This is a genomic window from Paenibacillus sp. MZ04-78.2 (assembly GCF_024213375.1).
Taxonomy (GTDB): domain Bacteria; phylum Bacillota; class Bacilli; order Paenibacillales; family NBRC-103111; genus Paenibacillus_G.
Window position 1 is genome coordinate 19,754 of record NZ_JANAVJ010000012.1, and the last position, 57,671, is coordinate 77,424.

Sequence of the window (57,671 nt, forward strand, 5' to 3'; positions counted from 1 at the left end):
TCTTACAAAGTTAAAATGGAGTTCTATGACGCGAATAATACGCTGATCGGTTCCCATACGCCAACAACTAATGATGGTGTGGAGTCATTGCCGAATACGCTTCAAAATGTTTCGAGCGTTGTGTTGAAACCCATCACTGCCGGGTCTGGTATTTGGGCCTACGAATGGAACGTATTTACAACTCCATCTTTCCCGCCGACGACTCCTACGATTAATTGGTTTCGTGGTGGAGATCGTGTCGTAGATCTGTATTGGACTACGACCGGAGCAAAATCGTATACGGTTAAACGTTCGACCTCGGCCGGAGGACCTTATGCCGTCCTCGCTTCCAACATTAAGGGAAATTCCTTTACAGATACCTCAGTTGTCAACGGAACTACGTATTACTATGTGGTAACTGCCGTGAATGAAGCGGGGGAAAGCACGGTTTCCAACGAAATCAACATTAAGCCAAGCGCCACCAAATATACGGGCGGTTTATTGGATGGGGTAGCGTTAAAAGTAGGTGCAACTTTTAATAATCAGACGTCCACGGTTATGGAGTTTACAGACAACAACGGGAATACAGTAAAATATATCGGAAACAACATCGCATGGTATACATTTTCCGCTCCTAAGGACATTAATGCCGTAATCGCCAAATGGTATGACTCTTACAAAGTTAAAATGGAGTTCTATGACGCGAATAATACGCTGATCGGTTCCCATACGCCAACAACTAATGATGGCGTGGAGTCATTGCCGAATACACTTCAAAATGTTTCGAGCGTTGTGTTGAAACCGATCACTGCCGGGTCTGGTATTTGGGCCTACGAATGGAACGTATTCGGCAAAAACCATGATGTTCTACCCGGCGCACCGCTTAATTTAACGGCGGTAGGAGGCGATAAAACCGTATCATTGACATGGAGCAGCATGAATACAGCTACAAGCTACAAAGTGAAGCGAAGCACTACGGCAGGAGGCCCTTACACAGAAATTGCCACCGTAAATAGCGCTACGTATGCCTCCTACTCAGATACGAACGTGGTTAATGGAACAACGTATTATTATGTCGTTACTGCCGTAAATGCAGCAGGAGAAAGCCCAAATTCGAACGAAGCTTCGGCTACACCTAACGGATCGATTGTAACCCAGCCAACTCAGGATACGGATAGAGCCCTGCTGCGCATCATGCTGAACAACGGGGAAGAGAAAGAATACGACCTGTCCATGAAAGAAGTGAACGCATTCCTAGCTTGGTATGAAGGTCGCGCTTCCGGCACGGGTGCGGTGATGTTTGCAATCGACAAGCACAATAACAACAAAGGCCCTTTTAAAAACCGGAAGGATTACATGATTTACGATAAAATTATCACATTTGAAGTGAATGCTTATACAGCATCTTCCACTAATCCCAATACTGATTCGAAGCCGTGATGAAACACTGCTTCAACAGGTCGCCGCTAAGCGGTGGCCTGTTTTTAATTATTTGCTCAATCAACAAAAAAGCAGACCGCCATTTCAGCAGTCTGCTTTTTTGTTAATTATGAAAATTCGTTGGCGTACAAGAATTTGCACGCCTTCGTGTTTTATACAATCACTACACCGTACACCAGATCAAATTTCATCCTACTGCTTCAGTACGCCGACAAGCCGCTTCGCTTCGCCTGTCGGGGTCGCTATCACTTCGTATATATTAATGTCCAGCGGATACTCGTGCTCTTCGGTGCGCAGGGCGTCGAACTGAACAAACTGTACGCCGCTGATCAACCGGTTCACGCCGCTGAACGGCAGCGACTTGGTCGACAAACTTTTGCCCGTCTTATCTACCAGCTCCAACTGCATTTTGGACGAGTTCGGATCGACGACGACATGCTCGTTGCGAGTAATGTCCATATCAAGCTTCATACGATACGTATAGCCGATTGGCGTGTTCGGAGAGAGCGCCGAAGGTACGATATACCGCGCGTTCAGCGTCCAGTCATTGAGCTTGACGTTGAACGGATAGAACGACATATTTTTCAGGTCCAGCTTCGTTTCCTGCATGGCCACACGGTACGCTCCGATCGCCGTCGAGGCCGGCGCTGCCGTCTTCGCATCCGTGAACTTCAGAACGTATTGCTCGTCCTCGTTCTCGGTCGGCATGTTGAACGCATAGCTGACGGCATAGCTCGTTTGCGGCATAATCTCCGCTATCGTCCCCGCTTGACGATTGCCGGAATACGTCATGCCCTGCGCCGTAATCAGCTTCGTTTGGAATGTCGGCACCGGAACCGGCAGGTCGCTGTTGTTTCTGAGCAGCAGCTTCGCAATCACGGTCTGATAGCCTTCGCCGTCGTTCTCATGACGATGGAACTCGACCATCGACACCGACAGGCGCGGATCGATCGTATCGGACAAGCTGTCAAATGCGAAAGGCTGGCCCAGTTCGTAAGGCTTGGCCGCATTGTACTCCGTCGTGCTGCTCGTGACCGGCAGCGCCACCTGATAACGTCCCACGCTGTAGGAAACTGGGCTGGGCTGGCCTTTGGGATCGAGCTGGCGGAACGTTTCCGGAGTCAGCACGTTGAAACTCGTGAGCACGGTATCCTTATCGGTCGGGATGGCGAAATGGATGTACCGCTGCTCCTTCGGTTCGAGCACAAGCGGCGACGCCTCGACCCGTTTTCCCGGGAAGACGGTTTTATCGGTGCTGCCGTTCCCGTTCGACTTGCCGTCCAGCGTAATATCCGGGACGGCCTCCTTGGTCGCGGACGGATTGTCCACGCGCATCTTCACGGTCGTTACCGGGCCTTGCGGCGTGTTATCCCGGCTCACGGAAACCGGCGTATAGACGAGCGGCGATTCCAGCGTCGGACTTAGCGTAAAGGAGCGCTCCCACGACAGCACCGAGGAAGAAGCTTTCGCGAAACCGGACAGCGGCCCGGTCCATTCTTGTCCTTTCACGGGCACCGCGAGCCGCACGGTTTCCTTCTTCGGATACGAGTACCAGTCAATTGCATACCAGACAAGCTCGGCAAGCTCCGAAGGACTCCGGCGGTCCACCTTGACGAAGAAGTTCAATTCCTCGGTCGTACCCGGACGAACGGCATGGGCGTTAAACACGCTCGCTTGCATCGGATATTCGTACCCGTCGGCGGTTTTGACCCGCAGCTCCAGATCTGGAATTTTCGCCACCTTGGCGTCCAAGCTCCGAACCCGCACGACCGCAGCGATGCGTGTGCCTTCGCTGGTCGTCTCGTTCAGCAAGCTCTTGATTTCGACCTGCAGCTTATCCGCGAGCGTATAGCTTTGCAGCTTCGGCGTTCCAGCGATCGTGCCGGAAGCCGACTTCGACGCGTCGGCCACTGCCGCAGCTTCCGAAGCCGCCATGGCAGGCGAAATGGACGCCGTACCGAGCAGGGAAGCCGTCAGAACGACGGAAAGCGCCGTTTTTTTCCATTGTTGGTTCGAATTCATCATGCTGCAACCTCTCCCACCGTTGATTTTACTTTAACCCGGCGCGACTCCCACATCGTCAGCAAACCGACGGCAAGCGACATCACGCCGATCATCACGACAAATATACCGAGTTCCCTTACGAAATAGTCGAGCGAGCCGCCACGATAGCCGATGCCCCGAATGAATTTGAACAGCCAGGTCAGCGGCAGCATGTTGCTGACCGCTTGAATCGGCCCGGGAAATATAATTGTGGCCACCTGTACGCCGGACAGCATGAAGGACGGGTACACAATCGCATAGGTGCGAAGCGCCACCTTCGACGGGTCCGCCGCCGTCCAGCCGACGACCATACCCATCAGCGTGACCGTCAAGGTGTAGAGCAGCAGCGGAACCGCAAATTCCAGCGGGTTCCCGACAAATCTCAGCCCGCCAAGCTGCTTCAGAAGTCCGAAGGCCAGCATCAGGCTGATGCAGGAGATCACCGCATACGGCAGCACGCGCGACCAGAGCCCGATCGGCGAACGAAGCGCCTCCTCCAGCCGGCCCTCCACCCGCAGACGAGGGACGATAGATGCGGCGGCGATGGCGGTAATCCCCAGCGCCACCACATTGACGAAGCCGACGACCATGAAGCCTATAAAATCGGAGGTCGGGTTAAACAACAGCCGCTGCTGCAGCGAGATCGGGGAGGCAATTCCCATCGCCGCATCGTCGCCAAGTCCCATCACCTTCAGCTTGCCTACGGACAGCGTCGTGTTCTCGATTGTAACCAGCTCCTGCATACCGGAGCGTATGTTCCCTACCGACGACGGCATCGAGTTGTCGATGAGCAGGCCTATATTAATTTGCTTCCCTTGGAAACGATACTGTTCCATCCCCCGTGGCAAATACATGATGACCATATATTTTTCATTGGTCATCAGCTTTTCCGGCGGGATCGCCTCGTGGAACACGTCCACGACGTTCAAGTATTGGGAGGCGTTCACCTTGTCGATAAACTGCCGGCTGTACAAGCTGTTGTCTTCATCGACGACCGCCATCGGCGCTTCATTGATTTGACCGTTCTTGAACATGTAGCCGAACAACGCCGCCACGATCAGCGGAGCGATCAGAATCGCTATCACGAATTTGCCGGATAGCGCGTATTTCCATTCATCGAGCAGGGATTTCATCGACACGCACCTCCGCTGTCATGCCTGGCAGCAGCTTGTCGGTCCGCTCTACGTAGACACGCACTTGGAACGAGTTCAAATCTGCGGTGCCTTTCTCCCGGCTCATGCGAAGCGCGGCGAATTGCGGCGCGGCCGTGACGAACTGCACCTTGCCCTCCACTTTGTCCGGCAGTGCTGCAAAATGCGTAGGTACAGCGGAACCGGCTTGGAACTTGCCGACTTGTCGCTCGTCTACATATAAGTCGTAATAAAGCTTGCCCGTTTCCAATACGACGACCGGCATCCCGGAGCCGACATTCTCGCCCGCCTTCGGTATAATTCTGACCACCTTGCCGTCAGCCGGAGCGCGCAGCGTGAAGCGGTCCTTCTGCACCTTCAGCGATTCCATCAAAATGTTCAATTGCTCCAACTGCTTGTTCAGCGCCTCAATGCCGATTTGCTGATTCGAGATATCGCCTTCGGCGAGCTGCTGCTGCTCGACGACCGCCTTGGCGCGGTCCGCTTGCAGCGCCGCCAGCTTGCGTTCTTTATCCGTAGCGCCGGTCAGCATTTTATCCAAAACGGTCTGCTGCTGGTTTCTCGCATTCTCCAGCGTCGCTACCTGGCTGCGCGCCTTCTCGACCGCGTCGCGGTGATCCTTGTACGAATACGGATTATTATCGTACGCCTCCTCCGTGTTCAGCAGCTGGTTGTACAGCTTGAGCGCATGCGTGTACGATTCCTCCGAGGCCGCGACGGCAAGCCTCTGCCGTTCGATATCTTCGCTTCTCGCTCCGTCTGCCACCTGCGCCACCTGCGTCTCCGCCTGTGACAAGCCGACCTGCGCCAGCCTCACCGCATTGTCCAGCTTGCTTTTGGCGACTTGGATGCCGTCTTCCGCCTGCTTGATCTTTAAGGTCGTAACCTCCACATCGGCCTGCGCCTTGCGGAGCTGAAGGTCGATATCCGTCGGATCAAGCGACATCAATACGTCCCCCTTGCGAACCGTCTGTTCCTCTTTGATCGAAAGCTCGATGATTTTGCCGGCGACGCCTTGAAAGGATACATTCACCTGCTCTGCCGTCAGAATACTTCCTTTGTTGGAAGAGGCCAGCGTTACCGCATCCTTGCCCTGTGCCGCCAACATCCAGCCTCCCCCGCTCAGCGCTAATGCCAATACGACGATAGCCGCCACTTGTTTCTTCATTTCCTCCGTTCCCCTCTCCTGATGCTTCTTTTCTCTATATGGTCTATAGCTGGCTCTTAATTCCGTTAAGAATGAACTTGGTCGTCAGTTCCGCAACCGATGCTTCGGTCTCGGCCGCCTTAGGCTGGGCGGATTCGTTCTCGTCCCGGAATACGGGGTCCAGAAACGGGCTGCTGCGCGAAAACACAAGCGTACCTACGATAAAATGCACCGTATGGCGAGTCGAATCGAACTCGAACTGCCCCTTGGCTTTGCCCGCCTCAAGAATGAGCCGGAGCTGCCGCCAAAGCACGTGGATAATCGACTGCAGCTTCTCCAGCCGGGGACTCTCCATCATGACCTCCTGCTGAAGTATATTAATGAGCTCGGGTTCCGCCAAGCGGAAGAGCGTAAACTCCCGGATAAACGATTGCAGATCGTGTACGGGATCGTTCAGCTCGTACTCTGCCACCAGAAACGCCGGGGCGAACGTTTCAAACAGCGAATAAAACACGTTCTCCTTGCCCCCGAAATGATAAGACACCAGAGCGAGCGCCACCCCCGCTTCATCGCAAATTTGCCGCACCGTCGTGCCTTCGAAGCCTTTTTTCGCGAACAGCTTTTTGGCGGCGTTCAATATTTTCAGTTTAACGTCTTTTCCCTGCGCTTCCGGTTTCATGAAAACCTCCCTTTCAATTCGAACACATGTTTTGAACGAACGTTTTGAACAATTGTTCAATTCATCTCTGAATGGTATTTTATACTGGATAATCTAACCTGTCAATAGAAAAAAGAAGCCCGGGCCGAATGTGGCCGGAGCTTCGAAGCTTGACGCAGCGAAGGCGGGCAGAAGGGGCGATTACCCCTTTACGCTGCCCGCCGTGACGCCCTCAATGATTTGCCTTTGCAAAAAGATGAAGATGATAATGATCGGGATGACGCTGATACTGATCGAAGCGCACAGGGCGCCATAGTTCATGTTGAATTTGTCCGCAAACCCGACGACCGCCACAGGCAGTGTCCGGAGCGTCTGTGTTGACAGGAATAGGTTCGCCATGACATATTCGTTCCAATGGTTGAGGAAGTTAATGATAAACACCGTAACGAGCGTCGGCAGCGACAGAGGGAATACAACCCGGAACAGCAAGCCGTAAGCGGACAGCCCGTCCATAACGCCGGCTTCTTCAAGCTCGGTAGGAATCGCCTTCATGAAAGCGGCCACGACAAAGACGGTTAACGGAATCCCGAACGCCGTATATGGTATAATGAGCGCCAACGGAGTGTTGTACAGCCCCATGTCCTTCACCATAATATACAGCGGAATCAGCAGCGAAGCGGGAGGAATGAGCAACGAGACCAGCAGCAGCCCGTACACCAGCTTACTGAGCGACGGGAAGCGCATTCTTGTGACCGCAAAAGCGATCCCCATGGCGAGCAGCAAGGACCCGACTGTAGCGATGGTAGCGATATAAAGGCTGTTAATAAAATACGTGCCAAGGTGCGAATTTGTCAGCGCGCTCTCATAGTGCGAAAAGGAAAACTCCGAAGGCAGTCCCCATGGATTCGTGATGATCTCGTTATTTTTCTTTAAAGACGAGATCACAATGAAATAGATGGGATAGACGATGATCAGCACGTACGGAATAAGGACGAGATGAGGAATACTTTTGACCAACGCTTTCTTCATTAGTATTTAACCTCCTCTACCCTGCGTGAGAACAGATGGAAAATGAGCGTGACGATAGACGTAAACACAAAAATGATAATCGCAATAGCATTGGCGTAACCGTATTCGCCGGCCGAATACGCCTGCTTGTACATATACGAGGCCATGACTTCCGAACTGCCGAAAGGGCCGCCGCTGGTCATAATCAAGACGATATCCAGCGCCTTCATCGCGCCCGTAATCGACAGCAGCATGACGACGACGATAACCGATCGAATGAGCGGAACGGTGATGTGCCACGCCTTCCTGAAACCGACGGCGCCGTCGATTTCCGCCGCCTCCAGCACTTCCGAAGGAATCGCGAAGATCGCTGCGAGCACCAGAACGATATAAAATCCGGTCCACTGCCAAGCGTTCGCTATGAGCACCGCAGTCATAGCCGTATCCGGGGTTCCAAGCCACGGCTTGGCCACTTCGGCGAAACCGGAAACGCGGAGAAGCTGATTGAGCAGCCCGGCATCCGGCTGGTAGATGAATTGCCATATAATCGACACGGCGGCCGTCGACAGGATACTCGGCAAAAACACTGATACTTTATAAAGTCCCAGCATCTTTTTCGCCCTGCTGACGATAATGCCGACCGCGATAATGATCGGAACCTGAATAAAAAGTGAAAAACCGACAAAATAGATGTTATTTTTAAATCCGATCCAAAACTTTTCGTCCTGGAGCGCTTTAAGGAAGTTTTCGATTCCGTTGAACACCGGTTCGTTAATCCCGTTCCAGCTTGTGACGGAATATCTTAGGGACGAGAACAGCGGGACGATATAGAACGTCACATATAAAACCAGGGCCGGGACGATAAAAATTAGGTAGGCCACCGGATTTCTCAGCACCTTATTCATGGATCACCCTCCGATAGCAAAATGCGGGCGCCGCGCGATGGCGGCACCCTTGTTTAGCTTTTTATTTTTTTTGGCCGTCGGCTTGATTCGCTTCATCCTGCGTTTTTTGCATCCGTTCGGCAACTTTCTCCGGTGCAACTTGTCCGCCAAGCAGTTCTTGCATCGAAGATTCGAGCGTCACTTTCACTTTCGGCTGAACCAAGGCGTCGAACGCCGGGAATGCGCCTTTGGACGATCCTTGAGCATCGCCGATTTCTTTGACCAGCGGATGCGCGTCGTTCGCGCCTTTGACGTTTTTCATAGCAGGAATCCGGTTTGCTTTGTTAAGCTGATCGGCTTGATTCTCGATCGTGTAGAAGTTCTTGATGAATGTTTTAACGGCTTTCAATTCGTTGTCGTTCAAGTGAGCGGAGAAGCCGTAGCCGTTACTCCAGCCGCCGTTGATGTGGCCATCGCCTTTGCCGCCCACATCCGGGAGACGGAAGAAGCCGACATTGTCTTTCACGGTCGATTTTTCTTTGTCAAGCACCGCGGAAGTCGTCCACGTACCGTCAAACAGCATGGCAGCCTGGCCTGTGTAGAACTTCGCCTGACCTTCGGCATATTTCAGTCCTAATACGTTAGGATCGATATAGCCTTTATCCTTCAATTCCTTCATCCGCTTGAACGCTTCTACAACCGGAGCGTCAGTCCACTTGGTTTTGCCCGATTTGAAGCCTTCCTGCTGCTCGGTACCGCCTAAGCCGACAAACAAGCTGTTGCCGAGCATGTTGATCGCCCAAGCGCTTTCCGGTCCGCCGCCCAGCGCGATCGGCGTAATTTTTTTCGCTTTCAAAGCTTCGCAGACTTTGAGGAACTCTTCCCAGTTTTTCGGAATCTGGACGCCGGCGTCCTGGAACATTTTCTTGTTGTAATAGAACCCTTCCACGTAACCGGATTCCGGCAGACCGTAGATTTTGCCGTCTACCGTAAATTCGCCCAGATTGTAGAATTGGTCCGACAAGCCAAGCTCTTTCAGAATATCGTTCAACGGGAGCAAATGGCCTGCCTTGGCATAGTTCTGGGTATCCGCACCGCCGAATAAGTTGAAAATATGCGGCGGCTTGCCGGAGGACATTTCCGCTTTCAGCTTCACATCGCGGTTGACGGTATCTTCGACGCCGTCGAGGTTCAGCTTAAGTCCCGGAACATCCTGCTCCGTTTTCGCCGTCACTTTCTGCAGCAGCTCCAGCGTCGATTTCGCCGTTTCCCGGACGTTGATGTGACGCACCGTCATTTGGAACGATCCGGCCTTCGCCTCCGTTCCGGCAGCCGACTTGCCGGCCTCCGCTCCTTTGTCTTTTTCGTTATTCGCAGCCGGCGCGGAACTGCCGCAGCCAGCCAGTACGGTGGTCAGCAAGAGCGCTGCGCTTGCGGAACAAAGTACACTTTTCTTCATCTGGGAATCCCCCTATGTAAATATTTGTATCGGTGACCTTCACCTTGCTTTTATTATAAAATCGCGTCATGACGCGTCACAGGTATACATTACAACTTTGGTGGGATAAAATTATCCACTTTCCTGACATAAAAAGAGGCAACCCGCAGGTTGCCTGATCGTTGGAAAGGATATGGTATAATAAGAGGACTAGTCGTAGAAGCGCAAAAGAATGGGAGGTAAGACCTATGGAGTGCCGGATCGGATGCGCCGCCTGCTGCATCGTCATATCGATTTCATCCCCGATCCCGGGCATGCCGGAAGGCAAGCCTGCCGGTGTTCGCTGCATCCAGCTCACTGCGGATAACCGCTGCGGATTGTTCGGGAGCCCGGAACGTCCGGCCGTATGCGGCAGCCTGCGAGCCTCGGGGGAGATGTGCGGCCGTTCGAATGAAGAGGCCTATGCGTATTTGGAAGCTTTGGAGCGGGCGACGAGCTGAGAGTATTTAGACAAGAGCCTTTGGCTTGCCGGGCGGGTTCGCAATTTCAAATAAAAAGAAAACCCGAAGCATAACTGCTTACAAGCAGCTTTCGCCTCGGGTTTTTCGTATATGGATTTATTTTTTTACAAGCTGGTGAATCGGATGGCCGAGTGCGCCTTCGGCGGCGTCCATCGTAATTTCGCCAAGCGTCGGATGGGCGTGAATCGTCATCGCAATGTCTTCAAGCGTAGCGCCCATCTCAATGCCGAGCGTCATCTCCGCGATCAGGTTGGAAGCTTCCGCGCCGACCACCTGTGCCCCGATCAAAAGGCCGGTGTCTTTATCGCCGACAAGCTTCACAAAGCCGTCCGTGACGTTCATCGATTGTGCGCGGCCGTTCGCCCCGTAAGGGAACTTACCGGTGAACACATTGATGCCTTTGGCTTTCGCCTCGGTCTCGCTGAGACCTACGCCAGCGATTTCCGGATCGGAGAAGACGACGGCCGGAATGACTTTGTAGTCCACAACGCTCGGCATTCCGGCAATGGATTCTGCCGCCACTTTTGCCTCATACGAAGCTTTGTGAGCCAGCGCCATGCCCGGTACAATGTCGCCGATCGCATAAATGTGCGGAACGTTCGTCTGGCATTTTTCGTTGACTTGGATCAAACCGCGTTCGCCGACCTGTACGCCTGCGAGCTCCAGCGACAAGTCGCCATCGGTATTCGGACGGCGGCCGACGGTAACCAGCACGTAGTCCGCGGTTATTTTATGCTCTTCGCCTTTGACGGTGTAGGTTACCGTCACGTCCTTGTCTGTTTGCTCGCAGCCTTGAGCCATCGCTTCGGTGACGACTTCGACGTCGAGCTTTTTCAAGTTGCGCGCCACTGGCTGCGACAGTTCTTTTTCGAAGCCCGGCAGGATGGAGTCGGAGCCTTCCAGCACCGTCACTTTCGCGCCGAACTTGGCGTACGTTTGACCCAGTTCGATACCGATGTAGCCGCCGCCGATGACGACGAGGCTCTTCGGAAGCTCATTCAGCGACAGCGCTTCGGTCGAGGACAGAATGCGTCCGCCGTACGGGAATGCTTTCAGCTCGATCGGACGGGAGCCTGTCGCAATAATGCAGTGGTTGAAACGGTAACGCGCCGTTTCGTTATCGTTGAAGACGCGCGCTTCATGCTCGTTGATGAACAGCGCCTCGCCGTTAAAGATTTGCAGCTTGTTCCCTTTCAGCAGCATCCCTACGCCGCCGCTTTGCTTCTTGACGATGCCGTCTTTCCACTCCTGTACCTTCGCCCAATCGATGTTCACATTCTCCGCCGAAATCCCGATCGACGTAGCATGCTTGATCACTTCGTAATGATGCGCCGCGGAAATCAGTGCCTTGGACGGAATGCAGCCGCGGTTCAGACACACGCCGCCAAGCTCGGATTTGTCCACGATCAGCACGCTTTTGCCAAGCTGAGCTGCGCGGATACCGGCTACATAACCGCCGGGGCCGGCCCCGATGACCAGAACGTCAATTTCAACCGATGCGTCTCCTACTACCATCTTGGATTACACCTCCATGACAAGCAGTTCCGGATCGGCCAGCAGCTGCTTGATATAGTTCATAAAGTTTTGTGCCGTAGCGCCGTCGATGATACGGTGGTCGAAGCTGAGCGACAGCGCCATGACCGGAGCGATGACGATTTCGCCGTTTTTGACGACCGGCTTCTCGCTGATGCGGCCCGTTCCGAGGATCGCCACTTCAGGGAAGTTGATGATCGGCGTAAAGAACATGCCGCCGGCAGAGCCAATATTCGTAATCGTAAGCGTGGAGCCTTTCAGCTCGCTCGGACCGAGCTTGCCTTCGCGGCCGCGTACCGCAAGGTCCTTGATCGCGGCGGCAATGGTCCAAATATTTTTGCGGTCCGCGTCCTGAATGACCGGTACGATCAAACCGTTGTCCGTATCCGTCGCGATGCCGATATGGTAGTACTTTTTGTAGACGATTTCCTGCTTCTCTTCGTCGATCATGGCGTTCATCGCCGGGAATTGACGTGCTGCCGCCACCAATGCCTTCACGATGAAAGGCAGGTAAGTCAGCTTGACGCCCTTCTTCTCGGCAACCGGCTTCGCTTTTTCGCGCAGCGTGACAAGACGGGTCACGTCGACTTCGTCCATCAGAGTCACGTGCGGAGCGGTATAAGCGCTCTTGACCATCGCATTCGCGATCGCCTTGCGGATACCCTTCAGCGGTACGCGCTCTTCCTCGCGGTCGCCGCTGACCGGCGCTGCTGCCGAAGGCGTCGCCGCGCTTGCTGCCGGAGCCGCTGCCGCCGAAGCTTCAGCCGCTTTCGGCGCAGCGCCCGGCGTGAAGCCATGCACGTCCTCGCGTGTCACGCGTCCGTTCTTGCCTGTCGCGGTAACCTCCGCGATGTTCACGCCCTTCTCGCGCGCCAGCTTGCGCACGCTCGGCGTCGCGAGCACTTCGCGCGCGTCGCCTGCCGCTGGGGCTCCGCCTGCCATCGGCGTATCCAGCTTCGAGGCGTTCACGTTCGCCGCTACGGCGCCGCCAACCGCGCATTCTGCACCGCCTTGCGCAGCCGGAGCTTCCGCTGTCGCCGGAGCAGCGCTCGGTGCTTCGCCGTGGCCATGGGCCTGCTGCGGCACCTCGCCGGTTACTTCGATGACAGCGATCACGTCGCCGATCGTACATACCGTACCTTCGGAGACCTTGAGCTCAATGATTTTCCCTTCTACCGGAGAAGGTACTTCCACCGTCGATTTATCGTTCTGAACGTCCATCAAGATCGTTTCGTCATTTACCGTATCGCCGGGTTTTACGTGCCATTTCACGATCTCGCCTTCGTGGATGCCTTCGCCCAGCTCGGGAAAGCGGTATTCAAAGTTTGCCATCGGTCGCTCACCGTCCTTGCGTCTTAGTAAAATATTAGAAATCCAATACTTGATTCAGGCCTTTGACGATACGGGCAGGATTCGGAAGCCATTGATCTTCGACCTGCGCAAAAGGATACACCGTATCCGGAGGCGCTACGCGCAGCACCGGCGCTTCGAGATGCAGAATCGCCTTCTCGTTGATTTGCGCGATTACTTCTGCCGCAATGCCTGCCGTTTTTTGCGCTTCCTGCACGACGATCGCACGGTTCGTTTTCTTGATCGACTCGACGATCGTGTCGATGTCCAGCGGTATCAGCGTGCGCAGGTCGATGACTTCGACTTTCGCGCCGCGCGTTTTCTCGATCTCCTCGGCCGCTTTGAGCGAAGTGTGCACCATAGCGCCGTACGTAATGATCGTGACGTCTGAGCCTTCGCGAACGACGTTCGCCTTGCCGATCGGCACCGTATATTCGCCTTCCGGCACTTCCGCGCGGAACGAGCGGTACAAGTTCAGATGCTCCATGAAGAACACGGGATCGTTGTCGCGGATTGCCGAAATGAGCAGTCCTTTCGCATCGTACGGGTTGGAAGGCACGACAACTTTAATCCCCGGCGTTTGCACCATCAGCCCTTCCAGCGAGTCGGTGTGCAGCTCCGCCGCTTTAACGCCGCCGCCAAAAGGCGTACGGATCGTAATCGGCGCGTTGTAACGGCCGCCTGAACGATAGCGCATGCGCGCCGCCTGTACGGCGATTTGGTCGAACGCTTCAAAAATAAAGCCGACAAACTGGATTTCCATGATCGGACGGAAGCCTTGAATGGCCATCCCGACCGCCATCCCGCCAATCGCGGATTCCGCAAGCGGCGTATCGAATACGCGGTTCTCCCCGAATTCGGCTTGCAGACCTTCCGTTGCGCGGAATACGCCGCCGACCTTACCTACGTCTTCCCCGAATATGACCACGTTCGGATCGCGCTGGAGCTCGACTCGCATCGCGTCCTTGATCGCTTGAATCATTGTCATTTGAGCCATGGCTGAAAGTTCCTCCCCTTTTACGCTAAATAATCCGCTTTTTGCTCTTCCAAATGCTGCGGCGTCGTTTCGAACATGCTGTCGATCAAGCCCGGCACCGTCATTTTTTCCGTTTCTTCGGCCTTCTTGATCTGTTCGGCAACGGTGTTTTTCGCATCCTCAACGACTTTCGCCTCTTCCTCTTCGGACCATAATCCTTTGGAAACGAGGTACGTACGGAAGCGGTTCAGCGGGTCCTTAAGCTCCCATTCAGCCGTTTCTTCTTTCGTGCGGTATTTGGACGGGTCGTCCCCGGACATGGAGTGCGGCAGGAACCGGTAAGTTATCGCCTCGATCAACGTCGCGCCTTCGCCCTTGCGGCCGCGCTCCGCTGCGTCTTGAACGGCTTTCACCACCGCGAGCACATCCATCCCATCTACTTGTACGCCTTCGATTCCGGCAGCAACCGCCTTGTGCGCAACGGAAAGCGCAGCCGTTTGCTTGGAGAACGGCGTCGTAATCGCATAGCCGTTATTTTGCACCATGAAAATCGACGGTAGCTTGAACGCCCCCGCGAAGTTCAGCGCTTCATAGAAATCGCCCTCGGACGAACCGCCGTCACCAGTGTACGTAATGGAAACGCGCTGCTCTCCGCGCTGCTTGAACGCCATCGCCACGCCCATCGCATGCAAATATTGCGCGCCGATGATGATTTGTGGCATGAGGACGTGCACGTCTTGCGGAATTTGTCCGCCGTGCTGATGTCCGCGCGAATAAAGGAACGCTTGGTACATCGGCAGACCGTGCCATACGATTTGCGGCATGTCGCGGTAGCCCGGGCAGATGAAATCGTCTTTGTTCAGCACGAATTCGCTGCCGACCATCGTTGCTTCCTGACCGGAAACCGGCGCATAAAATCCGAGGCGTCCTTGACGCGTTAAATTGACAGCGCGCTGGTCCCACGTACGCGTGAATACCATGCGGCGCATTATTTCTTTCAATTGGTCATCCGTCAGATTCGGCATAGCTTCGGGATTCGTAACGGTACCGTCGGTGCCCAGAACGGACAACGGCTGTACTTCTTGTACGCCCACAACATAAGGCTTGCTCATTTCCATATTCACCTCAGCGATAGATTTTTGAAGGGATGTCGAAATTGGGGTGTTTCTGTTATAGTATTATTATAAACCTGTTTTAGTGAATTGCACAAGAACATACTTGTAAAATATGATTTCTTTTCGATTAGACGTATATAACAGTTCACAAAAAATAATAATACAGATTAATAAAATCCATAAAACTATTATAATACAATGGGAGGTTTTCCCCCTTGGACGACAGCTTGTACTACAAGCGTACCATCGTAAAAGAAACCGTATTTTCACACGCTCTCGGGCAGGAAAGATCGCTGCGCGTTTACCTTCCCCCAGGCTACAATGAGCTGTTGTCGTATCCTGTCATCTACTGTCAGGACGGCGAAGATTTTTTTAATTTCGGCCGCATCGCCACGACGATGAACCGGCTTATCTTCGATGACAATGTGGAGCCCGCCATCATCGTCGGGGTGGACGTGGACAAAACGGTCCGCACTTCCGAGTACGCGCCCGAAGGAGAGCGTTTCCACGCTTACTGCGCGTTTTTTGCCGAGGAGCTGATCCCGTTTATACAAGATCATTACCCGGTCCGCGCGGATTTGAACGAACGGACCTTGGCCGGCGATTCGCTCGGGGGCACCGTATCGTTACATCTTGCCTTAGATTATCGTAGCCTTTTTTGCCAAGTTATATCCTTGTCCGGCGCTTTTTTACAATCGACGCAAGAGCGGATCGAAGCCGAGGACGACTTGTCGTGGCTAAAGCTGTCCATGGTCATCGGGCTCGACGAGACGGAAGTGACGACGGAGCGCGGGACATTCAATTTCGTCGAAGCGAACCGCAAAACAAAACAGCTCCTCGTCACGAGAAGCTGTTCGCTGCATTATGAAGAAAAGCCGGGAAAACACATTTGGGGCTTCTGGCAAAATGAATTGCCTGGCATGCTGAAACCATTTTTGACTTGAATCGGAACAGAGCCTCTTATTCGCCAGACTCCTTCTCGCGAATGCCGTAACGCTCGCAGAGCAGGGCTGCCATTTCCCGTACCCGGACGGATTCCGGGACCCACAGTCCCGCAGACGCCCGCTCCATCCCTTCGGGAGTTTGCCTCTCGCGCACGACCCGCTTCACTGCTTCAATGAACTTAATCGCAGCGCCGCCGCCCAGATCGGTCAGCTCTTCCAGGCTGGCCATGCTGTTGGCCGTCACCCGCGGAAAATCGATATCCTGCGCGCCGGCGGAAGCCCGTTCGTAAAACTCACGCGCTTGCCGCGCCTTCTCCGCCCCGGCCCCCTCGGCAATCACGAACGCCTGCACGACGTACGCATGGGCTTGCCGCCGCTGGGCGATGCCGCAAAATTTGCGGCCCCCGATACTCAGATCGTAATCTCCGGGACAATAGGCCCCTTCAATCTCCCCTTTGCGAACTTCACATCCGGTCGCTTGAAGCGCCAGCCGGATCAGCTCGAACATCCGCTCGAAGTCGTCGCGGAAGTCGATTTCCCCGGCCCGGCGCTTCGGCATGATGAGCGACACGTTGACGACGCCCAGATCAAGCGGCACCGCCGCGCCGCCCGAATTGCGGACGGCGACATTGTAGCCTTGCGCCTCCAGATACCGGGCCGCTTCCGCCGTGCCGGGCAGCCGGCTATCACGCAGCCCCATAACGAACGCCCGCGGGTGGCGCCACAGATGGCATAGCGGCGCCCCGCCTTCGCCCACGTGCTTGCACAGCAGCTCCTCCAGCGCAAACGGATACAGCACATCCTGCTCCGTTACGTCTTGCGAACGGTCCAGCAGCAGCAGATCCGAAAGCCCGTTCTTCTGCGGCTGCGTCATCTCTTGCTTATCCATAGCGGCTAACCCGCTCCTTTCCTGATTCCGCTTCTCAGGCTCGTCTAAACTACCCCCATTCTAAAAGGGTCCGGCGGCCGTTGCAAGTCCCCGGCTTCACCGCTCCCTGTACCGCACAAAGGCAAAGGCCCGGATTCTCTTCCGTTGAAAGCGATCCGTGCTACAATGGAAAGGACCTTGTCACAAACCTGCCCGCTGTCTCGTCCTATTTTTTTATGAGCGAACCGCGCGGAAGCCGACAGTTCGATTTTTAACGCAAAGGAGAATCCGCCAATGACGCAGCTTCCGTTGGAAGACTGGTATACCGAATATAAACCGCTGTTGTTTTCGATTGCCTACCGGATGCTGGGGTCGGTGTCCGAAGCGGAGGATATCATCCACGATCTGTTTCTGGCCGTATCCCGCACGGGCCCGGGCGCGATTCAGAACCCGAAGGCGTATTTATGCAAATCCGTTACCCGTCGCTGCATCGATCAGCTCAAATCCGCCCGCGCCCGCAGGGAAGTGTATGTCGGACCGTGGCTTCCCGAGCCGCTGCAAGCTTCGGATCAGGAAGACCCGCTGCTGCAGGCGGCCCGGAATGACGACATTTCCTTTGCCTTCCTGCTGCTGCTGGAGCAGTTGAACCCGGTTGAACGGGCGATTTTCGTCCTGCGCGAAGCGTTCGATTACGACTATAAGGAAATCGCCGACATGCTGGACAAAAGCGAAGCCGCCTGCCGGAAAACATACAGCCGTTTGAAGCAAAAACTGAACGTTGCGGAAGCTCGATCCCCGCAGCCTGGCCTCCCGGAATCAGAATCGCTCGTTCGCAGCTTTTTGAAGGCGGTCAGCACGGGAGACGTGCTTCAATTCATCCACCTGCTGACGGAGGATGCTGTCCTGTATTCCGATGGCGGAGGCAAGGCGCGCGCGGCGCTCCGGCCGATTCTCGGCGCAAACCGGATCGCTGCTTTCCTGCTCGGCATAGCGTCCAAAGGCACCGTCCTGACGCGGAGCGTCCCCGTTTCATTCAATCGCGGAGCTGGATTGCTGGTTGACGGTTCCCATTCCCGCATCGCCATCTTGTTCGAATTCGAAGGCACGCAGATCCGGACGATGTATTTCGTTAACAATCCGGATAAGCTACGCCATCTGCCGGAGCACCCGAAGCTTTAACCGCTTGCTGCCGCTGCCGCAAATAAACAAAAAACTCGATTTCCCCTGAACTGTGGGAAGCCGAGTTTTTTCATATTTTATCATCATCGCGGCGTTACGAACGCTCTTCGAGCCCTTCGATTTTCGCTTGGCCCCACGGGGCGACTTTCATGTGCACGATTAACCGGCTGGCCTTATCCTCAAGCGATTCGCCGGTCCCTTCGGGCACGTAGTATTTTTCGACTCCGTATTTGACGAAAATCTCTTCCCCCCAACGATTGTCGATCCGCCCTTTCAATACGACCTCGCCTTCCTGCGCCGCAGGCTTCGAGCCATATGCGGCCACCGGCTGGGCAATGCCGTCCACATCCGGCTTCAAAACCACGTAGACCGGCTGGCCGCTCTCCGGCTTCCGCGCCGCGTCTTTCCACAGCGACGGGTCGAGACGGCTGATGTCATAGCTGAGGGTCACGTAATCGCCGTAAAGCAAATCGCGCGGGTCCACCGGCACCGTCCGGACGCGGATGTCTTTTCCGAACCAGCCAACCGCATAGAAGGAAAGGGCGATTCCGATCAGCACAAGCGCCTGGAGCAAGATGACGCCAGCCGTAAGCAGCGAACGCCGGCTGCCGCCGGTCACAGCGTTGTCAGACATGTCCGTTCCCCTCCTTCGTATCGTCGAAAAACCGTTTTTTCCGCCGGTTCAGAAACCAGCTCAAGCCGATCAAGATGCAGCCTCCGAGAATGAAAAACAGTGATTTGTCCATAAAGTCCCAGGTCAATTTGCCGTATGCCACCATCGTGCTGCAGATGAACAGAACCGTTCCGAAGTTGGTCTTGAACCGCCATTCCTCAGCATAACCTCGCCACAGCACGTACAGCGAAAAGAAAAACAGCGCGAGCAGGTACAAGACGTCGACGCCGGAAGGCAAGTAAACGAACGGAGCGAGCAAAATCCATTCGAAGGCGCTGGACGCCCGGCCGTTTCGCAGCTTTCCCGCCAGCGAGACGACAAAGAGAAGGACGAGTGCTCCGAAGTAATAGAGCGGTACGGCAAGCAGCCAGTCGTCATCGACGGCCCCTCTTTCATATCCGATCATCACCATCACGACCGCGAAAATAAATGCTGCGGCAAGCGGAACCGTCTGCAGCGCGTAGCCTCCATGGCGTTCGTCCTTCAGCCAATCGCCGAGGACGTAAAGCGCCATGGCCGGAACAAGCATCCAGAGGAACGGCATGTCCACGGCGATCACCCACATCAGCGCCTGCACCGTAACACTGAAGCTAAAGCACCAGATCAGCAGCGGATGACGCTTTTTCCAGCCGTAAAACCCAAGACCGGCAACCAAAAGCGCAAACGCGGTATAGCTGAAGCTATCGAATTCCGCTACGCTGTACCATTGGGCGATGTTAAAAAGGAGCAGACTTATTAAATACAAGTATCGGCTGCGGTATAGAAAGGTCGCAACCATTCCCGCGCACGCCCACAAAATAAACGTTCCTGCGTTGTAAGCGACCAAGTGAAACATTTGGCCGATCAGCACGATACCTCCACCGAAGCTGACGACTCCAAGGCTGACAAGCGCAACGCCCAGCTTATCGTGGCCGCGCCGCAGCGCCATCTCGCCTCCGGCGTAAAAGCCGATCATGAGCAGCACGATCATGGCAAGGCGGACAAGCTGCGGGATATCCTGCCAGTTGGCTGCTATAAAACTGAGAATGCCCAGTCCGACCAATATGCTTCCGAGAATCGGCAGCAGACCGACGGCATAATGTTTCGTTTCGTACATGCTTAGAAGCTGATCTGCCTGCTCGTGGGTAACGATACCACGCTCCACCCACATTGGAGTTTCTTTCTCCAGCCATTTTCGGCTCATCGGAATGCACCCCTTGTTTGCGTAAACTCTTGTGCGAGTTGTTGATACCTCAAGTATATCCCGCCTGAGAGGAAAAAGAAGTACTAACTTCCGCTAGTACTTCGAACGCTCATCCCCTCTAAAGAGAAGAATCCGGGCCGCGCACATGCAGGAAGATAGTTCGGATTAGCAAAAAACTAGGGATTTTCCCGATGCTAATTCCATTCCTTTCACATATTTTATTTTTACAAATGGTCCGATATAATGGTAGAATAACTATTTTGAACCACACTCTCGTTCTTTATGAAGATCGTCTCCAACGATAAAAACACGCTGACAAAAGGTGATGACATTGAACTTGCTCCACCAATTGCTGTTAAACATGCTTATCGTGATTACGCCGGTCATGCTGTATCATCTGTTTTGGATTGATCGTCTTCTGCATGCGAACGTGCGTACGAACCAGATCATCGTTACCGTCATCTGCACGGTCGCCTCTTTGGTCAGCATGATGCATCCGTTCGAGCTCTCTCCCGGATATTTGTTCGATTTCCGCTTGATTCCGCTCGCTCTGTGCTTTTTTTATGCCGGACCTTTGCCGGCTCTCGGCGTAGCCGCCATTATTTTGAGCTACCACTGGAAGTCGGAAGGGTTTGGCATGTATTCGCTGGCGATTTCCCTCGGCTTCAATCTCATTCTGTTGTGGTATTGCAAACGCCGGATCGCCGATGTGGCCCGGCTTCTCAGTACCGCGACCGCGGCCGGACTCGGATTCGTTTTGTCGTTGATTACGGCATTTGTCGCCTTGTTCTCCATGTGGCAGGAGCACATACCAGTTACCGAATACTTCTTCCTGTTTTTTGCTTTGTTCAGCCTTATCCATTCGTTTACCGCCATACTTGTCGTCTATATCATCAGGCAGATCAAGCAAAATATCGAATTGCGCAAGCAACTGCAGCATAACGATAAAATGAATATGCTGAGCGAGTTGGCAGCTTCCTTCGCCCACGAAATCCGCAATCCGATGACCGTCGCCCGCGGGTTCGTGCAAATGATGCGTCAAAACGACTTGGCGGAAGACAAACGGCTAATTTATAGCCAGATGGTCTTGGAAGAAGTCGATAAAGCGCAGGCGATCATTAACAATTACTTATCCTTCGCCAAGCCCCAGTTGGAAGAGATCGAACTGCTGGACGCCAAGCCGCTTATTTTACAGACGGTCCAAACATTGCAGTCGTACGCCGATCTTCGGGGCGTATCGGTAGAAATGAATCTGCAAGACAAGCTGATGATCAGCGCCAATCCGGATAAGTTCGCGCAATGCATCATGCATTTGTGCAAAAACGGTATTGAAGCGATGCCCGGCGGAGGGAAGCTGCAAATCGTCGGCATCCTGCAAAATCAGACGGTATGCATCGACATTATCGACCAGGGGATCGGCATGACGCAGGATGAAGTCGGGCGGCTCGGCACGCCGTTTTATTCCATCCGCGGCAAAGGGACCGGCCTTGGCATGATGGTCACCTACCGTGCCATTCAAAACATTCATGGCCAGATTGATGTGACGAGCGAAGTGGGCAAAGGCACCTGCTTCTCGATTTTGATCCCATCGCTGCACTCCTCTACCTATCATTAACCTCAATCAAAAAAGGCTGAGTCTTCGACGTACATCTCGCGAAAACGCAGCCTCTCGCAATATCCTCCAATAAATCCCCTCATGATCAGTTCTCCCTTTTAGAGCTGTCAGCCAAAATATTCATCACTTCCTTAAAAAGCGGGATCGCCCTATGGCTGCCCCCTTCCGGAACGTTCTGGACGAGCACCGCAGCGGCATAGTGAGGCTGTTCTACAGGGCCGTAGCCGATAAACCAATGATTCTCGCCGGGCCTTCCGTTTTTCAACCTAACCTGTGCCGTCCCCGATTTCCCGGCCAAGCTCCATTTCGCCGACCGCAGCGCCTTCCCGGTGCCGTGCTCCACCGTCTCGGCCATCCATTCCAGCAGCCGCTTCGCCGTCACCGGCTTGATAGGTTTAGCAGCCTGCTTCAGCTCATGCGAAGGGAACGACAGGTACAACCGCTCGTTCCGGAACCGGATTTCCCGCACGATTCGCGGCGATGCTATCTCCCCTTGATTATACAGCGTCACGATCAAGTTAGCGGCTTGCAGCGGCGTCATTAACACGTCACGCTGGCCGATGGCCGTCTGTACCAGCGCCCCTTCGTCCGACTTGTCCGATGCAGCGGCATAGACTTGCCCCTGCTCCTCGGCATCCCATTGCCGAAAGCCTTTTCGGTGCGGCACGTCTCCGCTCCAGCCGACGGGCATTTCCAGCCCGAGCCTGTGCGCGTAAGCCTCCAGCTTGTCTCCCCCAAGCCGCTGCGCCACCTTCGCATACACGATGTTGCACGACTGGGCGAAGCCTTCTTCCAACGTAAGCCTACCGTGCCCTTCCTTCTTCCAGCAGGTGAAGCCGTATTTTCCAAGCGCACCCGTGCAATCGAACGTTTCGTCCGCTTTCACCGCCTTTTCTTCCAAAGCAGCGGCGGCAGTCACGGTTTTAAAAATCGATCCGGGGGCGGCCGCTTTTAATGCCTTGTTGCTCCAGTTTCCTTGGACCAGATCGATATGCTCCGGGTGGAACGCGGGCATGCTGGCCATCGCGATCGTATCCCCATTTCGAATATCCAGTACGACGACAGCGCCTTCCGTCACGTGCAAGCGCTCCAAGGTCCGTTCGATTTGCTGCTGTATCCCGGAGTCGAGTGTCGTGACGACTTTAAGCGGATAATACGGGTTGCTCGGAGTGATTTGGCGCGTATCGAGTCCGGGCAGCGGACGCTTCAAGCCGTCGGTAAAAAGCGAAACGGAGGACGGCCCGATGCCCTGCAGCCAAGGCTCAAACGTTTTTTCCAGCCCGGAGTTGCCGATTTTGCTCGTGAGCTGCAGTTCCCCCTTATGGATTTGATCGGTGAACTGCCTCGTTATCCGCTCAGGATTTTGCCCGATGAAGCCAAGCGCCTGACTTGCTGGCTGCCGCTCGGCGTAGCGCTGCTTGAAGGTCATCGCCCGGACGGATTTCAGGCCTAAAGCCTCGATCTTGGACGCCTGAGCGTCGGTCAAAGGTGCCGGACGGCCGGACACGGACCACATGGCAGGACCTTTCAACTGGCGGACAAAGGGCTGCCAAGCGGAAAGCGGAGCGTTTACGATGCTTGCCACCCGGTCCATCGCAGCAGCCGTATCGTTCCCCGCGGACTCTTCTTCGCGGATAGGGAAAACGACTAAAACCTTCTGCGCCGTTCCTGTCAAAGGGACGCCGTTTCGGTCCGTAAAATCGCCCCGCCCGCTGTCGAGCACAAGACCTTGAGCCCGTTGAATGACCGAATTTTCCACCAAATCGATCTTTCGTTCCGTCAAGCTGCGGGAGACCGCCACTTGAATCCAGAACAACCGTAAATTCCAAGCGGCCAAAACTCCGATGAGCAGCAGCAATACGATAAAAATCCGGTTCTTTTGCAGCTTTGTTCCGTTGTCCATCCCGAGCACCTGCCAGCACCTTGTAAGATGATACAAGTATAGTCAGGAACCGCCCTCTGCAAACAATCCAAACAAAAAGCGCCTTCCCCAATGGAGAAGACGCCGTGCAGACCTGCCTTAAATTTGGAATTTCGACAGCTGTTCCTTCAACGAGTTCGACAGCTCTTCGAGACTCTCGGACAGCTTCACAAGACCGGAGCTGACGCTCATTTGCTCCGAGCTTAAGGATGCCACCTCTTGCGAAGTCGCGGACGATTCTTCGGCCACCGCGCTGACGTTGGACATCGCATCGCTCAACACCATCTGCGACGTTTCAAGCTCGCTGATCGATTCCGTTACTTCGGACAATCGTTCAATGAATTCGCCCATCTGCGAATCGACTTGCTTAAAGATCGAATCGGCTTCTTTCACGGATTCGATTTGTTCCTGGAAAATCGGGTAAGCCTGCGAAAGCACGTTCACCGTCTCGTCAATTTCCTTCTGAATTGTTTCGGTAATTTGGCCGACGATCGCGATCGATTGTCTGGATTGGTCGGCCAGCTTGCGGATTTCGTCCGCGACGACCATGAAGCCTTTCCCCGCCGCACCGGCCCGGGCCGCTTCAATCGTAGCATTCAACGACAAAATGTTCGTTTGCTTCGTCATGTTGTTGAGCACGTCCAAAATTTTGCGGATGGAGCGGGTGCTTTCCTTCAGATTATCGACCTTCTCCACCATCGAACGGGTCATCGCTTCCGTTGCGTTCGTTTTGCCGATCAGCTCAGACATATATTCGATCCCTTGCTTACTCGACGCTTGAACTTCCGAAGCTGAGGAACCCATGACGATGTTGGCGTCGACCACGCTTTTCATCTGCATGCCGATATTGTGAGTCAGCTCGTTGCCGCGTTCGGATTCCATGGCCAAGCTGGATGCGCCGCTGGCGATCTCTTCCGTAGCGACGGCGATTTCCTTAGCCGCCGTAGCCGTTTTCTTCGAAGCGTCCGACAAGCTCCCCGCTGTTTGCAGCACCTCTTGAGCGGAATGATTCGTCTGCTGCACCAGTGTCGTAATTTTTTCCATCATCTCGTTAAAGCTTTGACCAAGCTGCCCAATCTCGTCCTGGCTCATGACGGTCATTCGCACCTTCAGATTGCCTTGCTCTCCTTCTTTCATCAAGTTGCGGAGCTGAACGACAGGACGGCCGATCATTCGTACGATGAAATATCCGATGACAACGGCGATAATCATTGCCACAAAGGCCATCAGCCAAGTCATGCCGAAGATGATGCCCGCATCCTTCACAAGCTCCGCCACCGGCATCGCGCCGACCAAGAGCCAGTTCGTTTTGGCCGATTTGAAATAAACGAGCTGCATGTCCCGGCTGCTGTTTTGCAGCTTTCCTTTGTCTTCGGCAAAAGCTTCCTTCGTTACCCCAAAATCGCTCGGCTTGCCGATCACCGCAGCGTCCTGGTTATAAATGTAGTTCATGTCCGGTGTGACGATGACCGTTTTACCGCCTTCGCCCATCGAAATTTGGCTGAGTTCCTTACCAACCGCTTCCAGGTTGATTTCCAACAGAAGCACGGACTGTACGGCATTGGTCGTCGTGTTCTTCAGCACGCGGCCCAGACTGAACGAAGCTGTGCCCGAATTGCCGAGCGAATCCGAATACCCCTTCGCTCTGGACTCCAGCCAAGTCGCTTTACCGTTCCCTTCAACGATCTTCTTGAACCAATCTTCCTGCGCCAGACTTTCCTTATTCATCGCTGCTCCGGCCGAAGCTATCGGCTCTCCGCTTGCTTTAAACAAATAGATCGACTTCAGCGTTTTGTTCGAGTACGAATAAACGTTCAGCTTGTCGCCAAGCTTCTGCCGGAACTGGAGAAAATCGTAGCTGTTTTTATTAACGTTATCCATATCCGCAATCAGCTTTTTCAAATCTTCGTCCAGCAAAATTTGCATCGACAAGTCTTCGTAGGTGGCGTAAAGCAGATCGAGCTTTTGCCCGGCTTGCGTAATCGTGCCTTCCGATGCATCGGCCACCTTTTTCTGAATAACTCCTTTGGAGATGTTATAAGAAGTCAGACCTACGGTCAACACGAAAAACAAGATGCTGATAAAAAAGATAAGGAACAGTTTGCCCCCTACCGACCTCAACAAGTTCATAAGTCCTACTTTCTTCAGCGAATCCATGACTTTAGCAGCACTCGAACCTTCGGGACGATTCGGGTCAGACGAATTGGGAAGCCCCTTCTTCAACGATTTGCCGGCTTTTTGCAGGCTGGCTTTAAGTGAAGACCATTGATCCTTCACAGGAAACACCACCTAAATGTGTAATAGTTTGATAAGTAAGTAAGCGTTTAACCGCTTAATCTTGGTATTCAACATGAACTGCCAAGTTCCCTTTAGTGCATCGGGTTGCGATCGAAAAATATTCGTTCCACCGCCTCAATTTTTCATTAATAAAATAAGAGTATCTTTATCTATATCGGGACCAAGTAGGTAAAATGTTATAGATATTTTAACAAAAAACGCGACTACATGACCGAAGGCGCATACTTAAGCCATTTGACCTACTCTTCGCGCCGGAGTCATTCTGCGAACGCCAAAAAGCCCCGTCCCTAAGGGACGGAGCGTCATCAAGCGGTGGTTATACCGCGGCCATTTACGAATTTCTCATTTTTTTGCGCATCATATCAAACGGACGGACCGGCTGCTCCACCTTCATCCGGATGAGCTGCAGCGGATGCCGCGCAGCGTCAAGCGCTTTGCCCTCTTCATCCTGCAGTTCGCCCAGCACCTGCTTGAAGAACGTGCCCTTCGGACCGAAGAACTCCACTTCCTGCCCCGGCTTAAAATGGTTCCGCTGCTGGATGAGTGCGGTCTGCGCCGCTTCGTCGTACTCCATCACAACGCCGACAAAATCGTACGGAGCCGCTTTGTCCTCGGGCTCGAAGATGTGCTCCTCGTGCCCCGGACGATCGTAGAAAAACCCGGTATTGATCGGACGGTTAGCCGCCTTCTGAATTTCGTACAGCCACTCCGGCTTCATCTCGTAATGCTCCGGATCGGCAAAATACGCATCGATCGCTTGACGGTACGCATTGACGACCGTGGCCACGTAGTGAACGCTCTTCATACGGCCTTCGATTTTGAAGCTGTCGACGCCGGCGCGAATCAGCTCGGGAACGTACTCGATCATGCACAGATCCTTCGAGCTCATTGAGAACGGATTATCGCCCGCTTGGAACAACGGAATTTCCTTGATGCCGATCTGCGGTCCGTTCAGCTCTTCCTCGGTCGTAAACAGATCATATTTCCAGCGACAGGACTGCGAACAGCCGCCGCGGTTCGAGTCGCGGTCCGTAAAATGGTTCGACAGTACGCACCGTCCCGAATAGGAGCTGCACATCGCCCCATGGACGAAAACCTCGATCTCCATATCGACGTGCGTCTTGATCTCGACGATTTCTTCCATGGTTGCCTCGCGGGCAAGCACGACCCGGTCGATGCCTTCTTCTTTCCAGAACTGTACCGCCTGCCGGTTCATCGTGGACTGCTGGGTGCTCAGATGAATTTCCAGCTTCGGAGCCGCGCGCTTGCATGTCTCGATAATAATCGGGTCCGCTACGATGATCGCATGCACGCCAGCATCCTGAATGCCGCGAAGATAATCTTCCAAGCCCGACAAATCTTCATTATGGGCATAAATATTCGTCGCGACGAATACTTTGGCCCCGTATTTCTCCGCAAATTCGACCCCTTCCCGCATTTCCTCGAAGGTGAAGTTGTCCGCATTCGACCTGAGCCCGTATTGCTGCCCGCCGATATAAACCGCATCCGCCCCGTAATGAACGGCGAACTTCAGCTTTTCCAAGCTGCCGGCCGGCGCGAGCAGCTCGGGCTTCTCGAACCGTACTCGCTTGCCGAGCAGCTCTTGCTTCAACAATGTCATGATATTCCACCTCGCTTGTATTTCGAATTAGGTTAATAAACCTGCTCTTTAAAAAAGAATCCGTACGTCAGCTCGCGCCGTTCGTCCTGCAGCGCGCGGATGGCATCCAGCCATTCCTCTTGAAACTCGTAGCCGTCCGGATTCGCCGTATATGCGTCTATCGCTTGCCGATAACCGCGAACAACCGCTTCATTGTACTCCGGCGACTTCAGCAGCGCCTCCAGCTTGAAGCTGTCGATGCCGCCTTCCATTAGCTCGTGCAGGCTATCCAGCATACAGATGTCATCCGAGCTCATAATATGCGTGCCGTTCGCATCCTCGTAGATCGGATATCGCTCGTTCGGTCGTTCCTGCTCGATCAAGAACAAGCCTTCCTCTTTATCGAGCTCCAGCCTTTCAAGCTCTTGAGGACGCCCTTGATGCTCCTTGTAATTGGTCAGCAGGCTCCGTTTCGAATGATATATATTCGTGATGCCGTGCACCTGTACTTCGACTTCCATCGAGCCGTCAAGCTGCCGCGCAATTTCCAGCGTCTCCTCCAGATTCAGCTCGCGGGCCAGCACCATGCGGGCCGCGCCTTTGCTTGCCCAATATTTCGCCGTCGCGTAGTTGGTAGAGGTCATCTCCGCGTTCCAGTGCAACCGCATGCCGGGTGCGAAGCTGCGAACCGCCAGCAGCACGGCCGGGTCTCCGAAGACGATACCGTCGATGCCCGATTGCTGCAATTGGCCCACATACTTCTCCAGTTCGGGCAGCAAGTCATTGTCCATAATATTGTTGACGGCTGCATACACTTTCGCTCCGTGATCATGCGCCCATGCGGCAAGCGATGCCAGCTCTTCACCGGTCACTTCCCCCGGAAGCCGCAAGCCGAACCGGTGCTCGCCTACGAGGACCGCGTCCGCCCCTGCTGCAATATACCTCTTCGCTTCTTCGGATGATCCGGCCGAAATCAACAGTTCCGGTTTTTTCATCTGCCTGCTCACCTTCTCCTCACATTGTAAAGCTACGGCTTGGCGCTCTTGGCGCTCTCCGCGATATTTTTCTTATGCTGTTCGAACGTCTCCGCAAACAAATGCGCCTTGGTTCCGTCCTTCTTCGTTACATAAAACAAATATTTGGTATCTGTCGGATAAATCGCCGCTTTGATCGAAGCGAGGCTCGGACTTGCAATCGGTCCGGGCGGCATCCCTTTATTCAAATACGTATTATAAGGACTTTGAATCTGCAAATCCTTCTCGAACAGCCGTTCCTTCGGCTTGTCGAACAAATACTGTACGGTCGCATCAATTTGCAGCGGCATGCCTTGCTTTAAGCGGTTATGAATAACGCCGCTGACGAGCGCGCGCTCGTCTTCGACAACAACCTCGCGCTCGATGAGCGAGGCCAGCGTCAGCATTTGATGCACGGTCAAGCCGCGCTGGGCCAATGTCTGCTTCCAATCCTGCGGCAGCTGCTCAAGTTTCTTGTCGAGCTCTTGCGTCATCGTCTCGATCATCTCTTGCAGACTCGTACCCTTTTTCCATTCGTACGTTTCCGGAAATAAATACCCTTCGAGACGGGAACGCAAGGACGCATTGGCCGGAATTTGCGCCGCTGCGGAGCCTTCAGCCCCCTTGTAGCCTTGTACAAGATTCATGAACTGCTGCAAGTCGACGCCTTCCTGCTGCTGCATCTTTTCCGCAATCAGACGCACGGTAAAGCCCTCGGGCACCGTCAGGCGAATACCGGCTTCCTTAACCGTATCGCCCCGGTTCAGGCGATCGATAATCTCGTCCGGCGACAGCCCGGGCGTCAAGGCGTACTCGCCTGCTTGGAAGCGGCCGCCTTCCCGCTTGTATTTCAAGTACCACGTAAAGACGCGGGCGCTGCGAATAATGCCCTTGCTCTCCAGTTCGGAGGCCAGTTGCCCTGTTCCGGCCCCCGGCGGCAGCGCGATGCGCTTCTCCGTCTCCGAAGCCGGCATCGGCTGAAGCGAGCGGGTCACATACCACCCAAACCCTGTACCGGCTCCGGCCACCATTGCAATAATTCCTATTGTTCCCCAAATCCATACTCGTTTCACAGCGCCGCTCCTTCTATATCTCCGCAAACAAACGAAAAAGAGCGGATCATCTCCGCTCAGGCTTCCTTAAGAAAAAAGTTGTACATTACAACTGTTCGTCAGCCGGAAAAGTCAACTCGTCGAAAAGCTCGGAGACGTTTTCCCATTCATCGTCGTCTTCGATCGTTTCAAGCTCAAGCTCCCCGTCATCTTTCCGCGTCACACGGTAAATTTCCGGTTCGTCTTCCTTGCCCGGCTTTGCTTTTTCCAGCATCGCGTACCCTTGATCGCCCAGGATCATTTCGGAAACGATATGATAGATGACGGATTCCTGCTCTTCGTCATACAAAATAATATCATCTCCGAACGTTTCCCGCAACTGACGGGTCGGCGTTGCTTCCATATTCGGGTTCAACGTTCCAGCCTCCTTATGCAAACGGCACGCCTCCCGGACGGGAGGCCAGGCGCCGCCTTACTTGGACGGTTCTTCTTCCTCGTCGTCGAATTCGTCCATCAGCGTGTTGAACGTTTCCTCCACGATATTCCATTCTTCTTCGTCCTCAATCGTATACAACTGCAGATCGTCGCCGTCTTCTTCATAGCGGAACGCGTACACTTCGTCGGATTCCTCGTCGGCATCGACAGGAACAACCATCATATACTTTTTATCCGAGCCGTCCACTTCGAATTTCATGATGACTTCGAATTCTTCTTCGTTGCCTTCTTCATCGGGAATGTAAATAATTTCGGGCTCTTCCTGCAGCTGATCCTGATTGACATTTTGATCTTTATCTGTCACCGTTCTTCACCTCTTCGAGTTGGATTGGGCATCCATATATCCTTGCAAAATGAGCGCAGCCGCCATCTTGTCGATGACCTGCTTCCGTTTCTTGCGGCTGACGTCCGCCTCCAGCAGCGTGCGCTGGGCGGAGGCGGTTGTCAGCCTTTCATCCCACAAATGCACCGGCAATTGTAGGGTTTCATGCAGTTGCTCTGAAAATGCGATACAAATTTCTCCACGCGGACCGATCGTGTTGTTCATGTTTTTCGGCAGGCCTACGACGATTTCCGTGACACTGTATTGCGCGATAAGCTCCCGAAGGCGGGCCAAATCGCGCTCCTCGGTCGTTCTCCGGATCACTTCAAGCCCCTGCGCTGTCCAACCGAGTTCGTCGCTGACGGCGACGCCGATCGTTTTGTCCCCGTAATCCAGTCCCATCAAGCGCATTAGGTTCTCCATTCTGGTGGCTAAGTCCGTTGAATGCTGCGTGAGCGGATCATTCTTCCGATCGCTGTTGTCTCCGGATTCTTGGATCAGATAACCTTGAAAGGTTAGAATCCGGAGACAAAGGCGACCGCTAACGCTTCTCCAGAACGATTCCGCCCCCTCCGCTGTATTCACCTGACTTTTAGGATTTATTGTGCTGCAAGTAGGAACGGACCAGTTCCTCGATCAATTCGTCCCGCTCCCGCTTGCGGATGATGCTGCGCGCATTGTTGTGACGCGGAATGTAAGCCGGGTCGCCCGAAAGCAAATAGCCTACGATTTGGTTGATCGGATTGTACCCCTTCTCCTGCAGCGCGTCATACACCGCTAAAATGACTTCTTTGGGCGAGGTTTCGATCTCTTCCGCTTTTACGTTGAACTTCATCGTTTTATCCATCGAACTCATTTAGAGGCACCCCCCTGCATTGATCAATACTGACTTATTCGCCACGATCCTGAAAATTCCTGTTGACGGCGAAATTATTATTTTGCCGCGACGAGCTGCTCCACGCTTTGCAGCGCTTCCTGCAGCTTGGAAGCGTCCTTGCCGCCGGCCTGCGCCATGTCCGGACGGCCGCCGCCGCTGCCGCCGCAGCGAGCAGCGACTTCCTTAATCAGCTTGCCGGCGTGGTAGCCCTTCGACACCAGATCCGGCGTAACGGCCGCAACCAGATTGACCTTGTCCTCTGCAGCGGATCCTAGTACGATCACGGCCGAGCCAAGCTTCGTTTTCATCTGATCGACGATATTGCGGAGCGACTCCATATCGCCTGCGCTCACCTGAGCGGCAAGCACCGTTACGCCGTCCACCGTTTTCGCCTGATCGGTGAGCGAGCCTGCTTCAATGCCGCCGAGCTTCGCTTTGAGCGATTCGTTCTCGCGCGATACTTCCTTAAGCTGTGCAAACAAGCCGTCGATCCGTTTCGGCACGTCGCCGATATTCGATTTCAGCAGGCTTGCGGCGTCGCGCAGCAGCTGCAACTGCCCATCCAAATATTGATAGCCGTTCCGTCCCGTCGTCGCTTCGATCCGGCGCACGCCGGAGCCGATCCCCGACTCGCTGACGATTTTGAACAAGCCGATCTGGCTCGTATTCCGCACATGACAGCCGCCGCACAGCTCCAGGCTGTAGCCGCCGACCTGCACGACGCGGACGATATCGCCGTATTTTTCGCCGAAGAGCGCCATAGCCCCCATGGTCTTGGCTTCGGCAATCGGTTTAAGCGAAATCTCGACTTCGATGCTCTTCCAAATTTGGGCGTTCACCCGCTGCTCGATCTCCTGCAGCTCTTCCGCGGAAATGCTGCCGAAGTGCGAGAAGTCGAAGCGCAGGCGCTCGGGCGCAACCAGCGATCCGGCTTGGTTCACGTGCTCACCGAGCACTTCCTTGAGCGCTTTGTGCAGCAGGTGGGTAGCCGTATGATTTTTAATGATATCTTCGCGCATATCCTGCGTTACCGTTGCCTGAACAGTGTCGCCCTTGCGCAGCACGCCCGCTTCCACGATAACAGTATGCACGTGCTGGCCGTGCGGCGCCTTGCCCACGTCCTCAACCTTGAGCACCGTATCGCCTGCGGTAATATATCCGTGATCGCTGACCTGACCGCCGCTTTCGGCGTAGAACGGAGTTTGGTCCAAAATCACCTGGCACGTCTCGCCCGTTCCGACCAAATCAACGAACTGGTTCTCATGCACGACCGCGATCACTTTAGCAGCAGTTACCAAATCAGTATATCCAACAAACTCGCTTTTAACCGTGAAATCCGCCAGCGGGCCGCCCTGCACCTTCATGCTGTCGGTCTCTTTGCGGGCCTCGCGGGCACGATCGCGCTGCTCCTGCATCGCTTGATCGAAGCCTGCGCGGTCGACCGTCATCCCTTTCTCGGCAGCAAAATCCTCGGTCAGATCGAACGGGAAGCCATACGTATCGTACAGCTTGAACGCATCCGGGCCGCTGATGACCCTGCTGCCTTCGTTGCGGGCTTTGTCGACCATTTCGGCCAAAATTGCAAGGCCGTCGGACAGCGTCTCATGGAAACGTTCCTCCTCGATGCGGATGACCTTCTCGATGAATTCGCGTTTTTCGACCACTTCCGGGTAATAGATACCCATCACGTCGCCGACAATCGGGGTCAGCGTATACAGGAACGGCTTATCCATGCCGAGCACCTTGCCGTACCGCACCGCGCGGCGGAGCAAACGGCGGATGACGTAGCCGCGGCCCTCATTGGACGGAAGCACGCCGTCGCCAACGGAGAAAGCAACGGTACGGATGTGGTCGGCGATTACTTTCAGCGCCACGTCGTGCTCTTCGTTTTGCTTGTAAGTCACGCCGGCAAGCTGGGCCGTCTTTTGAATGATCGGCTGGAACAGATCGGTGTCGAAGTTCGAATCGACATCCTGCAGAATAGAAGCGAAGCGCTCCAAGCCAGCGCCGGTATCGATGTTTTTGTTCGGGAGCGGCGTATAGCTGCCGTCCTTGTTATGGTTAAACTGGGAGAAAACAAGGTTCCATACTTCAAGGAACCGCTCGTTCTCCCCGCCCGGCCAGCACTCGGGATCACTAAGATCGCCGTACTTGTCGCCGCGGTCGTAGAAAATTTCCGTACACGGGCCACAAGGACCTTCGCCGATGTCCCAGAAATTTTCCTCCAGCTTGTAGATGCGCTCTTCCGGCAGGCCGATCTTTTTATTCCACATTTCGAACGCTTCGGTATCCTCGGGATATACGGTGACGGACAACCGGTTCGGATCGAAGCCGATCCACTCAGGGCTTGTCAGAAATTCCCAGGCCCACGTAATCGCTTCTTCTTTGAAATATTCGCCAATGGAGAAATTGCCGAGCATTTCAAAGAACGTATGGTGACGGCGCGTTTTGCCGACGTTCTCAATATCGTTCGTACGGATGCACTTCTGCGAGTTCGCGATCCGCGGATTTTCCGGGACGACGCGGCCGTCGAAATACGGCTTCAGCGGCGCCATGCCTGCGTTGATCCACAGCAGCGACGGATCGTTGTGTGGCACAAGCGGCGCGCTGGGTTCGATCGTGTGCCCCTTGCTCTCAAAAAATTTCAACCATTTTGCGCGAATTTCACTTGCTTTCATTGGGTTCATTTTCCTCCCGACACTTCATTTTAATACAAAAAAACGCCCCTGAAACAGGGACGATTTGCTCGCGGTACCACCCTGGTTATTGTGCGGCTGCATAGATACGCCTTCACAATCTCCTCTGTCCGGACGATAACGGGCCCGCCCGGCGAACTTTTTGAATCCGCGCTCCGAAATGAGCGTTCGGTCATCCTTCATTAGAAAGGTTTTCCCAGCTGGAGCTGCGAGACTGCAAGCAAGCTTGCCACGTGACGCCTCCAAAACCTTCTCTCTGGCTAATGGACTATGACGTACTTAAATTTCATCAACGCTTTAATGTACCTGTAAATAAGCACTATTTATCAAAATTATAGCTTTCGTGCAGCAGACTTGTCAACAAACGTCTACTGCTCCCAAGCCATGCGCTGGACAAGCCGATGCCTGAACAAGCTGATGACGAAATCCTCGTAGAAATCGTGGCGGACAATCCATTGATACTCGCCGTCTTCATGGGCGTAAAATAAGACGTCCGTGATCACGTCATTATCGTCGAAATAATCGCGAATCCGCTTCACTGCCTTCTCGACACCGGCATCGGGGCGATGGAGCTTCATCCGGAACTCAACATCTTGTCCGTTCGATTGCTCTTCAATGGTCAGAAGCTCACGGTCGTACTCGTAGTATAGCATGGTGAAGCCTCCTTCGATTAACCAACTGCTGTTACATCAAATATCTCACATACACATATATATTTGCAACAGCTATCGAGAGCAGCATAAGCGGAAAGGCGATCACGAAAAATTTCATGAACGAAATCGGATGCCCTTCCCTTGCCGCCATACCGGCTACGATTAGATTCGCGCTCGCGCCGATCAGCGTGCCGTTACCTCCGAGACAAGCCCCGAGCGCAAGACTCCACCAAAGCGGCTCCAGGTTGCTGACCCCCATCGTACCCATTTCCTGAATCATCGGAATCATCGTCGCCACAAACGGGATATTATCCAAAAACGCCGAAGCGATTCCGCTGAGCCAGAGGATCAGAATCGCCGATTTCGTCACATCGCCACCCGTTACCCCGACCGCGTAGTTCGCCAACGCGGCGATCACGCCGGTTTCAATCAAGCCCGAGACAAGCACGAACAATCCGACGAAGAAGAAGATCGTCGTCCACTCGACCCGCTGAAACGCCTCTTCCAGAAAGTGCTCGCCGGTCAACAGCAGCAGCAGGAATGCGCCTGCAAGGGCCACGGTTGCCGACTCCAAATGGACGGACTGGTGAACGAAGAAGCCGATCAGGGTTAATCCAAGCACCACAAGACATTTTTTCAATAGCACCGGATCGCGGATTTCCGCTTTTTCGTTCATTTTCATCAGTCCCAGCCGCAGTTCTTCCGTCGTTCGAATCTGTTTGCGGTAAAACAGCACGAAGAAAGGTACGGTGATCGCGAGGATAATCGCCGCAATCGGCGCCAAATTGCTGATGAAGGCCATGAAAGTCAGTTCTTTCACCGCGCTGCCGATCATGATGTTCGGCGGATCGCCGATCAGCGTCGCCGTGCCGCCGATATTGCAGGCGAGAATTTGCGACATCAGAAAAGGAACCGGATTCACTTGCAGCTGCCGTGTAATACTAAAGGTTACCGGCACCATCAGCAGCACGGTCGTCACGTTATCCAGAAACGCCGAGCCGATCGCCGTTACCAGCGAAAGCACGACCATGATCCGGACCGGGTGACCGCCCGCCTTTTTGGCCGACCAGACTGCAATATATTTGAATAGTCCCGTTTCCGCGGTAATACCAACGATAATCATCATACCCACCAGCAGGCCAAGCGTGTTGAAGTCGATATGATGGATTGCCGTTTCCTGACTGACGATACCCAGAACGACCATCAAAATGCCGCCGATCATGGCAACGATCGTCCGGTGAATTTTTTCCGAAACGATAAAACCGTAGGCTACCGCAAACAATCCGATAGCGATAAGTGCTTGTTGATCCATAATGAATTCCTTTCTCCGATGCAATTTTTTTGGTGCCGCCGGCTCACATCGCTCTTCCGTATAACCCTAAAAAAAGCAAAAAGAAGCCCTTGGTGACAGGCTCCTCCGAAAATCAACGCGATTATGTACTTGTCTTGTGCAACCAGCAGGCATCCGGTCAACGGCGGGATATCGAAGACACGTTCCCCTACCGCTGCCAACTTATATATACGCACAAGGTAGTCGCTTGGTTTCGCCCAATAAAAATTTTTTTCTAAAATATAATCATGTCGTCTTCCGGTGAATGTAATACATAAACACATGCTGCAGAATTACTTTCATGACCGCAAAAAACGGAACCGCCAGTATGAGTCCCGTGATCCCGGCAATCTCCCCGCCCACAAGCAGCGCGAAAATGATCACAAGCGGATGCATATTAAGCGAACGGCCGACTACTTGAGGCGAGATTACGTTCCCTTCCAGTATTTGACACGCCGTATTGATGAGTCCGACAAACAGCACCATCTTCCAGGAAATCGTGGACGCCACGATCAGCGCCGGCGCCGCCCCGAGAAACGGACCGAGGTAAGGGATAATGTTGAACACCGCAACGACGCTGGCCAGCAGCAGCGCATACGGCATGCCGATCAACCAATATCCGATGTAGGCGAGCAGCCCGACGATCATACATACGGTAAACTGGCCGCGGATATAGTTGCCGAGCGCCATATCGATATCCATCAGCATGGACACGATTTCTTTTCGGTGCGTTTTCGGCACGATGGCCAGCGTCGATTTTTCAATCAGTTGAAAATCTTTCAGGATATAGAAGGCGACAAACGGAATGATGAAGAGAAGGAAGACCGTATTGATGGTGCTGCCGATCCCGTTAATGTATTCCGCAATCGCAAGCGAGATTCCGTTCTCCAGCTTCGAAAGCGACTGCTGTATGCCCATCCGTACGCTGTCCGGGAGAAAGTTGAGTCCGTTTAAGCCGTTTACAACGCTTTGCGCCTTAAAAGCGACATCCGGCATCTTATCGTTCAATTCTGCGAGCTGCCGCACGAACATCGGAATGAGGTTCATCAACACGACGGTGGCCGAAGTAACGAAAACCGCATAAATGAGCAGCACGGCCATCGTTCGCGGCACTTTGCGGGCGCCGAGCAGTGTCACCACCGGATTCAGCACGTAAGAAACGATCAGCGCGATCACGAACGGCGTCAAAATTTTTTTCAAAAAATCAAACAAACCCGCAATCATCGGACGGAGCTGCAGCAGCATGTACAAAATGATCAAACCGAGCAGCGTATAAATCATGCCGACGAGCAGCCGTTGTTTCGGGAACCGGTCCATAGCGCCCCCCTTTTACCTCGATCTGACTTCTGACGAAGAGCTTGCCTTTTACAGTATATGTACAAGTCCGGGCTCTTAACCCAGCGAACAAAAAAACCGCTTGCCCCGAGACGCCTGTTCAAGGCGTCCGGAAAAGCGGTTTGACTATACAATCGTGCTCGAACCGGAACTCCCCTGTCGAATCTCTGGAGCATCCCGTCAGTTGGCATGAAGCTCGGGCATTTCCTCTTCAAAAAACAAATCGTCGAGCGAGCTAAGCGTGCCGTCTTCCTCCACTTGGAATACGGACATTTTTTCCCCGTTCACAGTCAGTTCGATAAAACAGCCCCAACAGTAAAACTGATGGGAGCCGATCTTTCCAATATCCTTGGAATTGCAATTTGGACAACGTAACATCGGTATCACCCTATTCTTCTTTTGGTCCGAAGATTTCTTGAAGCGCTTCGCTGGCGTGAACGGGAACAATTAAGGCGTCGTCGCCGACCTTGACCACATCCGGCATCGGAAGCCATCTGCGCCCTTCCGTTAGATCCGAGATGAAACCTTCGGTCAATTCATAACCTATTACCTTTATGCCCTCATCCGCATCCAAATAAACATCCTCGATCACCCCGAGCTGCTGCCCGTTGACGGTAATGACCGGGAGTCCCTTCAGCTTGCGTTCGCCAAACAGCAGCGCCCTGCAAGCGGAGCTTGGATTCAGCGGGCGGACGGCTTGTTCTGCGGCAATCGTAACAGCGTCGTCGCCCATCGCTATCACGTCTTTTTGCTCAATACACGTGGCTTCTGAAAACCAATGCCCCGCTTCGAGCAGCACCGACTCGACCTCCCAGCCTTCGTTCAGCAGCAGGTCTTTGGCGCTGCCCACTTGTTTCCCTGTCTCTACGCAAATGACCGGCAATCCGATAACATCGCGCGCTTTTTTCAACGAGCTTCTCTCCCAGCCGGCAAATCGAAATTTGCCTATCCTTTAGTACGTAAGCGGCTGATAATGGTTTCAACGGCCGTGGCGGCAGCAGCCATTTGCCCGGAGTCGTTGCCCGGTCCGAAGCTGAATCGGATGGCCGATTGCGTCACCTCATCCGGCAACCTCATCGCCTTAAGCACATGAGAGATTTCCAAGGAGCCGGATGTACAAGCCGAGCCGCTTGAAGCCATCACTCCCGCAAGATCCAAATTCATCAGCATCGTCTCGGTGGAAATGCCGGGGAAGCTGACATTTAAAATGTGCGGAAGCTTCTCTGTGGGATGACCGTTGACGACAAATTGACCGGGGGCCAGACGCCGTTCCAATTCGGTGACCATTTCTTGACGTAGTTTTTCCATCTTTTGTTGCACTTCATACCTATTTCGGTCAAAAATTTCTACGGCTTTTGCAAAGCCTGCGATGCCGGCCGTATTTTCCGTCGCCGGACGGCGTTTCCGTTCTTGAGCGCCGCCGTAGAGCAGCGGTATGACGCGAGTGTTTTTGGCTATATATAACGCGCCGACCCCCTTGGGACCGTTCAGTTTATGCGCGGAAAAACTCATCAAATCTACCGACAGCTCACGAAGATTGATAGGCACGTGAGCCAACGCTTGAACGGCGTCGACATGAAAACAAATGCCGCGCTCCCTGGCAAATCGTCCGATCGCTTCGACCGGCTGGAGCGTACCGACTTCGTTGTTGCCGTACATGACGCTGATCAGGATCGTATCCGGCCGAATGGCCGCTTCCACATCGTTCGGCGAAACTTGACCGAATCGGTCCACAGGCACATAAGTCACTTCGTATCCAAGCTGTTCCAATCGTTCACAAGCATGAAGAACGGCATGATGTTCGATCTGTGTCGTTATGATATGCCGGCCGCGTTCCCGGTACGCCTCAGCCGCACCGAATAGCGCCATGTTGTCGCTTTCCGTTCCGCTCCCTGTGAAAACGAGTTCGGACGGCGCGCAGCCGACAAAAGCGGAGATCCGGTCCCGGGCGGCGCTAAGCGCCATTCTGGCTTCCCGACCGGCTTGATGCGTACTTGAGGGGTTCCCGTACGCCCCGGTCCAATAAGGAAGCATCGTTTCCACGACTTCGGGAAGTACGGGCGTTGTGGCGGCGTGATCTAAATAAATGAGCTCCAAAGCTTTCACCACATCTGTTAGGAGGATTATTTCAAAAGCGGTCTAAATGTAAAACATGTAGCTGTCATTCTGACTTCCTTCGTCTTTATAAGAAATCAAATCGTGCAGCGTCGTCGAATCAAGCACCTGCGCAATTCCGTCACGGATCCGAATCCAGAGCTGGCGTTTAGCCGGATCGTCTTCTTCCGTGAAGTCCACCGGGCTGATCGGACCTTCCAGCACCCGAATCACATCACCGGAGGTAATGTCTTCGGGCGATTTGGACAAAATATATCCGCCGTATGCGCCGCGGATGCTTTTAACGAGACCTGCATTACGCAGCGGAGCAACCAATTGCTCCAAATAATGCTCGGAAAGCTGATGTTTTTCTGCGATGCTTTTCAGTGAGGTGGGGCCTTCTCCGAACTTCGTCGCGAGCTCCATCATGATCGTGAGTCCGTAGCGGCCTTTGGTGGAAATCTTCAACTTGTAGCACCTCGTTTACATTTCATACATTTTTATATCGTTTCTATGGTAACATAAAACCTTGTATTTTGGGAGAAAAACCGTGGCATATTCATGAAAAATTTTATTCTTTCTTCATTTGAATGTATAATACTTTTAATGTACGAACGATGTACAGGTATAGAAGCGAGGTAATGATCATGACAACAAAACCGCGAGTCGTTCTCGGGATGTCGGGCGGCGTCGATTCTTCCGTATCCGCGCTTGTTCTGAAGGAACAAGGTTACGAGGTCATCGGCGTGTTCATGAAGAACTGGGACGATACCGACGAATTCGGGCGCTGTACGGCGGAAGAGGACGCCGAAGACGTGCGCCGCGTCTGCGACCAAATCGGCATTCCCTATTATACGGTAAATTTTGAGAAACCATACATGGATAAGGTGTTCGCCTACTTCCTTGACGAGTATCGCAAAGGGCGGACGCCGAATCCCGACGTGATGTGCAACCGGGAGATCAAGTTCGGGGAGTTTTTGAACAAAGCGCTCGAACTCGGCGCCGACTACATCGCCACCGGCCACTACGCCCGCGTCGAGGAGCGGGACGGCAAATACCGTCTGCTGCGCGGGGTCGATAGCAACAAGGACCAGACATATTTTCTGCACGCGCTGAACCAATACCAGCTGTCCAAAGCGATGTTCCCGATCGGCCATCTTCCGAAGCCGGAAGTCCGGGCTATTGCTGAAAAAGCGGGACTGGCGACCGCGAAGAAAAAAGACAGCACCGGCGTCTGCTTTATCGGCGAGCGGAACTTCAAGGAGTTCTTAAGCGGCTATCTGCCCGCGAAGCCGGGAGAGATGCGGACACTGGAGGGCGAAGTAAAAGGACGGCACGACGGCCTTATGTACTATACGCTCGGTCAGCGCCAAGGCCTCGGCATTGGCGGCTCCGGCAGCGGAGAGCCTTGGTTCGTCGCCGGCAAAGATTTGGAAAACAATATATTGTATGTCGTTCAGGGCGAGAAGCATCCGGCGCTCTACTCGACCGGACTGCTGGCGACCGATTTGAACTGGATGGCCGGCGAACCGCCGAAAGAGCCGCTGCACTGCACGGCGAAGTTCCGTTACCGTCAACCCGACCAAGGCGTGACGGTCCATTTCGGCGAAGGCGGCCGCTGCGAAATCGTGTACGACCAGCCGCAAAAGGCGGTGACGCCCGGACAATCCGTCGTCTTCTACGACGGGGAGGTCTGTCTCGGCGGCGCGGTCATCGACAAAGTGTTGCAGTAAGTCTGCATATATGTGTAACAAAGGGGAGCTTTCCGGTGTAAACCGGGGCTCCCTTTTAAAAATCAGTAACTTCAATTTAATCGGACTTCCAAAATTGGATAGCCACGACTATTCCAGGCCTAAACGGACTTATTTCCCCGGAAATGTTCCATCCTGACCTATACCATATAACCCTGCGGCTTCACTCCGTCGCAGGCTTGTTATATTTCGCGAAAATTTTTGCTTCCACTCCGCTATTTTGCGGCTGATAAAATCGCTTGCCTTTCACTTCCGGAGGAAGGTATTCGTTCCGGGCGTTCGGATGATCGATAGGGTTCGAATAAGTTCTTGTACCGTCGCGGACATCTGCGGGGACCTCGTAAGCTTTCGTCTGCTTGACGTAGTCGAGCGCTCCGTTGATTGCTTTATAGACCGCATTGCTTTTCGGACTCTCGCAAATGAACACGACGGCTTCGGCGATAGCCATTCGTGCTTCCGGCATACCGACAAACTCGACGGCATCTTTGGCCGCCAATGCGATTTGCAGCGCGGTCGGATTGGCCATGCCCACATCTTCCGTCGCATGAACGACGATTCTGCGGCAGATGTATAGCGGGTCCACACCCGAATACAGCATGCGCGCCAGCCAATAAATGGCCGCATCCGTCTGGCCGCCGCGGAGCGACTTGCAAAAGGCGGATGTCATGTCGTAAAAATCGGTATGGGTTATCGCATTGATCCGGGACTCGAACGATTCCTGAATCGTCTGCAGCTCGATCGTTTGTGAATCATGCAGCGAATAGGCGGCCGTTTCCAAGGCGATCAAGGCATTTCTTACATCACCATTGCAGACATCGCATAAATAATCCATTGCTTCCTGTGTAATCCGATACTCCCCGCTCAGCCCTCTCTCGGAGTCTGCCAATGCCTGACGCAAAATTTGCTCCAGATCGTCCTTTTGCAGCGCTTCAAGCCGGTACACACGGCAGCGGCTGACAAGAGGAGGTATAATATCGTGTGCGATGCTTTCCGTCGTCGCGCCGATCAAGATAATGGTTCCGTCTTCGACGATTGGCAGCAGCGACTCCTGCACATTGCTTTTGAGCGCGTGGATTTCATCCAAGAACAGAATCGTCCGCTGATTGTACAGCTTCAGATTGTCTTTCGCTTTTCGGGCGACTTCCCGCAGATCCGAGACTGAAAGCGAGACGCCGTTCAATTTCTCAAAATGCGAGCTCGTCATTCCGCTGATAATCGTGGCAAGCGTCGTTTTGCCGCTGGAAGGCGGGCCTTGCAAAATCATGGAGCCGATCTTGTCCGTTTCGATGAGCCGGCGCAGCACCTTGCCTTCGCCGAGCAAATGCTTCTGTCCGAAAAATTGCTCCAGATTTTGCGGGCGCATTCTTTCCGCCAGCGGCTTATATTCGTTCGTCCGGTTAAAATCGAATAAGTCCATGGTTTTCTCCAACCGCCAATCCCTGTGTATTCGCAAAAAAAAGCATAGGCCCTTGACGCCGCATATGTGCTGCGAACGTGTGACCCATGCTTTTTATTATAAAAGCACTTTGGACAATTTACAAAGCCGGACATCCGATGCTTGATCGGGGCTGCGCTTCACAAGGATGCTTTTTATGCCGAATCGCTGATTCTGCTACTTCAGTCCGGCCTTAGCCAATAGGTCGCGGACAGCGACGCTGACCATGATCAGCCCGGCGACCGGCGGAACGAACGCATTGCTAGCGGGCGGCTGCTGCGCTTTACGAATCTCGGGCGCATTCTCCGGCACGATCTGCTGCGTGACGTCTACCCGCGGCTTGAGCGGCTCCTCCGTTGAAAAAACGACTTTGACGCCCTTCTTAATGCCTTCCTTCCGCAGCTTGTGACGAATTACCCGCGCCATCGGATCGACGCTCGTCTTGGAAATATCCGCCACCTGAAACCGGGTCGGGTCCATCTTATTCGCGGCGCCCATACTGGAAATGAGCGAAATCTTGCGCTGCAGGCATTGCTTGATCAGATGAATTTTGTAGCTGATCGTATCCGAAGCGTCCAATACATAGTCCAACGGATATTGGAACAACTGCTCATACGTTTCTTCGGTATAAAACATGCGTAAGGCGACGGCATCGCATTCCGGGTTGATTTGCAGGATACGATCTCGCATCAGCTCCGCCTTCGGCTGGCCGACCGTCGTCACCAAAGCATGAATTTGCCGATTTACATTCGTAATATCGACGACATCCTTGTCGATCATGATGATCCGACCGACGCCGGTGCGGGCCAACGCTTCGGCGGCGATCGAACCGACGCCGCCGATGCCAAGAACCGCCACCGTACTATTTTTCATTACCTCAAGCCCTTCCGGGCCGATCGCCAGCTCCGTACGGGAAAATTGATGCAGCATGGCTTACTGTCCACACTCCTCTTATTCGGGTGTTAAGCTTTGGCGGAAGGCTGCTTGAGCGCCAAACGAATGGACAGATCCTCAAGCTGCTTGGCATCCACAGGACCCGGAGCTCCGGTCAACAGGTCCGTTGCGCTGGCCGTTTTCGGGAAGGCAATCGTTTCGCGCAGGTTGGTACGGCCGGTAATCAGCATCACGAGCCGGTCGAAACCGAAAGCAATGCCCCCGTGAGGCGGCGTACCGTATTCGAAAGCCTCCAGCAGGTAGCCGAACTTCTCCTGCGCTTCTTCCTTGGAAAGACCAAGCGTAGCGAACATTTTCTCTTGCACTTCACGCTGATAAATCCGCATGGAGCCGCCGCCGACTTCATAGCCGTTCAGCACAAGGTCGTAGGCCTGCGCGCGGATTTGGCCCGGGTCGGTGTCGAAGTAATGCATGTCTTCTTCCTTCGGGCGGGTAAACGGATGATGCTCCGCCACATAGCGCTTCGCTTCTTCGTCATAGCTAAGCAGCGGGAAGTCCACTACCCACGCGAACTTGAATTTGCTGTCGTCGATCAGGCCCAACTGACGGCCGATTTTCAATCGAAGGTTGCCGAGCACGTCGGCAACGACCTTCTTCGTATCGGCGGAGAACAGCAGCAGGTCGCCTTCTTCGGCTTGCAGACGCTGCTTGAGCTGCTCCAGCTCCTGCTCGTTGAAAAATTTCACGATCGGCCCTTTCAGCTCGCCGTCTTTATACGTCATCCACGCAAGCCCTTTGGCCCCGTAGCGTGCGGCGAATACGCCGAGATCGTCGATTTCCTTGCGGCTCCAGGCGGCGCAGCCTTTGGCATTGAGCGCCTTCACCTGGCCGCCCTTTTTAATGACGTTCGCAAATACTTGGACGCCCGATTCGGCGACAATGTCTGACACGTCCTGCAGCTCCAGACCAAAACGAAGATCCGGCTTGTCGGAGCCGTATTTGCCCATCGCATCCGCGTAGGTGATGCGTTGGAAAGGCGTTTCGATGTCGGCGCTGGCCGTTTCTTTAAACAAGCGTACGACGAGGTTCTCCATCATGCCGAGCAGTTGATCCTGCGACAGGAACGACGTCTCGATGTCCACCTGTGTAAATTCCGGTTGGCGGTCGGCGCGCAAATCTTCGTCGCGGAAGCAGCGGGCGATTTGGTAATAGCGCTCCATGCCGCTTACCATCAGCAGCTGCTTGAAAATTTGCGGCGACTGCGGCAGCGCGAAAAACTCGCCCGGATGGACACGGCTTGGCACCAAGTAATCGCGTGCGCCTTCCGGCGTACTGTTGATCAAAATCGGCGTTTCCACCTCGATAAAACCGTTCTCGTCCAAATAATCGCGGAATATTTTGGCGGCTTTGGCCCGCAGCATCAACGTACGCTGCATTTCCGGACGGCGCAGGTCGAGATAGCGGTGCTTGAGACGAAGCGATTCGTCGATCTCGATCCCGTCTTCGATGAAGAACGGCGGATTTTTCGCGGCATTCAAGATTTCGATCTCCTTGATGCGAACTTCGATCTCCCCAGTCGGAAGGTTCGGGTTGACAGTCTCCGCATCCCGCTCAACAACTTCGCCGCGTACCGCGAGCACGTATTCGTTACGCGCCCGGTCGGCTACCGCAAGCGCTTCGCCGGAAAAAGCCGGATTAAATACGATTTGCACGATCCCGCTCCGGTCGCGCAGATCGATGAACAATACCCCGCCCAAGTCGCGGCGGCGCTGCACCCAACCGTTCAGCGTAACCGTCTCTCCTACATTTGCTTTGCTCAAAGTACCGCAATGCTGCGTTTTTAACATCGTCGTCATGGTGTTTGTTACCTCCGTTTTATCGTTAAACTTGCCCAGCCCGCTCGCGCAGCGTTTGCACAAGATCGGCGAGAAGCAGCGTTTCTTGTTCGCCGGTAGCCATCGTTTTCAAGGTAATCTCGCCCTTTGCGAGCTCATCCTCGCCAAGAATGGCGACATAAGCTGCGTTGTACCGGTCGGCCGATTTCATTTTCGCTTTGATTTTGCGGCCTAAGTAGTCTTTTTCCGCCGACAGTCCTGCCAGACGAACATTTTGCAGCAGCTTCACACACTCGCGCTCTGCGGCTTCGCCAAGGCCGATCAGGTATACATCTAACGGTTTAGCCGCCGGAATATCGACTCCCTGCGCCTGCAGCACAAGCAGAATACGCTCCATCCCGAGTCCGAAGCCGACGCCCGGCTGGTCAGTTCCGCCGATTTGTCCGACAAGGCCGTTATAGCGTCCGCCCCCACCGATCGTATCGATCGCGCCGATTCCGGCCGCTTTGTACTCGAACGCGGTGTGCGTATAGTAGTCCAGCCCCCGAACCAGGCGCGGATTGATGCTGAACGGAATCTCCATTGCAGCCAAATACTCCTGCACCGCTTGGAAGTGCGTCTGACATTCCTCGTCCAAGTATTCGAGAATGGTCGGTGCGCCTTCGCCGTATTTCTGATCGACCTTACAGTCGAGAATCCTCATCGGATTGCGGTCGTAACGCGATTGACAGTCCTTGCACAGCTTATCCTTCACTGGAGCGAAGAACTGCTGAATTTTCTCGCGGTACACAGCCCGTACAGCCGGGTTGCCGACGGAGTTGATTTCTACCGTGACGTCTTTTAACCCGAGCTCTTTATAGAACGTATAGCCCAGCGCAATGACTTCCGCATCAAGGCTCGGGTCCACCGAACCGAACGCTTCGATGCCGAATTGGTGAAACTGGCGGTAGCGGCCGGCCTGCGGCTGCTCGTAGCGGAACATCGGGCCGATATAATAAAGCTTGCTGACATCCGGCTCGCCGTACAGCTTGTTCTCCACATAAGAACGAACGACCCCGGCCGTTCCTTCCGGGCGAAGCGAAATGCTGCGATCCCCTTTGTCGAGGAAGGTGTACATTTCCTTCTCGACGATGTCCGTCGTCTCTCCTACGCCGCGCTGGAACAGCTCTGTGTGCTCGAACATCGGCGTACGGATCTCGCCAAAATTGAAACGCTGACACAACTCCCGGGCCTTCGCCTCAATATAGTGCCATTTCTCGATTTCGCCGGGCAGCAGGTCCTGCGTGCCCTTCGGTTTTTGGATGCTCATCTAAGCCCAGACTCCTTTCTGTCGCGTTTCAGCACAAAAAATAAAAAACTCCCGCCCCTGAACAAATTCAGGGACGAGAGATTGTACTTGCCCAAAGTCTCCCGCGGTACCACCCACGATTCGAACGAGCTTGCATTGCCGGGTCCGGCTTAAGCAAAACAACTCGCTCACACTCTTCAAGCGGGTAACGTCCGCCTGCCGCAAACAACTACTATCCGGCACTGGCTATGAACGCCTTCGTCTGGCCGGGGTTCCCCGTTCGTCCTCCGGGAGGTCTGTTCGTTCGATTCGCATAAGGAAGCTTGCAGCCTGGGCTTCCCTCTCTGGATACGCAAGGTTCGAATTACTTTGTCCCATCAATGGATCTACAAGATATGACATGGAATTAGAATTTATTCTACCCGCGAAGGTTTTCAAAGTCAAGAAAAAACATGCGCTTGCTTGCAAATTTTCATTCGGATTATTTTGCCGCCTTCAGCGCGTTGTATACGTCTTTTACCAGCATATACGAATCGCCGTTGGTCAGTTCCTTCTTGTTCGCAATGACGTCCAATGTCGCGGCAGCAAGCAATCCTTTGCTTTGCAGCGTCTGCAGCGCTTGCTCGGGTGACGTTTCCACCTTAAGCAAGAGGGCGATCATGTGCGCCGCTTGGTCCAGCGTAACTGGCAGCGTCTTCGGATCGGTGCCTTTGGCAAGCGCCTCTCCCGGGTTCCCAGCCATCGCCTCGGGCTTGAATTTACGCATGTTCAAGAGAAGATTGATAAACCGCTGCTGGTTGGACTTGCCGTCCAGCGAAAAGTTGTTGTCGTATCCGCCTGTCGCAAGACTGAGCGTGACCGCTACCTTCAAGCCTTCATACGCTTTATGCTCCATGAACGGCTGCGCTTTGATGCTAAACGGCTTCAGTACCATGCCCTGATTATTCAGCTTATCCTGAAGCTTCGTAATGACTTCCTTGTTGGCGGACATTTGCCGGAACGTGATTCCGGAGTCCGCCGCGATTTTCGCTGCCGCTCCGGCCGCTTCGGCGGCCGCCATGCCGATCGGAATAACGCGTGCGGACCCGTGCGGGAGCGAATCGAAGCTCGCCGCGCGCCCGACGACCAGCAGCCCGTCCACTTTCAGCGGCACGATGCTGCGGAACGGCACAGCGTATTGCTGAGGCCGGTTCACAACCGCACCGGTGTCCGCAGGCGACATCCGCTGAATGTCGACCGGATAGGAGCCGAAACCGACGCGGTCCCATTGATCGCGGTTTTCGAGCACATCGATAATGCTAAGGCGGTATTCGCCTTGGATGTGACGCGTTTCGCGTACATACAGCTCCGGCGCTGTGTCGTCCAATGCTATGCCGGCAAATTCAGGATATTTTTCCTGCATGTATTTCACAATATTAGGAAGTTCTTCCTTGCCAAGCTTAAATGCTTCTTCGCGCGACTTGGGGTCGGTTCCGTCGATTCCGAAAATTTGCAGCGCATTGATCAGCATCGTATCGTTGTTCTGACGTCCGATGTTCAATCCCCGCATCCGCACGCGATTTTTATTGATCGAGGGATAATCCTTCATTTCTTTGTAGCCCCAAGCGCTCATTTCGTTCGCGCCTGTTCCGTCGTCGTTATCTCCTTGCAGACGCTTGCGGACCTTCTCCCATACGTCCGGCGTAACGTTCTTCAACCGGAAGACGAGCGTCACGGCCATACGCGCTTTCTTGTCGCCGAGATCTTCGCGCCCCGTCGTATAAGGAACTCCGGCGGCTGCGGCAATGTCTGCATCCTGCGTCGCATCGATGAGCGCTTTGGTCTGGACGGTTTTGACACTGCCGTCGGCCAACGTCAGCTTCATGCCTGTGATTTTGGAAACCGTTCCGGAAGGGGAGGTGATCGGCTCCATCGATTTGACCTTCAGCAGCACGTCGATATTGTTCTCTGCGGCTACCAGCGAGTTAAAGACATTTGCAGCCGTCACGACATCGAACGAATCTCCTTCGATTTTGCCGTACCATTCCGTAAATATACCTTTGTTGAGTATTTCACGTGATTGAAGGACACCATTGTCCGGCTCATAGTTCATGTCCAAGCTGTTCAACCATCCGAGTGTCATCAGTCCGCCCAAGATCTCACGGTCTTTTCCGTCAACCAGCAGCGTCTTCTGGCCGTTGCGCGCCGCGGAAACGGCTGCCGCCACGCCCTCGGGGTCGGTCCCGGCTACGATAAGGTCATAGCTGTCTTTCGGAGTACTTACCGTTTTTACTTGTTCCAGCTTCTGGGCGGCTTTTCGTTCACTCTTCCCCGCTCCGGCTTTTGTTCCCCCTGCTTTCAAGTAATGCCATGCGCCGGCGCCAGCCGCAATAAGAACGATTATTGCGATTACTAATACGTATCCCTTTGCGCTTCCTCCGGAAAAGTTCGATTTCCCTGCCATAATACACCTCTGCCATGTTATGATTTATGCCTCATCGTTTGAAAATAAAACGAAGCATGATTCGTTACGCCGCCTTACGACGGCTCGCTGGCCGGAACGCCGTAAGCATCGTTCAGCAGCCTGATTTTTTTGTCTACATACTCTTGATAAGCCTCATTGTAGAAGGAAGGCTCCTTCGGGTTCGGCATCCGTTCGATGCGCTGCTCGTAGCCATCCTCATGCTCGACCTTCGGATAAAGCACCTTGCTTACCGCGCCGCAGCCGAGTCCGAGAATCGTCTGACGCTCTTCCATCATCAGAATGTTGTACAGACTCTCGAAGCCTTCGAGCGAATAGCCGACGTTCTCCTGATTGCCCAAAATGTTTTTCTGCCGGTACATATAATACGGCTTGTACCCGTGCCGCTCCGTCCATTCGGAGGCTGAGCGGATCATCTCGGCTATTTCGTCCCGCTCCGCCACTTCGAATTCGCTTTTGTTCTTCGTCATCTTGGAAGCGCGCTTGAAGGAGAGCGTATGAACCGTCAGCGATTCCGGCAGCAGCTCGGCCGTTTGATCGAGCGTCCTCTGCAGCTCGGCCATACCTTCGTTCGGCAACCCGATAATCAGATCCATGTTGATGTTGTTCAACCCGAGCTTTCGCGCGAGCTTGAACTTCTCGATCGTTTCCGTCACCGTATGGTGCCGTCCGATCGCATCGAGCGTCGCCTGCGTAAAGCTTTGCGGGTTAATGCTGATCCGGTCGACCTTCCAGCGCTTCATCACTTCGATCTTGTCTTCGGTGATCGTATCCGGACGGCCGGCCTCGACGGTCAGCTCGCGGACACGATCCATCGCCGGGAACGATTCGTGCATCGTGACGAACAGCGCATCCATCTGCTCGGCCGTAATGCTCGTCGGCGTTCCTCCGCCCCAGTAAATCGTAGTGATGCCGACTCCGGCTTCCCGCATCCAGCGGCCCATCTCGCGAATTTCGTAATGCAGTCCTTCCAGGAACGCCTCGACGGACCCGTTATTCCCACGAATATCGTAGGCCGGAAATGTACAATAAGCGCATTTGGTCGGACAAAACGGGATTCCGATATAAATGCTTACTTCACGGTCCAAATGGAATAAATCAGGGATCACTTTCAACTGACGTTCGGCTATTCCGGCGAGCAGTTCCACTTTCGGTTCGGTGACGAGATACTCGTCGCGCAGCGTTTGCTTGCAGCTTTCAATCGGTTGTTTCATCATCATGTTATGCATCAGCTTGGTCGGACGAACGCCGGTCAAAATCCCCCATGCCTGCTCCAGCCCGGTATACTCACGAAGCACCTGAAGCAACCCATAGCCGACTGCCCGCTTGACGGTACGTTTATGCCCGGCGTCCCGCGCATCCATCGCCCGCTCATGCTCGTTGTCGTAAGCAGCCCCCGTCTCCCGGTCGGTCAGTCGGATCTTGGATCTGATTACACGCTTCGTTTCATCGGCTTCCACCTCGACGTGAACATGCAGGCGCGCATCGTCCGTTCTCTCGTAAACCGCTTCGACCTCTTCGAAAAAAAGCTTGCCTATATGAAACAGTTCATTGGCCTGTTCACCGAAACCGACACGCTCGAATTCGATTTTCAATGCATTCCATCCTCCGTTAATCGTCTGTGCGAGTCGGCTGCCGGATGCCGAAACAAATGCTTCGTCACTTATAAGACGGGACTACTGCACAAGAAGTTTCATATTGGAACAAAACTTGCTCGACTTTCAATGCATTCCATCCCCCGTTAATCATCTGTTCGAAGTTTGCCGCCGGATGCCGAAACAAATGCTTCGTCACTTATAAGACGGGACTGCTGCACAAGAAGTTTCATATTGGAACAAAACTTGCTCGACTTTCAATGCATTCCATCCTCCGCTAATCGTCTGTGCGAGTCTGCCGTCGGATGCCGAAACAATTGCTTCGTCACACTTATAAGATAAAACTGCTGCCAATAGTTTAGCATATTTGGCTGTCTAATGAAACAAACGGGCCGCTTTCGCTCAATCCACGAAAACGGCCCGTTTTTTTGGTCAGCGGAACGGTTTGCGCGCCGTCCGCTTCAGTTGCTCGCTGGAAGAAGAGAAATCGGCACGGATTTCCGTATCGTCCATGCCGGACGGTTGCAATGCTGCCGCCTCCGCCAAACCGCCGGAACCAAGCTGCAACTCCAGCATCAGTAAGCTTTGTTCTTTCGGCGATCGATACATAATAGGCATTGACTCCTTAGATGTCGGGCAGCCGCGCAAGGTGAAACCGTACGCAGGCTTATTTCTCATTGTCTCCCGTCTAAGCCTTGCTTATTCGTATGCCGAAGCCTCTTGAATAGCTCTGGATAGAAGCCGCTGCGCATGCGACTCCTTTATTGCGCTCTAAGCCTGCTTGCTCTCGACGATGAGCGTGACCGGTCCGTCGTTGATGAGCGACACGTCCATCATTTCCCCGAACCGTCCGGTCTCCACATGAAGTCCCGCTTCGCGAAGCATACCGTTAAACCGTTCGTAAAGCGGCTCCGCAAGCTCGGGGCGAGCGGCTGCCATGAAATTGGGCCGTCTTCCCTTCCGGCAGTCCCCGTATAAGGTGAATTGTGAGATCGACAGCACCTGGCCTCCGGTCTCAAGCACCGAATGGTTCATTTTTTCTTGATCATCTTCAAATATGCGCAAGCCCGCTATTTTATCGGCAATGTACCGGGCATCCTCCTCGGTATCGCCGTCCGCAATGCCGACAAGCAGCACCAAGCCGTGGTCGATACGGCCTACCGTCTCCCCGTTCACCGTCACTTGTGCTGCTTTGCTTCTTTGCAGTACCACTCTCATAAACGTCCTGACTCCGTTTCAAAAATAAAATTTCCGGGCCTTTAAGCCTGCATAATGCGCTGAACCGAATAAACGTCCTTGATCCGCTTGATTTTTTCCACGACCGAATGAAGATGATCGATATTGCGGATCAGGATCGTCATGTGAATGACCACCATCTTATTTTTATCCGAACGGCCGGAAACGGCGGAAATGACCGTCTTGCATTCCGATACGACCTGGAGCACTTCGTTCAGCAGTCCGCGCCGGTCGTGACCCGTAATTTCGATCTCGACATTGTAATTCGCCTCGATGTTGTCCGCCCACTCGACCTCGATCACGCGATTTCCTTCGTCACTGCACTCCGGCGAAGGAATGTTCGTACAGTCCAAGCGGTGAACGGATACTCCCCGTCCGCGCGTAATATACCCGATAATCGCATCGCCCGGCACCGGATTGCAGCAGCGGGCAAACCGCACGAGCAGGTTGTCCACTCCTTTGACCCGGACCCCTCCGGTCGGACGGCCTCTGCGCTCCTTATCCGACACCGGCGCTTTCATTTCCTTAACCTCGGACGTAAGCATCGCCTGTTGCTGGGCTTCCTCCGCTTCCCTGCGAACCTTCTCGGTCAAACGGGTGACGATCTGGGCCGCGGTGATGCCGCCGAAGCCGACGGCCGACAGCATGTCCTCAATTTCGTTAAAGTTGAATTTCCGGGCAACCTCCAGCATCTCGTCGTCTTTCGTCAGCGCAGGAACGTCGTAGCCGAGCCTTTTCAGCTCGCGCTCGATCATTTCACGGCCCTTGAGCACGTTTTCTTCGCGGCGCTCTTTCTTGAACCATTGGCGGATCTTGGTCCGGGCGTGCGACGATTGAGCGATTTTCACCCAATCCTGGCTTGGTCCATACGAATGCTTGGACGTCAAAATCTCGATAATATCGCCTGTTTTCAGCTTGTGGTCGAGCGGGACGATGCGACCGTTGATTTTGGCGCCGATCGTACGGTTTCCGACCTCCGTATGAATCCGGTAAGCAAAGTCGAGCGGGACCGAGCCCGCAGGCAGTTCGATGACTTCCCCTTTCGGCGTAAAGACGAACACCAGATCGGTGAAAAAATCCATTTTGAGCGACTCGACGAACTCCTGCGCATCCTGCGTATCGTTCTGAAGCTCAAGAATCTCGCGGATAAAATGCATTTTGTCTTCGTAGCTGCCTGACGGGACGGACGTGCCTTCTTTATAGGCCCAATGCGCAGCGACCCCATATTCCGAGGTACGGTGCATCTCAAACGTGCGGATCTGAACTTCCAACGGTTCGCCTTTCGGACCGATGACCGTCGTATGCAGCGATTGATACATGTTCGGCTTCGGCATGGCGATATAATCCTTGAAACGGCCGGGCATCGGCTTCCACAGCGTATGGATGATCCCTAACGTGGCGTAGCAATCTTTAATATTGTCGACGATAATCCGCAGCGCCAGCAGATCGTAGATTTCATTAAATTGCTTGCTTTTCACCGTCATCTTCTTGTAAATGCTGTAAATATGCTTGGGTCGTCCCGAAATGTCGCCGTCGATCCCCATCTCCTGCAGCTTCTCGCCAACCGACGTAATGACGTCGCTTAAGTACTGCTCCCGTTCGGCGCGCTTCTTCTGCATAAGGTTCACGATGCGGTAATACTGCTGGGGATTCAAGTATCGCAATGCGATGTCTTCCATCTCCCACTTGATCGCCGATATCCCCAGACGATGCGCGATCGGGCAAAATATCTCCAGCGTCTCGTCCGCGATGCGCCGCTGCGCTTCTTCCGACTGGTGCTTGAGCGTTCGCATGTTGTGCAGACGGTCCGCCAATTTAATAAGAATGACGCGAATGTCCTGTGCCATGGCGACGAACATTTTGCGGTAGTTTTCGTTCTGGTGCTCTTCCTTGCTCTTGAATTTGATTTTCTCGAGTTTGGTAAGGCCGTCAACGATCATCGCACAGGTAGCGCCGAACTTTTCATGCACTGATTCGAGCGATACCGTCGTATCCTCCACCACGTCATGGAGCAGCGCAGCAATGATGGAAGTCGTATCCATCTGCATATTAACCAAAATGTCCGCTACGGCAAGCGGATGCAATATATAGGGCTCACCGGATTTGCGCACTTGGCCGTAATGCGCCTGATCCGCAAATTCATAAGTTTCCCGGATTCGTTGCAGGTCGTTTTCTTTCACATATGTGGATGCCTTCGCAAGAAGCTGCTCTATCCCCATCCGTTCATCCATTCCCTCAATTCGATTTTAATCCATTATGCCCTTGAACCGGGGGCTGCGTCAAGAATTTGCGGGACAAACCGACATATTGCGCACAAAGCGGACAAGTGTACACGCTCCGTGTACGCTGACGGCTACAAATCCCGCAGCGCATCGGCCACCAGCCTTCGGCGTTCTTCGATGTACCTGCGAATCATCCATACTTCGCCCTCGAACTCCGAAACCGACCATTTGCGGGCCGTATCCCACACCACATGAGGTCTTATCGCGCTGTGCATGGCGTGGGCGACGGGGATGATTCTTCTTACCGTGAACGGGTCGTTCAGCATATCCGCAAGCAGCTTTTTATACTTGCTCCGGACGGTCGGAAATTTCAGCAATATACGGGTCAGCCGGTTATAGCCCGTCACGCGCACCAAATCGCTGCCGCACGGTTTGCCGAAGCAGTTCCTCCCCCAGGTACCTTCGTAATCCCATGGAATGATCCGGTATTTTTGTGATTTTCGGTGTCGGTACATGGCGTAGTTCTGATCAAATCCGTCATAATTTCCGGTTAAAACGGCTCCTGCCAACCAGCGGAGGTAATTGTCGATGTCCAAGCGAAGCTGCAGATACGATAATAGCGCTTTAGAACTGTCCGAGCCGAGCATATTCAGCTTGCGGATAAACAACGTGAACTTGCTTCGGTCATCCGAGGGTCCGATCATTTGCTTGTAGCCTGAAAACAATGAGGATTTTTTGCGGCTCGAATCGTCCGAATACAAGCTAAAGTTCGCATCGTCGTTTACGGCATAAAATAGCGACTGAACCGAGATTCCCCGTTTTCGAAAAAAATAACGGTCGACCCCTTCGATCTCCAGATACACCCCTAAATTTTGCCCGTTGAGCCGCAGTAAGCAATGTCTGGTTTGAGGACAAGGCACCCCGATCCACTCGAAAAAGCGAAACGACAACGCATTCCGAATCAATGAAGGATCGTCGTACTCGGCATTATAATGGTACGTTTTCCCTCCGCGAATCACTTCGTAGGAACGTTTCGGATAGTCGCGCGTATGTCCGCCCCGGTAACGAACCCGGATCTCCGTTTTTGTTCCCTCGGTCACCATGCTTCCTTGAACGAAACGATTGCTCCAGACATTTTTTTGCAGCTGTTTTAACTGCTGCTCGCCAATGACCAAGTGCCTCACAGGCAGTTCCGCAACCATCGACTTTCCGCCTTTCTCTACAAAGCAAAAAGCCTATCCTTGAGGATAGGCTTTTTGTGCTGCTTTACCGTATGCATCCGCAAACAGCTCAGTCACGGCGGTTGCCTTATCTGCGTATGCCCGGTGGTGATGTTCATGGCATATCGATCATGTTATAACGGTCCACCGCCCCTAAGCTGCGGCGAGCCTCGGAACAATAGAAAGGCGACCCTGAGGAATTCCCTTAAAGGTCGCCTTTTCTTATGAACAAGATTAATACTGCACGAGCGACAATACTTCGATCCCGTCCAGCTTCTCCCGTCCGTTAAGCTCCAAAAGCTCGATCAGGAACGCCGCTCCGACCACTTCTCCGCCCAACTGCTTGACCAGGTTGATCGAGGTCGCAATCGTGCCGCCTGTGGCCAGCAAGTCGTCGGCGATCAGCACTTTTTGTCCCGGAGCAATCGCATCGCTATGCATCGCAAGCTTGTCTTTGCCATACTCTAGTGCATAATCTGCCTCAATCGTCGACCCCGGCAGCTTTCCGCTTTTGCGGATCGGCACGAAGCCGACTCCCAGCGCGATTGCGAGCGGCGCGCCGATCACGAAACCGCGCGCTTCCGGTCCGGCGATGCAATCGATCTCTTTGTCTTTCAAGCGGCGGGCAAGCTCTTCAATAACGGCTTTGTAGGCTTGGCCGTCTCTCAGCAATGTCGTGATGTCCTTAAAACTGATTCCCGGGTGCGGGAAGTCTTGGATAACGCGAATATAATCTTTGAAGTTCATACGATTTCCTCCAACATGGAATGGTTTGGTCCCGGTCCCTTCAGAAGCTTCAAACGAAGCTCCTTTGCGGAGCAGTACAGAAGCTCCTGTTCTACGTCCGGCCGTTTCGAACGGCTGCGGTAAAGCAGCGAGGCGGATAAATCCTTTTTCTCGGAGGAGGGCACGACTCTATACCCTTCCCCTTCCGATTCGATCAAGCCAAGCTCGATAAAAACGTCCAATATAAACAAGACGAGATGCGGTGAAAGCGCGCAACGTCTCGCAATCGACTGGACAATCTGCCCGCCCGCGGGCTGGTTCGCGGCTTCCGGCCGCAATGCCATGACGGCGCCGTATACGGCTTTGAACATCTCACGGCCTGGCATGATGCTGCCTTGCTTATCCTCTTCGGTGCCTCCGAACGCAGCATAATACCGCTGCGCAGAGGACGCTTCGACGGCCAGCGTGTGCAACTGCTCGATCCTCTGCGGGAGGAAATAAATGAACACGTCCGAAGCCCCCGATAATGCCGTAAGCCCTGCGTGTTCGTTCGCAGGCCGAAACCGGCCGTGAATGTCGGCACACCATAGCGTGTATCGGGCAGAAGAGGATTGAAGCGGAGCCGGAACCGCTTCTCCAAACACGATGACGGCAGGCAGCAAGCCATGCTGCCCCAAATTATACCGTTCAAGCCGTTCGCACAGCTCCGCCAGCTTCTTTTCCGGCTTCGGAGCCCCTCGCCAATCGAACAGCTGTATTTCCGGCACGCGCACATCCTGGATCATAATTTGCGGTCGGCGCACCCCGTTCCATTCGTTGATGGATAGCTCCCCGAGCACTTCAAGCTGTGCCGACGGCGATATCCATTCCGACAAAGAAGCTTTGCCGAATCCGACCCCATCCATGGCGGCGGCCGTCTCATCCTGCGCGGAACGGAGCGACAGCTTCAAATGCTGCTGCTCCTTGCCCATCGTGCGCATGTCATTTAAAGCAAGACCGCCGAACACGAAACGCGGGGACGGGTTCCCCATCCCGAACGGTCCAAGCCGCTCCAACTGTCCGATGCTTTCCAAGGTTACGTCGCTGAAATCGCAGACCAGATCCGCATCCAGCTGCGGTATGTAATCATCCGGCGTCAGCCATTCTTTCGCCAGCTGATCCAACCGAAGGCCGAGCTCCGGCAAATGATCCTTTGCAAGCGTCATGCCAGCCGCCATCGGATGACCGCCGTAATGATCCATAATATCCGAGCAATGCGTTAAAGCGCGGTACATGTCGAAGCCGGCGATCGAACGCGCCGAGCCTTTGGCCATACCGGTTTCCGGATCTATGCCCAAAATAACGGTCGGCCGGTAAAAGCGGTCGACGATCTTGGAGGCGACGATGCCGATCACACCAACGTTCCACTCTTCGCGAGCCAGTACGATAGCATCGGGCAGTCCACCGCTCGCTTTGCGTTTTTCGACCATGTCTACGGCCTGCTTGGCCATTTCGTCGACAATGCGCTGCCGTTCCTTGTTCAGCTGATCCAGCTCGAATGCCAGCTGATCCGCTTCCTGCTCGCTCGTCGTTGTCAGCAGCCTGACCGCCGTGTCCGCGCTGAGCAGACGGCCGCTT

General features: G+C 54.0%; 49 protein-coding genes (1 of these 49 cut by a window edge). 6 read left to right on the forward strand and 43 right to left on the reverse strand.

The annotated features are described in order from the left end of the window. Window positions 1-1,419 (forward strand): fibronectin type III domain-containing protein (locus tag NLX71_RS11390; protein WP_375377913.1); only part of this gene is annotated, 1,419 nt, incomplete at its 5' end. 192 nt (window positions 1,420-1,611) lie between these two features. Here NLX71_RS11390 and NLX71_RS11395 read toward each other — a convergent pair. From NLX71_RS11395 to NLX71_RS11425, 7 genes are all read right to left on the reverse strand, one after another. Beyond that, the gene (locus NLX71_RS11395) at window positions 1,612-3,444 is read right to left on the reverse strand and encodes a hypothetical protein (RefSeq protein WP_254363763.1); all 1,833 of its coding nucleotides are present in this window, start codon (window positions 3,442-3,444) and stop codon (window positions 1,612-1,614) included. Continuing rightward, window positions 3,441-4,595, reverse strand: coding sequence for an ABC transporter permease (locus NLX71_RS11400; RefSeq protein ID WP_254363764.1), 1,155 nt, complete (start codon window positions 4,593-4,595; stop codon window positions 3,441-3,443). The genes NLX71_RS11395 and NLX71_RS11400 overlap by 4 nt, the downstream gene beginning before the upstream one ends. Further along, the gene (locus NLX71_RS11405; RefSeq protein ID WP_254363765.1) at window positions 4,576-5,781 is read right to left on the reverse strand and encodes an HlyD family secretion protein; all 1,206 of its coding nucleotides are present in this window, start codon (window positions 5,779-5,781) and stop codon (window positions 4,576-4,578) included. The genes NLX71_RS11400 and NLX71_RS11405 overlap by 20 nt, the downstream gene beginning before the upstream one ends. Window positions 5,782-5,824: 43 nt before the next feature. Then, a complete protein-coding gene (locus tag NLX71_RS11410) occupies window positions 5,825-6,439 on the reverse strand; it encodes a TetR/AcrR family transcriptional regulator (RefSeq protein WP_254363767.1) in 615 nt (204 codons plus the stop codon). 180 nt (window positions 6,440-6,619) lie between these two features. Beyond that, complete coding sequence (locus tag NLX71_RS11415; protein WP_254363768.1) at window positions 6,620-7,447, reverse strand: carbohydrate ABC transporter permease; 828 nt, start codon at window positions 7,445-7,447, stop codon at window positions 6,620-6,622. Then, window positions 7,447-8,331 carry a carbohydrate ABC transporter permease gene (locus NLX71_RS11420; RefSeq protein WP_254363769.1) on the reverse strand — a complete coding sequence of 295 codons (885 nt, stop codon included), beginning with the start codon at window positions 8,329-8,331 and terminating at the stop codon, window positions 7,447-7,449. The genes NLX71_RS11415 and NLX71_RS11420 overlap by 1 nt, the downstream gene beginning before the upstream one ends. 61 nt (window positions 8,332-8,392) lie before the next feature. Continuing rightward, window positions 8,393-9,769: an ABC transporter substrate-binding protein gene (locus tag NLX71_RS11425; protein WP_254363770.1), complete on the reverse strand. Its 1,377-nt coding sequence runs from the start codon at window positions 9,767-9,769 to the stop codon at window positions 8,393-8,395. A gap of 227 nt (window positions 9,770-9,996) precedes the next feature. Here NLX71_RS11425 and NLX71_RS11430 point away from each other — a divergent pair, with 227 nt between their 5' ends. Further along, window positions 9,997-10,248, forward strand: coding sequence for a YkgJ family cysteine cluster protein (locus tag NLX71_RS11430; RefSeq protein WP_254363771.1), 252 nt, complete (start codon window positions 9,997-9,999; stop codon window positions 10,246-10,248). A gap of 117 nt (window positions 10,249-10,365) precedes the next feature. Here NLX71_RS11430 and lpdA read toward each other — a convergent pair whose 3' ends face one another. The 4 genes from lpdA to pdhA are packed head-to-tail and all read right to left on the reverse strand — an operon-like array spanning window position 10,366 to window position 15,240. Beyond that, window positions 10,366-11,784: a dihydrolipoyl dehydrogenase gene (lpdA, locus tag NLX71_RS11435; RefSeq protein ID WP_254363772.1), complete on the reverse strand. Its 1,419-nt coding sequence runs from the start codon at window positions 11,782-11,784 to the stop codon at window positions 10,366-10,368. Between the two features lie 6 nt (window positions 11,785-11,790). Continuing rightward, a complete protein-coding gene (locus tag NLX71_RS11440; protein WP_254363773.1) occupies window positions 11,791-13,134 on the reverse strand; it encodes a dihydrolipoamide acetyltransferase family protein in 1,344 nt (447 codons plus the stop codon). Window positions 13,135-13,168: 34 nt separating this feature from the next. Beyond that, window positions 13,169-14,149 (reverse strand): alpha-ketoacid dehydrogenase subunit beta, encoded by a 981-nt coding sequence (locus NLX71_RS11445; protein ID WP_254363774.1) that lies wholly within the window; start codon window positions 14,147-14,149, stop codon window positions 13,169-13,171. Window positions 14,150-14,169: 20 nt separating this feature from the next. Further along, window positions 14,170-15,240 (reverse strand): pyruvate dehydrogenase (acetyl-transferring) E1 component subunit alpha, encoded by a 1,071-nt coding sequence (pdhA, locus tag NLX71_RS11450; RefSeq protein ID WP_254363775.1) that lies wholly within the window; start codon window positions 15,238-15,240, stop codon window positions 14,170-14,172. A 218-nt stretch (window positions 15,241-15,458) separates the two neighbouring features. On the opposite strand from pdhA, the gene NLX71_RS11455 reads away from it, so the two are divergent. After that, window positions 15,459-16,187, forward strand: coding sequence for an alpha/beta hydrolase (locus NLX71_RS11455; RefSeq protein ID WP_254363776.1), 729 nt, complete (start codon window positions 15,459-15,461; stop codon window positions 16,185-16,187). A gap of 16 nt (window positions 16,188-16,203) precedes the next feature. On the opposite strand, the gene NLX71_RS11460 is transcribed toward NLX71_RS11455, so the two are convergent. Next, on the reverse strand, window positions 16,204-17,076 hold the full coding sequence (locus NLX71_RS11460) for a lipoate--protein ligase family protein (RefSeq protein ID WP_254363777.1): 873 nt from the start codon (window positions 17,074-17,076) through the stop codon (window positions 16,204-16,206). A gap of 273 nt (window positions 17,077-17,349) precedes the next feature. On the opposite strand from NLX71_RS11460, the gene NLX71_RS11465 reads away from it, so the two are divergent. Next, window positions 17,350-18,234 (forward strand): RNA polymerase sigma-70 factor, encoded by an 885-nt coding sequence (locus NLX71_RS11465; protein WP_254363778.1) that lies wholly within the window; start codon window positions 17,350-17,352, stop codon window positions 18,232-18,234. A gap of 94 nt (window positions 18,235-18,328) precedes the next feature. Here the strand turns inward: NLX71_RS11465 and NLX71_RS11470 are convergent, their stop codons facing one another. Beyond that, window positions 18,329-18,868 (reverse strand): GDYXXLXY domain-containing protein, encoded by a 540-nt coding sequence (locus NLX71_RS11470; protein WP_254363779.1) that lies wholly within the window; start codon window positions 18,866-18,868, stop codon window positions 18,329-18,331. Beyond that, window positions 18,861-20,090, reverse strand: a complete 1,230-nt coding sequence (locus NLX71_RS11475; RefSeq protein ID WP_254363780.1) for a DUF2157 domain-containing protein — start codon at window positions 20,088-20,090, stop codon at window positions 18,861-18,863. Before NLX71_RS11475 ends, NLX71_RS11470 begins: the two co-directional genes overlap by 8 nt. A 325-nt stretch (window positions 20,091-20,415) precedes the next feature. Here NLX71_RS11475 and NLX71_RS11480 point away from each other — a divergent pair, with 325 nt between their 5' ends. Next, window positions 20,416-21,705 carry an ATP-binding protein gene (locus tag NLX71_RS11480; protein WP_254363781.1) on the forward strand — a complete coding sequence of 430 codons (1,290 nt, stop codon included), beginning with the start codon at window positions 20,416-20,418 and terminating at the stop codon, window positions 21,703-21,705. An 85-nt stretch (window positions 21,706-21,790) separates the two neighbouring features. Here NLX71_RS11480 and NLX71_RS11485 read toward each other — a convergent pair whose 3' ends face one another. From NLX71_RS11485 to cymR, 17 genes are all read right to left on the reverse strand, one after another. After that, on the reverse strand, window positions 21,791-23,608 hold the full coding sequence (locus NLX71_RS11485) for a peptidoglycan D,D-transpeptidase FtsI family protein (RefSeq protein ID WP_254363782.1): 1,818 nt from the start codon (window positions 23,606-23,608) through the stop codon (window positions 21,791-21,793). A gap of 117 nt (window positions 23,609-23,725) precedes the next feature. Further along, a complete protein-coding gene (locus tag NLX71_RS11490; RefSeq protein ID WP_254363783.1) occupies window positions 23,726-25,903 on the reverse strand; it encodes a methyl-accepting chemotaxis protein in 2,178 nt (725 codons plus the stop codon). Between the two features lie 352 nt (window positions 25,904-26,255). Then, complete coding sequence (locus NLX71_RS11495; RefSeq protein WP_254363784.1) at window positions 26,256-27,545, reverse strand: peptidase U32 family protein; 1,290 nt, start codon at window positions 27,543-27,545, stop codon at window positions 26,256-26,258. A gap of 32 nt (window positions 27,546-27,577) precedes the next feature. Next, window positions 27,578-28,519: a peptidase U32 family protein gene (locus NLX71_RS11500; RefSeq protein WP_254363785.1), complete on the reverse strand. Its 942-nt coding sequence runs from the start codon at window positions 28,517-28,519 to the stop codon at window positions 27,578-27,580. Between the two features lie 32 nt (window positions 28,520-28,551). Beyond that, a complete protein-coding gene (gene mltG / locus NLX71_RS11505) occupies window positions 28,552-29,610 on the reverse strand; it encodes an endolytic transglycosylase MltG (protein ID WP_254363786.1) in 1,059 nt (352 codons plus the stop codon). 85 nt (window positions 29,611-29,695) lie between these two features. After that, window positions 29,696-30,004, reverse strand: a complete 309-nt coding sequence (locus tag NLX71_RS11510; RefSeq protein WP_254363787.1) for a DUF1292 domain-containing protein — start codon at window positions 30,002-30,004, stop codon at window positions 29,696-29,698. 57 nt (window positions 30,005-30,061) lie between these two features. Beyond that, window positions 30,062-30,388 (reverse strand): DUF1292 domain-containing protein, encoded by a 327-nt coding sequence (locus tag NLX71_RS11515; protein ID WP_254363788.1) that lies wholly within the window; start codon window positions 30,386-30,388, stop codon window positions 30,062-30,064. A 6-nt stretch (window positions 30,389-30,394) separates the two neighbouring features. Next, window positions 30,395-30,817 (reverse strand): Holliday junction resolvase RuvX, encoded by a 423-nt coding sequence (gene ruvX, locus NLX71_RS11520; RefSeq protein WP_254363789.1) that lies wholly within the window; start codon window positions 30,815-30,817, stop codon window positions 30,395-30,397. A 181-nt stretch (window positions 30,818-30,998) separates the two neighbouring features. Continuing rightward, complete coding sequence (locus tag NLX71_RS11525; protein WP_254363790.1) at window positions 30,999-31,262, reverse strand: IreB family regulatory phosphoprotein; 264 nt, start codon at window positions 31,260-31,262, stop codon at window positions 30,999-31,001. Window positions 31,263-31,339: 77 nt separating this feature from the next. Beyond that, a complete protein-coding gene (gene alaS / locus NLX71_RS11530; RefSeq protein ID WP_254363791.1) occupies window positions 31,340-33,961 on the reverse strand; it encodes an alanine--tRNA ligase in 2,622 nt (873 codons plus the stop codon). A gap of 386 nt (window positions 33,962-34,347) precedes the next feature. Next, window positions 34,348-34,632 carry a hypothetical protein gene (locus tag NLX71_RS11535; protein ID WP_254363792.1) on the reverse strand — a complete coding sequence of 95 codons (285 nt, stop codon included), beginning with the start codon at window positions 34,630-34,632 and terminating at the stop codon, window positions 34,348-34,350. Between the two features lie 31 nt (window positions 34,633-34,663). Then, window positions 34,664-35,944, reverse strand: a complete 1,281-nt coding sequence (locus tag NLX71_RS11540) for an ArsB/NhaD family transporter (protein ID WP_254363793.1) — start codon at window positions 35,942-35,944, stop codon at window positions 34,664-34,666. 264 nt (window positions 35,945-36,208) lie between these two features. Further along, window positions 36,209-37,279 carry an AI-2E family transporter gene (locus NLX71_RS11545; RefSeq protein WP_254363794.1) on the reverse strand — a complete coding sequence of 357 codons (1,071 nt, stop codon included), beginning with the start codon at window positions 37,277-37,279 and terminating at the stop codon, window positions 36,209-36,211. Between the two features lie 198 nt (window positions 37,280-37,477). Further along, entirely contained in the window at window positions 37,478-37,675 is a 198-nt protein-coding gene (locus NLX71_RS11550; protein WP_010497085.1) for a hypothetical protein, read from the reverse strand. Window positions 37,676-37,685: 10 nt separating this feature from the next. Further along, window positions 37,686-38,207 (reverse strand): PRC-barrel domain-containing protein, encoded by a 522-nt coding sequence (locus NLX71_RS11555; RefSeq protein WP_254363795.1) that lies wholly within the window; start codon window positions 38,205-38,207, stop codon window positions 37,686-37,688. A 35-nt stretch (window positions 38,208-38,242) separates the two neighbouring features. Next, window positions 38,243-39,394, reverse strand: a complete 1,152-nt coding sequence (locus tag NLX71_RS11560; protein ID WP_254363796.1) for a cysteine desulfurase family protein — start codon at window positions 39,392-39,394, stop codon at window positions 38,243-38,245. A gap of 42 nt (window positions 39,395-39,436) precedes the next feature. Further along, on the reverse strand, window positions 39,437-39,859 hold the full coding sequence (gene cymR / locus NLX71_RS11565) for a cysteine metabolism transcriptional regulator CymR (protein WP_254363797.1): 423 nt from the start codon (window positions 39,857-39,859) through the stop codon (window positions 39,437-39,439). A gap of 173 nt (window positions 39,860-40,032) precedes the next feature. On the opposite strand from cymR, the gene mnmA reads away from it, so the two are divergent. Continuing rightward, complete coding sequence (gene mnmA / locus NLX71_RS11570; RefSeq protein ID WP_375377914.1) at window positions 40,033-41,124, forward strand: tRNA 2-thiouridine(34) synthase MnmA; 1,092 nt, start codon at window positions 40,033-40,035, stop codon at window positions 41,122-41,124. A gap of 181 nt (window positions 41,125-41,305) precedes the next feature. Here the strand turns inward: mnmA and NLX71_RS11575 are convergent, their stop codons facing one another. The 12 genes from NLX71_RS11575 to recJ all read right to left on the reverse strand — a co-directional run. Next, window positions 41,306-42,559, reverse strand: a complete 1,254-nt coding sequence (locus tag NLX71_RS11575; RefSeq protein WP_254363799.1) for a replication-associated recombination protein A — start codon at window positions 42,557-42,559, stop codon at window positions 41,306-41,308. 195 nt (window positions 42,560-42,754) lie between these two features. Beyond that, window positions 42,755-43,507, reverse strand: a complete 753-nt coding sequence (locus NLX71_RS11580) for a tRNA threonylcarbamoyladenosine dehydratase (RefSeq protein WP_254363800.1) — start codon at window positions 43,505-43,507, stop codon at window positions 42,755-42,757. Window positions 43,508-43,539: 32 nt separating this feature from the next. Beyond that, complete coding sequence (gene aspS / locus NLX71_RS11585; RefSeq protein WP_254363801.1) at window positions 43,540-45,327, reverse strand: aspartate--tRNA ligase; 1,788 nt, start codon at window positions 45,325-45,327, stop codon at window positions 43,540-43,542. Window positions 45,328-45,352: 25 nt separating this feature from the next. After that, complete coding sequence (gene hisS, locus NLX71_RS11590) at window positions 45,353-46,615, reverse strand: histidine--tRNA ligase (protein WP_254363802.1); 1,263 nt, start codon at window positions 46,613-46,615, stop codon at window positions 45,353-45,355. Window positions 46,616-47,075: 460 nt separating this feature from the next. After that, window positions 47,076-49,037 carry an FAD-dependent oxidoreductase gene (locus NLX71_RS11595; protein ID WP_254363803.1) on the reverse strand — a complete coding sequence of 654 codons (1,962 nt, stop codon included), beginning with the start codon at window positions 49,035-49,037 and terminating at the stop codon, window positions 47,076-47,078. Window positions 49,038-49,111: 74 nt separating this feature from the next. Next, the gene (locus NLX71_RS11600) at window positions 49,112-50,650 is read right to left on the reverse strand and encodes a coproporphyrinogen III oxidase (protein WP_254363804.1); all 1,539 of its coding nucleotides are present in this window, start codon (window positions 50,648-50,650) and stop codon (window positions 49,112-49,114) included. A gap of 432 nt (window positions 50,651-51,082) precedes the next feature. After that, a complete protein-coding gene (locus NLX71_RS11605) occupies window positions 51,083-51,259 on the reverse strand; it encodes a hypothetical protein (protein WP_254363805.1) in 177 nt (58 codons plus the stop codon). A 162-nt stretch (window positions 51,260-51,421) separates the two neighbouring features. Beyond that, entirely contained in the window at window positions 51,422-51,868 is a 447-nt protein-coding gene (gene dtd, locus NLX71_RS11610; protein ID WP_254363806.1) for a D-aminoacyl-tRNA deacylase, read from the reverse strand. A 41-nt stretch (window positions 51,869-51,909) separates the two neighbouring features. After that, window positions 51,910-54,105 (reverse strand): RelA/SpoT family protein, encoded by a 2,196-nt coding sequence (locus NLX71_RS11615; RefSeq protein WP_254363862.1) that lies wholly within the window; start codon window positions 54,103-54,105, stop codon window positions 51,910-51,912. 134 nt (window positions 54,106-54,239) lie between these two features. Then, window positions 54,240-55,310: a CotH kinase family protein gene (locus tag NLX71_RS11620; RefSeq protein WP_254363807.1), complete on the reverse strand. Its 1,071-nt coding sequence runs from the start codon at window positions 55,308-55,310 to the stop codon at window positions 54,240-54,242. A gap of 252 nt (window positions 55,311-55,562) precedes the next feature. Then, window positions 55,563-56,075, reverse strand: coding sequence for an adenine phosphoribosyltransferase (locus NLX71_RS11625; protein ID WP_254363808.1), 513 nt, complete (start codon window positions 56,073-56,075; stop codon window positions 55,563-55,565). Then, window positions 56,072-57,671 carry the 3' portion of a single-stranded-DNA-specific exonuclease RecJ gene (gene recJ / locus NLX71_RS11630; RefSeq protein ID WP_254363809.1) on the reverse strand. Its footprint extends 854 nt past the window's final position, so the window shows 1,600 of its 2,454 coding nt (coding positions 855-2,454); its start codon lies beyond the right edge, outside the window — the gene reads right to left on this strand; it ends in the stop codon at window positions 56,072-56,074. Before recJ ends, NLX71_RS11625 begins: the two co-directional genes overlap by 4 nt.

Coding starts and splice junctions, on each gene's coding strand:
- NLX71_RS11485 (WP_254363782.1), bottom strand. CDS start 23,608: ATGGACAACGGAACAAAGCTGCAAAAGAACCGGATTTTTATCGTATTG.
- NLX71_RS11460 (WP_254363777.1), bottom strand. CDS start 17,076: ATGGATAAGCAAGAGATGACGCAGCCGCAGAAGAACGGGCTTTCGGAT.
- NLX71_RS11495 (WP_254363784.1), bottom strand. CDS start 27,545: ATGACATTGTTGAAGCAAGAGCTGCTCGGCAAGCGAGTACGGTTCGAG.
- NLX71_RS11430 (WP_254363771.1), top strand. CDS start 9,997: ATGGAGTGCCGGATCGGATGCGCCGCCTGCTGCATCGTCATATCGATT.
- NLX71_RS11615 (WP_254363862.1), bottom strand. CDS start 54,105: ATGGGGATAGAGCAGCTTCTTGCGAAGGCATCCACATATGTGAAAGAA.
- NLX71_RS11405 (WP_254363765.1), bottom strand. CDS start 5,781: ATGAAGAAACAAGTGGCGGCTATCGTCGTATTGGCATTAGCGCTGAGC.
- NLX71_RS11480 (WP_254363781.1), top strand. CDS start 20,416: ATGACATTGAACTTGCTCCACCAATTGCTGTTAAACATGCTTATCGTG.
- alaS (WP_254363791.1), bottom strand. CDS start 33,961: ATGAAAGCAAGTGAAATTCGCGCAAAATGGTTGAAATTTTTTGAGAGC.
- pdhA (WP_254363775.1), bottom strand. CDS start 15,240: ATGAGCAAGCCTTATGTTGTGGGCGTACAAGAAGTACAGCCGTTGTCC.
- NLX71_RS11625 (WP_254363808.1), bottom strand. CDS start 56,075: ATGAACTTCAAAGATTATATTCGCGTTATCCAAGACTTCCCGCACCCG.
- NLX71_RS11545 (WP_254363794.1), bottom strand. CDS start 37,279: ATGGACCGGTTCCCGAAACAACGGCTGCTCGTCGGCATGATTTATACG.
- NLX71_RS11605 (WP_254363805.1), bottom strand. CDS start 51,259: ATGTATCGATCGCCGAAAGAACAAAGCTTACTGATGCTGGAGTTGCAG.
- NLX71_RS11500 (WP_254363785.1), bottom strand. CDS start 28,519: ATGAAAAAACCGGAACTGTTGATTTCGGCCGGATCATCCGAAGAAGCG.
- mnmA (WP_375377914.1), top strand. CDS start 40,033: ATGATCATGACAACAAAACCGCGAGTCGTTCTCGGGATGTCGGGCGGC.
- NLX71_RS11475 (WP_254363780.1), bottom strand. CDS start 20,090: ATGAGCCGAAAATGGCTGGAGAAAGAAACTCCAATGTGGGTGGAGCGT.
- NLX71_RS11540 (WP_254363793.1), bottom strand. CDS start 35,944: ATGGATCAACAAGCACTTATCGCTATCGGATTGTTTGCGGTAGCCTAC.
- NLX71_RS11400 (WP_254363764.1), bottom strand. CDS start 4,595: ATGAAATCCCTGCTCGATGAATGGAAATACGCGCTATCCGGCAAATTC.
- NLX71_RS11425 (WP_254363770.1), bottom strand. CDS start 9,769: ATGAAGAAAAGTGTACTTTGTTCCGCAAGCGCAGCGCTCTTGCTGACC.
- NLX71_RS11470 (WP_254363779.1), bottom strand. CDS start 18,868: ATGTCTGACAACGCTGTGACCGGCGGCAGCCGGCGTTCGCTGCTTACG.
- NLX71_RS11420 (WP_254363769.1), bottom strand. CDS start 8,331: ATGAATAAGGTGCTGAGAAATCCGGTGGCCTACCTAATTTTTATCGTC.
- ruvX (WP_254363789.1), bottom strand. CDS start 30,817: ATGCGCTTGATGGGACTGGATTACGGGGACAAAACGATCGGCGTCGCC.
- NLX71_RS11395 (WP_254363763.1), bottom strand. CDS start 3,444: ATGATGAATTCGAACCAACAATGGAAAAAAACGGCGCTTTCCGTCGTT.
- aspS (WP_254363801.1), bottom strand. CDS start 45,327: ATGACGACGATGTTAAAAACGCAGCATTGCGGTACTTTGAGCAAAGCA.
- NLX71_RS11465 (WP_254363778.1), top strand. CDS start 17,350: ATGACGCAGCTTCCGTTGGAAGACTGGTATACCGAATATAAACCGCTG.
- lpdA (WP_254363772.1), bottom strand. CDS start 11,784: ATGGTAGTAGGAGACGCATCGGTTGAAATTGACGTTCTGGTCATCGGG.
- NLX71_RS11415 (WP_254363768.1), bottom strand. CDS start 7,447: ATGAAGAAAGCGTTGGTCAAAAGTATTCCTCATCTCGTCCTTATTCCG.
- NLX71_RS11440 (WP_254363773.1), bottom strand. CDS start 13,134: ATGGCAAACTTTGAATACCGCTTTCCCGAGCTGGGCGAAGGCATCCAC.
- NLX71_RS11550 (WP_010497085.1), bottom strand. CDS start 37,675: ATGTTACGTTGTCCAAATTGCAATTCCAAGGATATTGGAAAGATCGGC.
- NLX71_RS11445 (WP_254363774.1), bottom strand. CDS start 14,149: ATGGCTCAAATGACAATGATTCAAGCGATCAAGGACGCGATGCGAGTC.
- NLX71_RS11535 (WP_254363792.1), bottom strand. CDS start 34,632: ATGCTATACTACGAGTACGACCGTGAGCTTCTGACCATTGAAGAGCAA.
- NLX71_RS11575 (WP_254363799.1), bottom strand. CDS start 42,559: ATGGACTTATTCGATTTTAACCGGACGAACGAATATAAGCCGCTGGCG.
- hisS (WP_254363802.1), bottom strand. CDS start 46,615: ATGAGCATCCAAAAACCGAAGGGCACGCAGGACCTGCTGCCCGGCGAA.
- NLX71_RS11410 (WP_254363767.1), bottom strand. CDS start 6,439: ATGAAACCGGAAGCGCAGGGAAAAGACGTTAAACTGAAAATATTGAAC.
- NLX71_RS11595 (WP_254363803.1), bottom strand. CDS start 49,037: ATGGCAGGGAAATCGAACTTTTCCGGAGGAAGCGCAAAGGGATACGTA.
- NLX71_RS11525 (WP_254363790.1), bottom strand. CDS start 31,262: ATGAGTTCGATGGATAAAACGATGAAGTTCAACGTAAAAGCGGAAGAG.
- NLX71_RS11580 (WP_254363800.1), bottom strand. CDS start 43,507: ATGCTGCATCAATTTTCCCGTACGGAGCTGGCGATCGGCCCGGAAGGG.
- dtd (WP_254363806.1), bottom strand. CDS start 51,868: ATGAGAGTGGTACTGCAAAGAAGCAAAGCAGCACAAGTGACGGTGAAC.
- NLX71_RS11620 (WP_254363807.1), bottom strand. CDS start 55,310: ATGGTTGCGGAACTGCCTGTGAGGCACTTGGTCATTGGCGAGCAGCAG.